We start from the raw sequence: 54457 nt of genomic DNA on the forward strand, positions 1-54457 counted from the left end.
CGCGAAGATCATTGGAAAGAGGTCGGGTCATCAGATGCTGGCCTCCACTCCAGCCAGCATCTTGAATCACAAAACCGACAAATCGGGAATCCCCTTCGATTCCATCAAGTCGTGAACCGCTCTAGCGCGCCTTGAGCCGCTGCCGGTGGGCCGCCTGCTTGGCGCGGTTGCCGCACAGCGCCATGCTGCACCAGCGGCGCTTATGCCCGCGCGTGTGGTCGACGAACATCAGCGTGCAGGCCGGTCCCTCGCAGGCCTTCACGTCCGAGAAACTCTCCTCGCAGACAAATGTCGCCAGCGTTTCGGCGACCGGCAGCAGCAGCGCTTCAGGTGAGCGCCAGCGCCGCAGCGTCTGGAGTTCGAGGCCGTCGCCGCCGCCAACGATGCGGCTGAACCGTTCATCGCGATCAAGCAGCCGGTTCAGCGGCTCCAGGGCGAGCAACGCATCGGCAGGGAGCTTCCGCCCCTTGCGCTCGCGCACAAAGCCCCTGAACCATTCGCGCAACTGTCTCGCCTGATCCGCCATCTCATCGAGCTCACCGGGACGGGCCCGGGCTCGTATGCCTCGCAGCGCGTCCGCAGGCACCAGTCCGGCCTGTTCCAGCCAGCTCAGCAATCCCTCGCCGTCGTCGAGCCAGTCGACGGGGGTGTCGACCGGCGTTGCGATTGAATTCAGGAAATCCATGGCGAGTGCATCGCCGACAAACATCGCGGGAGAATGCTGCATCGGAACTCCAATTGTCCCGGCAGCATCGGCCCCGAGCACGTCTTCGTGAACATAACCGCTCTAAGGCTTGTTGACAAGTTACGAACGGTTGCGGTAATTCCAATGTAACCTGTTTGAAGAACTTAGTCAGGTTATTTCTTTAAGGAGGAGAGAGTCGATGTCTTCGCAGCCTATGAGCATTGTGCTCGCCCATGGCGCCTGGGCCGATGGATCGAGCTGGGCAAAAATCATCGCACCGCTGGCGGCTCAGGGTTTCAACGTGATTGCCGCGCCATTGCCGCTGACATCGTTCCGCGATGATGTGGCCGCACTCGATCGCACCATCGAGCGTGTGGCGGGGCAGGTGGTGCTGGTCGGCCACGCCTATGCGGGCGCCGTGATCGCGGCGACGCGCAGCGACAGGGTGAGGGCGTTGGTCTTTGTCGCCGGGCTTGCTCCGGACGAGGGCGAGACGGTGGCGGACGTCTTCTACCGCGCCAAGCCGCATGCGCTGGCGCCGGCGCTTGCTCCAGACGCTCATGGGCTGATCTATCTGCCCAAAGCGGCTTTCGCCGCAGCCTTCGCCCAGAACGCTTCGGCCGAAGAGCTGGCGGTGCTGGCCGCGGTTCAGCGGCCGATCTCGCCGGCCTGCATCACGGTCGCCATGGAGCGGCCGCTGTGGAAGGACCTGCCGTCGTGGTTCCTGGTGGCGGAAGAGGATCACATGATCCCGGCCGAGACCCAGCATTTCATGGCGACGAGAATGAAGGCGCAGGTGCGGTCGCACCCGGTCGATCACACGCCGATCGTTACCGCGTCGGGCGTCGTCGTCGACATCATTCTCGATGCAGCGCGCGGGGCGATGGACAACGCACCCCCGCGCCAGGCGGCTCAGACGAGCTAACCGCCAATTTGATTTGTTAGCAGGCTTTCGCAGGAGAGAGAAAATGGCTGTAGTCAACTATCGCAAGGCCGACGTGAACGGCTTCAACATCTTCTACCGCGAGGCCGGCGCGCAAGGCGCGCCGAAGCTTCTTTTGCTGCACGGCTTCCCGAGTTCGAGCCACATGTTCCGGGATCTGATCCCGCTGCTGGCCGACCGTTTCCACATCATTGCTCCCGATCTGCCGGGGTTCGGCCAGTCGGACATGCCCGCGCGCGACAAGTTCGCCTACACCTTCGACAACATTGCCGATGTGATCGACCGCTTCACCGACAAGGTCGGCTTCGACTGTTACGCCGTCTATGTCTTCGACTACGGTGCGCCGACCGGTTTCCGGCTTGCCGTCAGGCACTCGGAAAAGATCACCGCGATCATCTCGCAGAACGGCAATGCTTACGAGGAAGGCCTGAGCGATGGCTGGAATCCGATCCGCGCCTACTGGCTGGAGCCGTCAGCGGCCAATCGCGAAGCCCTGCGCGCAATGCTGAAGCCCGAGGCGACGATCTGGCAGTATACGCACGGCGTTCCCGATGCGGGCCGCGTCTCACCGGACGGATACGGGCTCGACAATTTCTACCTGGCGCGGCCCGGCGCCGACGAGGTGCAGCTCGACCTGTTTGGCGACTACAAGAGCAATGTCGCGCTCTATCCCGCCTTCCAGGATTATTTCCGCACCCATAAGCCGCCCTTCCTCGCCGTGTGGGGCAAGCACGATCCGTTCTTCCTGCCGCCGGGCGCCGAGGCGTTCAAGCGCGACATACCGGATGCGGTCGTGCGCTTCTTCGACACCGGCCATTTCGCGCTGGAAACGCACGCCGCAGAGATAGCGGCCGCCATCCGCGACTTCCTTCCCCGCTGAGATCAGAAGAAGGATTCCCGAAATGTCCAACTCCGTCGCCGTCCTCACCGGCGCCAGCCAGGGCATCGGCCAGGCCACCGCCATCCGTCTCGCGCGCGACTTCAAGGCCATCGTGTTGGTTGCGCGCAATCGCGCCAATCTTGAGCAGACGTCGGAAGCGGTGCGCGCCGCCGGTGCACAGGCGCTGGTGATCGATGCCGATCTGGCCGTGCCGCAGGCCGCAAGCGCCATTGTCGATCAGACCATGGCCGCATTCGGCCGCATCGACGCGCTCCTCAACATTGCCGGTGCGGTGCCGCAGATCGACCTGTTCGACATGACCTACGAGCAGTGGGAAGGTGGCCTGGCGCTGAAGCTGCACGGCGCAAGGCGGCTCACCATTGCGGCGTGGCCTGCGCTGAAGGCGGCCAAGGGTGCGGTTGTCCTGATGTCGGGCAATTCGGCGCTGTTCCCGAAAGCGCCTTATGCAGCCGTTGGAACGATCAATGCGGCGATCGTCGCCTTGGCGAAAGCGTTCTCCGATCGCGGCATTGCCGATGGCGTGCAGGTCAACAGTGTGCTGCCCGGGCCGGTGATGACCGGCCGCCGCCAGTCCTATCTCAAGCATTGGGCGCCGTTGCACGACATGACGGTGGAGGAGGCGACGGCCAATTTCCCCAAGGAAGCCGTCATCGCCCGCTACGGCGAACCCGAGGAGATCGCCGAACTGATGGCCTTCCTGGTGTCGCCAGGCGCCCGCTGGATGACCGGATCGGCGCTGCGTATGGACGGCGGCGAAGTGAAATCGGTCTGACGGAGGATGAACAGATGATAGACTGGGACAGCGTAACCCGCGATCATGTGCTGCAAGCGATCAAGGAATATGACCGGCTGGGGCCGGACCAGTTCTTCAACGAGCATGGCTTCGCCCCAACAACCACCTATGAGTTGGCTTGGAAAGAACGCGCCTATCCGCCAAAGGCAATCCTGGGCACGGCTTATGAGTTCGCCACCGGCCGGCGGCTTGCGTCCGCCGATTTCGAAGGTGGCAGGTCAGGCGCCGTAAAGGTGCTTGGACAGCTGGGTTTCACCGTCCGCGAGAAGCGGCGACCGGCTGGGTGAACGGCTCCCGAGCCACCGCAGGAAACTCACGTACACCCCCATTCGCGGATCTTGCATTTTTGTCCTGTCCGCTCGCAGGCCTGCAGCGTGAGGTCTTCGGCCTCCCGGCGTGTTTGCGCTGTCTCCGCGCCCCAACTGGCAAATTGTCCGCTCGTCTTTTCGCCCACCGCGAGGGCGCCGCAATGATTGTAGGGAAAGCCGGTGTTGTCGTCGTCGTCCCAATGGCGATGATTGCGAAACACGCTGACCACGGTACAGCCGTCACCGCCGGCGTTCTGGCAATGCTTGAGGGCGATGTCCATCGCCTCCTGACGCTTGTCGGCGCCCCAAAAGAAGCCGTGCTTGCCGTCAGGGTTCGAATACGCGATTGCCGCCCAGATGCCCCTCTCTTCCTCAGCCGGAGGCGGGGCAGGGAGGTCCGCCGCAGCGAGCCGCCCGGCGCAGGCCAACAGCATGCCGATCGCCGCAACGGCGAGTCTGGTTCTCATTGTACGCCTCCTTGTTTTCCTGCTGCCGAGGCCACGGAAATGACGACGCAGCTGTTGCCGGTTGGCAGAAGCATCGCGTTGCCCCCTCCATTGGCCAGTTCATAGACGCTGATTTGCCCAAGATTATTGGCAAGCTTGCTGCCTTTCGGAAGCAGGGCCGGAACATCGGCGCAATTGGCCGCGAATGGCGCCACCCTGACCATCGTACCTTCGCAAACAGATGCGGTGGGTGCTGCGAACACCAGGCCCGCTGCCGGGCCGCTGTAGCCCTGCGTGGCATAGTTCATGCCGACCAGGGCTTCCACGACGTGTTTGTCGGGGGCCTCGTTGCTCCAAATCGACTGGACGCTGTACGTAGTGCCGGTCGTCAGCATCTGCCCAAGGGCTGGGAAAATGTTGGAACAAGACTGCAATCCTGCCTGTTTGGCGTGTTGCAGAAATGGTGTGTCGGCCAGGGCCGGATCGGGCTCGTTGGTCTCCGCGATCGCCGGCTGCGGCAATAAATTGTGGACCAGGCCGTAGCGCATGGCTGCGAAGCCGGCCGTGGCGACGACGGCAATGGCGAGCAACGAGAAGACAGCGGTCTTCGCCCGGTTTCGTTGCGGTTTGCTCCGGTCATCGATGCCGGCCCGAACAGCATCCTTTCCTTGGTTGCGGGACATTATCCGGTCATGGATCGATTGCTGGTTCATCGCGATGCCTTCGTCAATTGATCGCCGCGACGGCCGCGGCCAGGCCCTTGAGGGTTGCGGTCACGTTGATCGTCCTGCCATCCGTGGTCGGAAAGGAGATGACGGATGCCGCAGCCTTCGAAATCTGTTCGCGCATGATCGGACCAACCGGCAGCATGCCGACGCAGACGGCCTGATTGCATCCGTCGAGTTGAATTTTTATCGGCTCCTTGCGCCCTTCGAACGTCAGCGAGACAGGACTGTCGCTCCTGGCAATCGGCGGGGTACGCAAGATCATGTAGGGGTTGCCTTCCTTGGTGGCGGCCAGCGACCAGCTGAACGCAACCTGTCCTGTCTGGTCCTCGATGATCTGGGTGACGTTGCAGACCTTTTGGCGCGCCTTCAGGTTCTCGTCGCAGATCAGCGTCCAGTTCTCGAACGGACGGGTGGTCCGTTGATATTCGCCAAGCTTCGCATCCGCGGGCACCGCCACGTCGGAAGGTTTTACCCTGTAGCCGGAAGGGATCGCTTCCTGCCCGGCCGCTAGCAAGCCGGACAGGAGCATTGACGTCATGGATATCGCGACAGCAAGGACTGCCTGCCTGATCATGGCCGGGCTCTAGTTCAGCGTAAGGCTGACGCCCGCGCCGACACCCCAGTGCCCGCCTGCCGTCGTGCCGGACAGGTTTGCCCGAACCCGTCCCTCCTCACTGGTGTAGCCCGCACCGAACGCTACGGCCCCTTCACCGCGCCAGTAGCCGCCGCCTGCGGCCACGCTCAGCTTGCCGGGACGATCGTCGTAGCGCAGCGAGGCGGCCGCCAGGCCGATCGCGGCGGCCTGGCGCGCTTCGCCCTTGACCTCGCCCATGTCCATGTTGAGCTGGCTCAGTTTGGAGTCCGTGTACGCATTGGCTTGCTGCAGCGTGGTGGCCGCCACCTGGTTGGTGTAGGTCTTCGAATCCGCTAGGTTGAGCGACAGCCCGGTGTTTAGCTGCTGAACGTTGACCGCATCAGTGTTGGCAACGCCCGCCTCGACATTGTGGATGACCACCGGCGTGTTGGGGTCGCCACCGGCAAGCGTTATCGAGTTGGATTTGCTGCCGTCGCCGTTCTTGTCGTACTGGACCGCGAACTCGTTGAGATCGCCGACGCTCCCCTGCATGGCTTCGACAGCCTGGTTGGTCGCGTAGAGCTGGCTGCCGTTGATGGCGTCGGTGGAGGTGCCGCTGATCCTGCCCGCGGCGACATTGGTGACGGTGCGCTCATTGCCGACGGTGCCGACGCTCACCGTGCTCGTCGGAGTTGTTCCGGCAAACGTGTAGTTGACGCCGTTGATCGTGGTGCCGGTGGTGGCGACGGCCGCCGCCGTCGTCGAGCCGGCGCCGAGCGCGACGCTGCCCGGCTCGTTGGCCTTTGCGCCGGCGCCGAGCGCCACTGCCTGGGCTCCGTTGGTCGTCGAGTTGGTGCCGAGTGCGATGCTGTCGGCCTGGTTGACGGTCGAATTCTGGCCGATCGCGATGCCACCCGGCGCCGTCTGCTGCACAATGGCGCCGTTGCCGATGCCGATGCCGTTGTCGCCGTTGACGGTGGTGCGCGGACCGACCGCAACCGAATCGATGCCGACCGCAAGCGAGTCGGGAGCCGTCGAATTGGCATGGAAGTACAGGCTTCCCGTCACCGCGAACGAGCTCAGCGCGCCCTTCAGCTGGCGCAGCGTGACCGCGTCCTGGTCCTGGGTGCCGTCGGCCACGTTGATGATCTGGCGATAGGAGGTGGAGGTGCCGACCGAGACGGCGCCGAGCAAGGTCGCGTCGGTGGTGTTGTAGGGAACGAGGCCGGTGCCGGCGAGGATCGATCCCGATGCCGGCGCGACCGCACGGTCCGAAACCGATCCGGAGCCCAGCGCTACTCCGTCGGCGACTGTGGCCTGGGTGCCGCGGCCGAGCGCCAGCGAATTGGCGGCGGACGCGGTGGCCTGGTAGCCGACGGCGGAGGAGCCGACCCCTTGCGCGAAAGCGTCGGTGACCGGCAGCGTCGTGTCGTTGGTGCGCACATAGCGGATGCCGTCGCCATTGGCGTCGGTGTACGCCGTCGAGGTGTCGCCGGCGATGTTGCTGATCGAATTGCCGAGATTGGTGATGTCGGTGGTGTTGGCCGCGATATCGGTCGTGTTCTGCGTCACCTGCTGGTTGGTGGCGAAGAGCTGCGAGCCGTTGACGGCATCGGTCGAGCTGCCGCTCAAATGCCCGGCGGCGACGTTCTGGATCTGCCGTTCCGCGCCCACCGAGCCGACCGAGAACGCGCCCGCTGGCGTAGCGCCGGCGAAGGTGTAGTTCACGCCGCCGATCGTCGTGCCGCCGACCGCCGTCGTCACGCTCGACACCGCATTCGCGCCGATCGCCACGTCGCCGGCATTGTTGGCCACCGCATTCGGGCCGATCGCAACGGAGTCCGTCCCCAGCGCCTGCGAATCCGCCAGCGTCGAATTGGCATGGAAATACTTGATGCCGCCGCCGGTGCTGATGCTGTTGATCGTGTTGCCGAGAGTGGTGATGTCGGCGGTGTTGGCGGCGATATCGGTGGTGTTTTGCGTCACCTGCTGGTTGGTCGCGAACAGCTGCGAACCGTTGACCGCGTCGGTCGAGCTACCGCTCAACTGCCCGGCCGCGACGTTCTGGATCTGGCGTTCCGCGCCCACCGAGCCGACCGAGAACGCACCGGCCGGCGTGGTTCCGGCGAAGGTATAGTTCACGCCGCCGATCGTCGTGCCGCCGACCGCCGTCGTCGTGCCGGATACGGAATTCAGGCCGATCGCCACGTCGCCGGCATTGTTGGCGATGGCGTTCGGACCGACAGCGACGGAATCGGTTCCAAGCGCCTGGGAATCCGCCAGCGTCGAATTGGCGTGGAAATACTTGATGCCGCCGCCGGTGTTGATGCCGGTGATCGTGTTGCCGAGATTGGTGATGTCGGCGGTGTTGGCCGCTATGTCGGTGGTGTTCTGCGTCACCTGCTGATTGGTCGCGAACAGCTGCGAACCGTTGATCGCGTCGGTCGAGCCGTTGTTGAGCCGCCCTGCCGCGACATTGGTGATGGTCCGCTCGGCGCCGAGCGCGCCAACGCTGACGGTGCTCGTCGGGTTCGTGCCGGCGAAGCTGTAGGCCGTGCTGCCGATCGTCGTCCCGCTGGTGCCCACCGCCGTCGCGGTCACCGAGCCGGAGCCGAGCGCCACGTCGCCGGAGCTTGCCGCCGCGGTCGCGCCATTGCCCAGCGCGACATTGCCGGCGAGACCGGCAGCGCCAGCCGTGGAGCCGTTGCCCAGCGCCACGGAGCCTTGCCCGACGGCCTTGTTGCTGTTGCCGATGGCGACGGCGCCGTTGGCCATATTGGCCGCGGTGGCGGTCGCCGTGCCGTCGCTGTTGGCGATGTTGTTGGCGCCGCCGGTGAAGGCGCCGGTGCCGCTGGCATAGCTGGGATCGCCTATGGCGACCGCGCCATCGCCAAAGGCCGTATTGCCGGCGCCGATGGCGACGGCCTTGCCGCCGCTTGCGAAAGCGCTGGTACCAATAGCGATAGCGTCGGCGGAGTCCGCGGAAGACTGGAGACCGACCGCGATGGCGTTGGTTGCAGTCGCCGCGCTTTCACGCCCCATCGCAAGGGCGTCGTCCGCAGATGCCGTCACGTCCGTGCCGACGGCGATGGCGCTCTGCCCGCTGGCGCTCGTCGCAAAACTGGTCTGGCCGATATAGACAGAGTTTATCCCGGACGCGTTCGTCCCAGCGCCAACAGCGACGGCATTCACGGCGGTGGTTCGGGCACCATTGCCGAGAGCGGTACTGCCGGCTCCGCTGGCACCGGCGTTGACGCCGGCGGCTAGGGTATTGTCTGCTGCCGCATTTGCCCCCTGCCCGAAGGAGGAGGCGTTTATGCCGCTGGCAGCGGCCTGACGTCCCACGGCGGTGGAATTGGCGCCACTGGCCACGGATCCCCAGCCTGCGGCTGTCGCATAGTTGTTGCTGGCCGTGGAACTGGTACCGAGAGCGGTGGAGTTCCCTCCCGAAGCAACGGACAACGTGCCCAAGGCGTTGGCGCCGGCTCCGGTGGCACTGGCTTGGACGCCGAGCGCTACTGAATTGACGCCGCTCGAGATTGTGCCTTGGCCCAGCGCCATCGCACCACCCGCTCCTGTAGCCTTCGCATTCAGGCCGATGGCGACCGCGTATTGCGCCGACGAAACGGACGAACGTCCCATCGCAATGGCATCGACCTGGGATGCTGTCACGTCTGTGCCGACGCCGATCGCGCCTTGGGCCAGCGCTCCCGTTCCCGCAGCAGTGCGCGAGCCGAGATAGACGGAGTTTATCGCCGTAGCAGACGATTGGAAGCCGATGGCGACGGCATTCTGGTTGCTTGCGATGGCGCTGTTACCTTGGGCAATCGAATCCACGCCGGATGCTGTTGCCCCGAACCCGAGCGCGGTGGCGCGCAGCCCGGTCGCGCGGGTAACAGGGCCGATCGCCGTCGAGTTCACTCCGTCGGCACGCGCATTATTGCCAAAAGCGGCCGCGCTTGTGGTTGCAACCGAATTAACGCCAACAGCGCTTGCTCCGTCCCCGTTGGCCTTGGCGTTCCCGCCCACGGCGAGCGCATTGACGCCGGTTGCGCCTGCGAAGACACCTATACCTATGGAATTGAGGCCATTGACACCCATCGAATAGCCTATGGCGATCGTGCCGTCGCCCGTTGCACTGTTGGAGCTGCCCAACGCCACGCTGTTATTGCCATTCGTCGCGGTGCCGTTACCGATGGCGACGGCGTTGCCGCCGGTCGCCGAACCGCCGCCAGCCTGGTATTGTGCCTGAGCCGGCGTGGCGATGCTGCCGAATGCGATTGCACCCAGCGCCGCTGCCGACATCCCGCCGACGCCCAACGTGCCAAGCCCCAGGCCTTTGCGGCGCATCCCGAGCACGCGGCACGCGTTGCGCAGGACCGCCATCAGGCGGCGGCGAACCGAGCGGCTGTCGGCCCTGCCTGAGAGCCAGTTTCCAACAAATCCGGGAAGAGTTTCGATTCTTGCTTGCCCCTCGACGCATCCGGTCATGCTAGTTTTCCCTCGCAATTGCCTGGGCGCTCTGATGTGCCGCATCACTCGCCTCGACGGCCAAAAAATCCTTGAAATTACCCGTCGTCTCTCGCAGCGAGAGACCTATCTTCACACCTTGTTTTTCAATCAGCTGGCAGGCGCTCGCGACCCATGGCTGCGTCGGCTCGGGAACCGTATGCAAGGCGGTCTCGGTCCGCTCCGGCGACAGGTTTATCGCCACCAGCGCGCGGCAGAGATCGAAATGAAATCCCGGATCGCCTTCGCCACAAGCCGGAGAGGTCAGGCCAAGCACGAAACAGGCCAGGAGGTGATCGATCTCAGGACCGCTGATCCGGCTGGCGTATTGGCGCTGCAGCGCGGCCCATGCCGCTTCGGCCTTGGGTGCGAAGACTTCGATTTCCGCGAATTGAATGTCCATGAGACAATCCGGCACGCTGCATCATCTGGCCGCCGCAAGTAGCGGACCGAAATGACTTTTCATCGCGACCATGGGCACGTTCGCGGCGTATGTATTTTGGAAAAGTCCGGAATCTTTGTAGGAAAATCCGGTCTTTGAGCGCTGAACGCCAGGTGTGGCTACTCTGCCACGCAACTTTTAGCTGCCAAGGTCTCTGGATGGATCGCTGCGGCGAACCGAGACGCGCCGCGACAAATGTCACCGCCGCAGCTTCACCTGTTTAGGGGTTCTGCCGCGGTATTTCGACATGGTGACGGTCAGGTGGCTCTGGTCTGAAAAGCCGCTCAGATGAGCAACTTCGGCTATCGACAAATCGCTTTCGACGAGAAGTTTTTCAGCGAAATCGAGACGCAGCCGCAGCAGATATTTGTGCGGCGGTTCGCCGAAGGTCTTGGTGAATGCCAGAATGAAGTGGTTCGGTGAAAGGCCGGAGACCGCGGCAAGCTCGGCCACCGTGATCCTGCTGGAAAAATTCACGCCCAGGAACTCCCGTACCCTCGCGGCACTGCGGTTTGACAGACCGCCCTTTGGACCTTGTGGCAACTTTCCCGCTCCTGCGTAGTTCCGAAGCATATGGACGCCGAACATGGTGACCAGCGAGTCGACATAAAATTCGTTTGGAGCCTCCCGCCGCGTCAGTTCGGCCCTCAGCAGTTGCGCGAGTTGCAGCGCTTGGGGATCGACAGTCCCGAAAGGCGGTGGCTGTAGCTCGGCCCGGCCCGTGCCGAATTCACGCTCTGCCAGTTCGGTCAGGCTTTCGGGGGCGAGCGCGACGATCGCGCTCTCGGTAGCGGATGACCAGGCCACCTTGCTTGCGATATTCGCCGGTATGATCATGATCGTGCCGACGTCGCCGTCATATTCGTGGATTTTGCCGCTGCCGAGCGATGCCGTTATTCCCGGCGAGGGCTTGAGCATAACCGAACCGAGATGCTCTCCCGCTTTGAATGTGCATGATCCCGGCGCGCAAACAGCATGAGCCGCGCCGCCTCGAAAGGTGACCAGGCGCCGCCCCGCGCTTTCCGGAATTCCATCGAAGATGCGCCGATCCGCGCGCCGCCGTTCTGTCCCGGCGTTTTCAAGGACGTTGCCTCTGTGTTGCATCTCCGTCTTGCCTCAGCCGTGCGCCGATCGATCGAATCTTGTGCTGTATGGAGACGCCCAGAATTCGCACCTGTTCCTGATCGTTCTTTCGAACCTTAGAGGCGTTGCTTTGTATTGAAAAGAAGATTTTCAGGAGAAACGAAAACTTTGGCAGGATTTGGTCTATAAGTATGCATATCACGCTTGTTTAGCACGAACTAATCTGACGATTTGCCGATCTTATCTTACCATTTTGTGCCTAGTTATTGTGCATCGTGCGCCGTTGCGCAATCCAGCGTTGCATGCGGAACATAAATCGCGCGGCTATTGCCGAACCTGCCTATGCCGCCATTACGACGGAGGCGCTTCCCCGCATGGTTGCCCTTTTGGGGCCGGCATTTTCGGGGATTATGTCCAGGACGTGCCGCGTTACCCGATCGGTGACCGTGCAGTGACCCCGATACAGAATTACCCGGTTCGCACAGGGCTGTTAAAGATCGCCTCGACGCTTCTCATATAGATCCCAAGACAGCTCAACCATGGCGAGAAGAACATCCTCCCGGCTCCACCCGGCGGCAACCGCCGCTTCGACAATTCCGCAGACGAGCGGCAGCAATTGGCGCTCGCATGCGGCCGACAGGTTAACCTCGGCGCTGTCAGCAGGCGGACTGTCGAAATCAAATCCCACCATTGGCGTTCCCCCGCCATTAATGATCTAATCAAACGTATATCTCTGCAATTCTATTCCAGCCTAATATACATGCATCGGGGACAAAATACAGGAGCGCCGGAATTGACGGTGCATGGGCGCGTCGATTGCGCCGGCTCCATAGCTCGTCTGGAAGTCTTCCTCGGTCTCCTGCTGCCGGCATTGCATGTCTGGGATGCCGATCCCAGGCATTCGCGTTAAGCTATCGGAATCCTGGCGAAGTTTGCCGCATGGAGCGGCGAACCTGCCGCTTCACGAGCATCGCAAGAACGTCGCTCAGTTCACCGGGCCGAGCAGGACCGACCCGTCCGGCACGCCACCGTCGATCGGAATGGCCCTGCGGTTTGCGCTCGCCACCATCGGCTGGCTGATATCACCGGTCACCACGACCGGGCTCTTCGACGGTACGCGGTCGTAGAGGTCGATGATGTCCTGGTTCATCAGGCGCACGCAGCCCGACGAGACGGATTTGCCGATCGAGTTCCATTCCGGCGAGCCGTGCAGGCGGTAGAGCGTGTCGACATTGCCCTGGAACAGGTAGAGCGCGCGGGCGCCGAGCGGGTTCTTCAGACCGCCGGGCATGCCACCGTTCTTGGCGCTGTACTGCTCCAGTTCAGGCTGGCGGGCGACCATCTCGTCCGGCGGCGTCCATTTCGGCCACTTCTGCTTCCACTGGACGACGGCGTCGCCCGACCATTCGAAGCCGGCGCGGCCAAGGCCGACGCCGTAACGGATCGCCTGGCCGCCTTCGCGTACCAGATAGAGGAAGTGGTTGGTCGTATCGACGATGATGGTGCCCGGCCTCTGGCCGGTCGGATCGGGAACGATCTGGCGCAGGAATTGCGGGTCCATCTTCTTGATCGGGATGGCCGGCAGGTCGAAGCCGCTGTCGGAAATCGGGCCGTACATCGTCGCATAGTCGCCGAGCGGCGGCTCTTCATAGGTCGGCGGCGGCGGCTCGACCGGCGCCGGCGTCGAGCTGGTGGTGGTGCAGGCGGAGACCGCAATCGAGGCAGCGCCGAGGGCTGCGGCGTTCAGAAAGCCGCGACGGCTCAGGCGATAGGGGTCGATTTCGGTCTTCAACATGGTTGCCTTTTTTAAGTCTCAAATCGCAAAAAAGCGTGAATGCCTTCAAGCGGCGCAGTGTTGGCCTCCCCCCAATGCCTAGCGCGATAGGCGGTTCCGATTCTGGCCTGAGGGTGGACAAACAAAGGCGAAGCTGTGACCGTCCTGCCACTGTTGCTCCAAGGCAACAGAGTGGTCAGCCGCCGGTCAGCAGGCCTTCAAGCGATGGCAAAATCAAAGCGGGCGGGAAGTCCCTGTATTCCTCGGGCTGGTTGGCGCGGTTGATCCATACGGTGCGAAAACCGAATTTGGTCGCACCGGCAATATCCCAGCGGTTGGACGACTGAAACGACACCGCGCCCGGATAGAGGCGCCAGCCCGTCGCCACCATGTCGTAGGTCGATGGGTCGGTCTTGAAGCGCTTGACGGCATCGACCGAAAAGATGTCATCCAGCACCTGGTCGAGCGCGGCCGATTTGACCGCCGCCTCCAGCATCTCGGGCGAACCGTTGGACAGGATCGCCAGCTTGGCGCCGGACGCTTTGAGCGCCTTTAGCACCGCCGGCACTTCCGGATAGCAGTCGAGCCGCCAATAAGCTTCGAGCAGCTTGGCCTTCAGCCCCTTGTCGGCGGAGGGAACCTTGCGCAGGGCAAAGTCGAGCGCCTGTTCGGTAAGCTGCCAGAAATCGGCATAGCCGCCCATCAGCGTGCGTACCCAGGAATATTCCAGCTGCTTGGCGCGCCAGATTTCCGACAGCAGCTGGCCGTCCGGCCCGATCTCGCCGTCGTGACGGCGCACGGCGGCGTGCACGTCGAACAACGTGCCGTAGGCGTCGAAAACGTAAGCCGCGTAATGCATGGCGACAGTTTTGAGGGCAGGCGGGGCAAGGTGCAAGCATCGATTGCAGACTTGATCGTTTTCTTGGGGCTGGCCTCAACAAAATCCGCCTGAAGCCGGTTGACGGCGCCGGTCAAAGCATCTTCCAATGCTGGCAACAGGCAGCTTTGAAGCGGAACCGAACAATGACACTGGCGACTGCGGCGCTCTCGACGACATGGACCTTCGTCGACGGCGACTGGTACGAAGGCAATGTCGCCATCCTGGGGCCGCGCAGCCACGCCATGTGGCTTGCCACCAGCGTCTTCGATGGCGCCCGCTGGTTCGAAGGCGTCGCCCCCGACCTCGAACTGCATGCCGCCAGGGTGAATGCGTCGGCGATCGCGCTCGGCTTGAAACCGTCGATGAGCGCCGACGAGATTGTCGGCCTGACCTGGGACGGATTGAAGAAGTTCGACGGCAAGACGGCGGTCTATATCCGGCCGATGTACTGGGCCGAGCATGGCGGCTATATGGGCGTGCCGGCCGATCCGGCCTCGACCCGCTTCTGCCTTTGCCTCTACGAATCGCCGATGATCTCGCCTTCAGGCTTTTCTATCACCGTGTCGCCGTTCCGCCGGCCGACCATCGAGACCATGCCGACCAATGCCAAGGCCGGCTGCCTCTACCCCAACAATGGCCGCGCCATCCTCGAAGCCAAGATGCGCGGCTTCGACAATGCGCTGGTGCTCGACATGCTGGGCAATGTCGCCGAGACCGGAACCTCGAACATCTTCCTGGTCAAGGACAGCCATGTGCTGACGCCGGCGCCGAACGGCACCTTCCTGTCCGGCATCACCCGCTCGCGCACCATGACGCTGCTCGGTGACTACGGCTTCAAGACCACGGAAAAAATGCTGTCGGTGCGCGATTTTCTCGAGGCCGACGAGATATTTTCGACCGGAAACCATTCCAAGGTCGTGCCGATCACCCGCATCGAGGACCGCGATCTGCAGCCCGGGCCGGTGGCCAAGAAGGCGCGCGAGCTTTATTGGGAATGGGCGCATTCGAAGCCTGCCGGCTGAGCAGCCGCCGTTTCGTTTGCTGGGCGGTCTTTTTTGACGCAGCATCCTGTCCGCAAAACCGTGTGACAGTTTTCCGGAACCCGCCTAGAAAAGGAACCGGCGCTTCATTCCGGAGTTGTTCCAGAACAATCCAGCCCTATCTTAATCCGGTATCCGCACCGGACTTTTCCATGAGGAGTATGACCGATGGCTTTTGAATTGCCCGCCTTGCCCTACGACTACGAGGCCTTGCAGCCCTACATGTCGAAGGAGACGCTGGAGTATCACCACGACAAGCACCACAAGGCCTATGTCGACAACGGCAACAAGCTGGCCGCTGAAGCCGGTCTTGGTGACTTGTCGGTCGAAGAGGTGGTCAAGCAGTCGTTCGGCAAGAATGCCGGCCTCTTCAACAATGCCGCCCAGCACTACAACCACATCCATTTCTGGAAGTGGATGAAGAAGGGCGGCGGCGGCAACAAACTTCCGGGGGCCCTGCAGAAGGCGGTCGACGCCGACCTCGGCGGCTACGACAAGTTCAAGGCCGACTTCATCGCTGCCGGCACCACGCAGTTCGGTTCGGGCTGGGCCTGGGTCTCCGTCAAGGACGGCAAGCTGGCGATCTCCAAGACGCCGAATGGCGAGAACCCGCTGGTCCACGGCGCCTCGCCGATCCTCGGCGTCGATGTCTGGGAGCATTCCTACTACATCGACTACCGCAACGCCCGGCCGAAATATCTCGAGGCCTTCGTCGACAGCCTGATCAACTGGGATCACGTGCTCGAAATGTACGAAAAAGCGAAAGCTTGATTCGTTCAGAAAAGCCCCGATCTCCGGGGCTTTTCTTTTTTCAGCCCGAACACGAGGCACACAGAAAATCGACAGAATCCGTGCTGCAGACAGGGAATAATCCCAGCCCGCCATCCGTTAACGTTGAGTCGCGACCCCTCATCATCCTGGAGCCAATTGAATGAGAAAGCTTGTCATCGCCATCTCTATGCTCAGCCTCGCCGCCTCGGCGGCCTTTGCCGACCCGATCCTCGACCGACAGGGACTGATGAAGGAGCGTGGAAAACTCGTCGGCGGCCTGTCGAAAATCGCCAAGGGCGAAGCAGACTTCGACGCCGCCGCCGTGCTAACGGCCCTGCAGGCGCTGCAGGTCAACGCCGAGAAAATCGATATCGACACGCTGTTCCCGGCCGGCAGCGACAGCGGTGACACCACCGCTTCGCCCAAGATCTGGGAAGACATGGCCGGCTTCAAGACGACGAACGAGAAATATGTCGCCGACGTCAAGGCCGCTGTTGCCGCGGCGCCTGCCGATGTCGATGCGCTCAAGGCGCAGATCGGCACCCTCGGCAGCGATTGCGGCACCTGCCACCAGACCTACCGGGTGAAGAAAAGCTGATCTCCGGGCAATGGCCCTGTTGAAAAAGCTCATCGGCGCCGCCCTTGTCCTGGGCGTCGCCGGTGCTGGCGCCGGCTGGCTGCTGTCGGCGCCGGTCAAGCTCGACACTGATACCCTGGCGCAGCTGGGCCCCGGCGACGCCGCCAGGGGCAAGCGCATTTTCAATGCCGGCGGCTGCACCTCCTGTCACGCCAAGCCGGGGTCGAAGGGCGACGCCCACCTGCAACTGGTCGGCGGCCTTGAGCTCAAGACCCCGTTCGGCACCTTCGTGCCGCCCAACATCTCGCAAGATCCCAAGGACGGCATCGGCGCCTGGACGGTCGCGGACCTCGCCAACGCCATGCTGAAAGGCGTGTCGCCCTCCGGCGAGCATTTTTATCCGGCCTTTCCCTATGCGTCCTATGCCCGCATGAAACCGGCCGACATTGCCGATCTTTACGCGTTCCTGAAGACGCTGCCGGCGGTCGCCGGCAAGGCTCCGGACAATTCGCTCAGTTTCCCCTTCAACATCCGCCGCGGCCTTGGCCTGTGGAAGCGGCTCTATCTCAGCAAGGAGCCGGTGATTGCCTTTGCCGATGGCACGCCGGACCCGGTGCTGGCCGGCCGCTATCTGGTTGAGGGGCCTGGCCATTGCGGCGAATGCCATACGCCGCGCGACTTCACCGGCGGCACCAGGAAGGGCGAATGGCTGGCCGGTGCGGCTGCCGCCGAAGGCCGCGGCATCGTGCCGAACATCACATCGGGCGAGGGCGGCATCGGTGACTGGTCGGAAGCCGATATCGCCAATTACCTCGAAACCGGCTTCACGCCGGATTTCGATTCCGTCGGCGGCGCCATGGTCGACGTGCAGCGCAACATGGCCGAATTGCCGCCGGAAGATCGCGCGGCAATAGCCGCCTATCTCAAGGCGGTGCCGCCACACCCCAATGGCTACCCGGCGCGCGGCAAGCCGGCCAAGTGATCCCGACTACAGGTGGCGGTCACCGAGGAAATCGAAGCCCGTCTCGAAGAAATGACTGTAATTGCAGGTCAGTTCCTCGCCGGGCGCGATGTCGCGCAAGGCATAGGTCTCCTCGGGCGAAGAAACATCGCAATTCGGTTCGTCGTCATGGTTCATGTAGCGGGCGTCGTCGGCTTCGAAGACGATATAGGCCGGATCGCGACGGTCGGGATAGGAATAGCGGTCGAGATAGCTCTTCACCGGCCCGCTCTCGCCCTCATAGGTCTCGACGTCGATGATCCGGTCGAATCTTGGGTCGAGCTTCCAGATCAGCGTGCCCTTGGCAATGTGGTTCTTGGCGAAAACACCGATGCCCTGGATCGGCGATTTCTCGAGATAGGTGTCGACGAGCAGCATGATGGACCCTTTGCGTATGCCATGACCTGGAAGGCGCCGCGCATTGGGTAGCGCGCAGCCATTGCAATTGCGAGTGAAAATGAGCAGCGCGGAATTCAAAAAGTGATGATCAACACGCCTCGACGGGCGCGCCTTTCGGCACCGGCATCAACGCTGCTGCAAGGCCAGGCGAACGCCCAAGGCGCAGTAGATGCCGCCAACGACCTTGCCTTGCCATTTCACTACCGATGGATTTCGACGCAGGAACGTGCCGAGCCGGCCCGCACTCACGGCAAAGACAACTGTGCTGAAAAGGCCGAGCAGAACAAAGATCATGCCGAGCGTCATAAGCTGGAGCATCGCCGACCCGTTTTCAGGCCGGACGAACTGAGGCAGGAAGGCGAGGAAGAAAAGCGCGGTCTTTGGATTGAGCACTTCGGTCAGGACAGCCTGTCGAAACGCCATCCTGGCGGAGATCGCAAGAGCTCCGACAGTAGGATCGGTCGGTGTTCTCTCGATGATCGCACGAATGCCGAGGTAAACCAGATACGCCGCGCCGATGTATTTTACGATGCTGAACAGCGTTGCCGACGTGGCGATGATCGCCGAAATGCCGACCATCGCCATGACGGTATGGAACACATCGCCGGCCGCGACGCCCGCGCCCGTCGCGATGCCAACCCTGGTTCCGGAACTCGTCGCTCGCGCCACCGTCAAAAGCGTGGCTGGGCCTGGAATAAACACAAAGCCAAGCACAACCGCTATGTAAGCCGTCACGGTGGATAGATCGATCATTGCTGCGCCTCCGTTGCAGTCTCGGCCTTGCCTGTCACCTTCAACGCGAAGGAATAGGTGTAGGCGATCTCCTCCAGCCGGGAAAACCGGCCCGACGCGCCGGCATGGCCGGAATCCATGTTGATCTTGAACAGCACCGGATTGGTCCCGCTCTTGCGCTCGCGCAGCCGCGCCACCCATTTTGCCGGTTCCCAATAGGTGACGCGCGGATCGGTAAGGCCGGCCAGCGCCAGGATCGGCGGATAGTCATGGTCAGTGACATTGTCATAGGGCGAGTAGGCGGCGATGATCCGGTAATCCTCCGCCGATGCGATCGGATTGCCCCATTCCGGCCATTCCGGCGGTGTCAGCGGCAAACTTGCATCGAGCATGGTGGTCATCACATCGACGAAAGGAACCTCGGCGACGATGGCGCCGAAACTTTGCGGCGCCATGTTGGCGATCCCGCCCATCAGCATGCCGCCGGCCGAGCCGCCTTGCGCGACGATGCGGTCGTGTTGTGTGTAGCGCTCGGCGACGAGGTGCTGTGCGACGGCGATGAAATCGGTGAACGTGTTCATCTTGTGCGCTCGTTTGCCGTCATCGTACCAGCCATAGCCCTTGTCCTTGCCGCCGCGGACATGGGCGATGGCAAAGACAAAGCCCCGGTCCACCAGCGAGAACCAGTTGGTGTTGAAGGCGGCCGGAATGGCAATGCCGTAGGAGCCGTACCCGTAGAGCAGGCAAGGTGCCGAGCCATCGAGCGGCGTGCCGCGGTGATGCAGCAGCGAGACCGGCACCAGTTCGCCATCGGCGGCAGGCGCCATCAGCCGGCGCGTGACATAGTGCTCCGGATTGTGGCCGGACGGCACTTCCTGGGTCTTCAAGAGCACGCGCTCGCGGCTGCGCATATTATAGTCGAAGACCTGCGCCGGCGTCGTCATCGACGAATAGGTGAAGCGCATGATCTCGGTGTCGTATTCATAGGATCCCGACAGGCCGAGCGAGAACGCCTCTTCGTCGAACGAGATCAGGTGCTCCTCGCCGCTGCGGCGATCGCGCACGACGATGCGCGGCAGGCCTTCCTTGCGCTCGAGCCTGACCATATGGTCCTTGAAGCCGACCACCGACAGGATCAGCCGGCCCGGCTCGTGCGCCACCAGCTCTTCCCAGTTGGCGCGAACCGGATCATTGGCCGGCGCCGTCATGATCTTGAAGTCCTTGGCGCCGTCGGCATTGGTGAGGATGAAGAAGATGTCGCCACCTTCCTCCAGATCATACTGCAGGCCGATCTCGCGCGTCGCCACCAGCTTTGGCTCGGCCAGGGGCTGATCAGCGCGCATCAGTCGGTATTCCGAGGTTTCGTGATCGTTGATGCCGATCATGATCCATTCGTTGGAGCGCGTGCCGCCGACATCCATGAAGAAACCGGGATCGGTCTCCTCATAGATCAGCCGGTCATTCTCAGGGTTGCCGCCGAGCGCGTGGAACAGCACCTTGGACGGGCGATGATTATCGTCGAGCCGGGTGTAGAAGAAACCGTCATCGCCGGCATTCCAGGTGCCGCCACCACTGGTGGCCTCTATCTGGTCGGGCAATTCCTTGCCACTGGTAAGGTCACGCACGCGAAGTGTGAAGAATTCCGAGCCCTTGTCGTCGAACGCCCACAACAGTTTGCCATGGTCGGCCGAATGGTCGACGCCGCCGAGGCGGAAATAGGGCTTGCCCTCGGCTTCCGCGTCGCCGTCGAGCAGGATCTGCTCGTCGCCGCCATCGCGCGGCATGCGGAAATAGCGGGGCTGTTCGCCGCCAAGCTTGAAGGATGAGCCATAGGCATAGGGGCCATCCTTCATCGGCACCGTCGAATCGTCTTCCTTTATGCGCCCCTTCATCTCGCCGAACAGCTGCTTCTGAAGCTGTGTAGTATCGGCCATCAGCACTGTCTGATAGGCGTTCTCGGCTTCGAGATGGGCGCGGATGCGGCCGTCGAGCAGGGAAGGATCCCTGAACATCGCCTGCCAGTTCTCCGCCCTCAGCCAGGCATAGTCGTCAGTGCGGGTAATGCCGTGATGCGTGTCGAAGATGGGTTGTTTCTCAGGGCTCGGCGGGCTGGCGGTCGGAAAGGCTGGGGTCTTGGTCATTGCGTCTCACTGAAGAAGTTACTTGGATGGCAATGAACACGCCGATCAGCGCGGGTTCAAGGGCCGGGATGCATTGGTGGCGGCGGGCTCGGGAAGATGAGCCGCAGAAGATGGAGGAGAGGATGATGAACTTCTATATCAGCACCGCTGCGGCTCTCGCCGTCGCCTCGACCGTTCTGGCTTTCACCGGCCAGTCTCATGCAACCGCGTTCGCCGCTTGGCAAGTGGCTGGCGTGCCGTTCGGCGACACACTCAACGTTCGCAAATATCCGTCCAACGCATCCCAGAAGCAGGCCGCCTATCCCAACGGGACGATCCTGCAGATGACCGGCAAGTGCACGGGAGGGCTGAACCTTCTGGAGATCGCCGGCCAGCCGCGCTGGAAGCAGAAACAGGCAATTCGCTACCAATGGTGTCAAGTTTGGCACGACCCTGCGCAAAATGGTGGATTTGTTACCGGCTGGGCCTATGGAAAATATCTCATTCCCTATTGAATCCAGTCAGGTTGCAGGTCTTCTTTTGCGAGTCTCGCAAACACCTTGCAACTTATGATTTTGTACGAATCCGACAATTCAGCTATTCGAGCCTACCAAGCATAGGCTAAGCATCGCAATCCACTTCATGAGTCCTTGCTGATTTAGTGATGCATGACCTTACGTCATGCCAGTCCTGGTCCGACCAGAAAATATCGCGAAGTTACAGAGTGCACGAAAGATTGAAGCTGAAGAGCGACTATTCGATGAATATCGTTGAATATAGCGCAAGATGCGAATTGACTTACTTGGTCCGCAGGCTCATTAAGATGCCCGGACGCGAATCCATGAAGCTCTTCCCGCGTGAAATTCGCGCCATGCCCGATCTCTCAAAAAGGGCGCAAACAGAAACATCTTTCGTTGGGGCCTGAACACCATGGATATCGTCGAAACACCTTCCAGAAATAGCGATGCGCTGATCGAGCTGACCGCCGATGTGGTGGCGGCCTACGTCAGCAACAATCCCGTGCCGGTCGGCGAGCTGCCGAATCTTATCGCCGATGTCCATGCCGCTCTCGGGCGCGTGGGCGGAACGAGCGAACAACCTCCGGCCGACAAGCAGAAGCCTGCGGTAAACCCGAAGCGTTCTGTCCATGACGACTACATCGTCTGTCTTGAAGACGGCAAGAAGTTCAAGTCGCTCAAGCGTCACTTGATGACCCACTACGGTCTGACGCCCGATGAATACCGCGAGAAGTGGAACCTCGACGCCAGCTATCCGATGGTTGCCCCCAACTATGCCGCTGCGCGTTCGCAGCTGGCCAAGAAGATGGGCCTCGGCCGCAAGCGCAAGGGGCGGTAACACCGGCTCCAGTTCGACAAGATCAACGGCGCCTTCGAGGCGCCGTTTTTGTTTGGGGATCAAGCTATCTGCTTGATCCGGGATTAAGCTGTCTGCTTGAGCGCCATTTCGGCGTCGCGCGTGATGCGCTTGACCATCGAGCGCAAGCCATTGGCGCGCTGCGGCGACAGATGTTCGTCAAGGCCGAGTGACTTCAGCGTCGCCTCGGCGTCCGTTTGCAGGATCTGGCTGGCAGTCCGTTCCGAAAACAGCGCCAGCATGATGGCGACCAGGCCGCGCACGATATGAGCGTCCGAATCGCCGGTGAAGGTGATCACGGGATCGGCGCCCGGCGCTCGGCTCGTGGTCAGCCAGACCTGGCTGACGCAGCCGGGCACCTTGTTCACGGCATTGCGTTCGGCGTCGGGAAATGGCGGCAGGGCTTCACCGAGCTCGATCACATAGCGATAGCGATCTTCCCACTCGTCGAGCAGGGAGAAGTCGTCGCGGATCGTCTGGATCGTCGTGGCCATTGCTTGGCATATAGTCATCCGCGGCTGCGGCGTCACGGAAAAAGAAGAAAGGCACCGCAGGCGTCGAGAGGTCCGACCGGCCTGCGGTGTCGCTGCAGAGACAGCGGAAACGGTGTTATTTCTTCGCCACCAGCTTGGCAGGTATGTTGACGGTCGCCGGCAGCACAATGTCCTCGGCGACGCTGCCGGTGGCCAGTGAGGTATCGGGCGTCGTCCCCGACTCGGTGCTCTTGTCGTCCAGCATGGCGGCGGCGATCTTGGCGGTTTCCTTGGCCCGGGCGCCGATCGTATGCATCGCCGACTTGCCGGTCTCGCAGACATCGGGCTTGCGCTCGCAAATGCCGGCGATGTCGCCGACCGCCTCCCGCGCCGCAAACAGCGCCTGGATCGGCCCGACGCTCTCGTGGCCCTCCTCGTCGGAGCCGACGCTCAGCGGCAGCGCCAGCAGCACCAGCGAAAACCAGAACGCCATTCTTATCAGAAAGCCCATCGAATTGCCCTCTCGTCCATGACCGGATCATGCGTCCATGCGCCATGACCTCTTTTATCACAGCGACAATGACACATGAGGCGCAAAGGACGGCTTGCTTGCTCAGCGAAAATTTTCCTCAAATTTTAGGCAAATTCGAAACGAAGCATTTTGCAATGCATTGGCTTCAAATGCCGGCAATTTTCTTCACCTTGCACTAACCATCTAAGCGATTGTTCTGCATGGTGATATCCAGAAGTGCAGGCATGCCGGCTCAGGATTTTGCCGCCGCAGGCACGCCTTTCGCACATAACGCTCCGTTTACTATGGCCGCAAATGACGGTGCATTCCGGCGCCGGCGCCGCAATTTTCGCCGCAGCGCGGGCGTTGCTCCGGTCAGCCTTATTCATTCCTTAAACGCTGGATGCGACTTTCAAATCAACGAGAGCCACCTGCAAAGCAGGGGCAGTCACGACCGGGTGCGAGTGCGTTGCGTTGAGTTTGACAACGTCCAGATATTTTGAACTGCCTGGCGCGCTGGCGGCCGGTTGCGAACGCATGGTCCATCCCGCCATCGTCGGCCGGGATGGCCGCCTGCGCCAGCGCCGGTTCATCGGCACCATGCTTGCCGCTCCGTTCTTTGCCGCGGGCGCTGCCGTGACGCTGGTCACCTCTGGCATGGGCGCCGCCGTCACCGTCGCAACCATTTTCGCTGCCTTCGGTCTTTGCTGGTTCGCCGCCTTGCTGGTGGCCGCGTCGGGCAAGATGGCGCTAGCCGCTCAGGTCGCGCTTGTCGCCGGCGGTCTTGCCCTTGCCGGGGCCATCGCGGCCGCGGGCGGCCTGGCATCGCCGGTTGCACTGCTGGCCCTGGCGCTGCCATTCGAAGCTTGGTGGATCGGTGGTTCAAAGCGCGCGGCACTTTGGGGCGGCATTTCCGCCCTTGCCGCAGTGTTGCTGCAGCCTTTTGTCGGCTCTGTCGTGCCGCTCGGCGCGGTGCAAGTCGCGGCGTGGCACTGGCTGCTGCCGCTGGCCTGGGGGCTGACGCTGGTTCCCCGGCTTGCCGCCCTTGGCGATGCCGCAAGCGCGCAGCCTGCGCTGCTTCCAAGCGACCGCCTCGAAGACGTGATCGACGCCGTTGTCCTGCATGTCGCCAGGCATGGCGAGGTCCTGGATGCATCGGCCAAGGCGCGCACCATCTTGAAGCTGCCGCCGGAACTGCTTTTCGGCGCCGGGCTGTTTGACCGCATCCATCTGTCCGACCGCGTTGCTTATCTGAGCGCGCTTGCCGACCTGCGCGATGGCGCCCTGGCGCGTCGGCTCGATCTTCGGGTACGGCTGCCGCAGGACGGCAATGCTCCGATGGCCGACAATTTCCGGCCATTCCAGCTCGAACTGGTTCGGGCCGAAGACCAGCAGGAGACCTTCACCCTGCTGCTGCGCGAGAACGACGAAACCGCTGAACTGCGCGACGAGCTTGCCGCCGCCAATGAGGCGGCAGCGTCGGCCGAGGTGGCGAAGGGCCGCTTCCTGGCGGTCGTCAGCCACGAGCTTCGCACGCCGCTCAACGCCATCATCGGTTTTTCCGACATGCTGCTGCATGAGATGTTCGGCGGTTTCAAGGACCCGCGCCAGAAGGAATATGTCGGCCTGGTCAGGGATTCGGGCCAGCATCTGCTTGCCGTCGTCACTTCGATCCTGGACGTATCGAGGATCGAGGCCGGCGCCTATGCGACCGAGCCCGAACCGTTCCGCTTCATCGAAGCGGTCGAGATGTGCCAGTCGATGATGCAGCTGCAGGCCAATGCCAAGAACATCGGCCTCCAGGCGCAGATTGCGCCCGACGCCGGCGAGATCAATGCCGACCGTCGCGCCGTGCAGCAGATCCTGATCAACCTCGTCTCCAACGCGATCAAGTTCACTCCGGATGGCGGCGATGTCGTCGTCGGCGCCAAGCGGATCGGTTCGCGGCTGCATTTCTGGGTCAGGGACACCGGCATCGGTATCGCCGAAGAGGATTTCGCCAATCTCGGCAAGCCGTTCATGCAGATCCAGAACGACTATACCCGCCGCTTCGAGGGCACCGGGCTCGGCCTGTCGCTGGTCAAGGGCCTGGTGGCGCTGCACGAGGGCACGATGTCGATCGAGAGCATGCTGGGTGAGGGAACTACGGTCACGATCAGCCTGCCAGTGAACGGGCCGAAGAAGCGCGCGACCGACAGGAACGGCGTGCTGCCGATGCCCGCGACCAGGACGAAGGGCGACGCGAAAGGGGACAGGAATGGCTCGCTCCGCAAAACAGCCTAAGGCGGTCAAGCGCCGCAGCAGCGCTTTCGAGGCCGGCGCGATTGCGCTCGGCGGCGCGATCTCGCGCAATCCGGTCCTGGTCGGCGGCTCGACAGCCTTTCTGGTGACGCTGTTCTACGTTTCCGCCAACGCGCTGTGGTACCAGCCGTTTCCGCATGCCGGCGCCTTCTTCGCCACCCGCAGCATCGAGGGTTTTCCGCACCCCGGCGCGGACGAGCCCGAAACCACCATCAACATCCTGCGGCCTGGCCCGGCGCCGGCCAAGAGCGACCCGACGGTCGAGCAGGTGCAAGGCATCCTGAAAGACCTCGATTTCTACACAGGCACCGTCGACGGTATTTCCGGGCCGAATACCTACAAGGCCATCCAAGCCTATCAGCAGAAGGTCGGCCTGCCTGCATCCGGTGAGATCGACGCCGTCCTGCTCGACCAGCTCGGCGCCAAGCAGACGACAGCAGGCATCCCGCATCCGGCGCCACGGCCCGTGGATATGACCGCTGCTCCCGCTGCCGCGCCCGCGGCTGTACCCGCGCCAATTCCGGTCTCCGCGCCGGCGTCCGCCCAGGCGCCCGATCCCCGCATTGTCAAGATTCAGGCCGGGCTGAAGGCATTCGGCAATGACGACATGCAGCTCGACGGCGTCGTCGGCGCCCGCACCAAGGCCGCGATCAAGGAATTCCAGTCACTGTTCGGCCTGCCGCAGACCGGCGAGCCCGACGAGGTCGTCTACGTCAAGATGCGCGAGATCGGGCTGACAAACTGAGCAGCCGAGACGACTGCTCGCTGACGACTGAAAATCCGGCTAAGACGCTGCGCATGTCATCCGGAACTCTCCCATGCGCGTAACCACCGATCTTTGGGTGTCGGCCCTGCTGCGCCGTGTGTTCGGCGCCGGCGGCTTCGCGGCTGTCGCCAAGCGTGGCGCGACCGAGGCCGGCGCTGTCTTCGTACTGTCGCGCGGCAGGCTGGGCGAGGTCTCCCTGTTCGGGCCGGCGCCGCAGACAAGCTACGATTCGGCCAAACCGGACGACCGGTTTTTCACGTTGCTCGGCGCCGGCGATGATGCCGCGGTGCTCGATGCCAGGCTGGAGCGGGAGAAAAAATTCGATCCCGACATCTGGGTGGTCGAGATCGAGGCCGGCTCGGTTCCCGTCGAAGAGCTTCTCTCCGTCAAGACGCCTTGAGGCTGGCCTTGTCGCCGTCCGGCGCCTGGTCGGCATTTGCGGCGACATGGGCGTTGCCGCCCACCGCTCGCGACACTGTTTCGGCCCTCCAGCCGAGGAGCTTTTCGAGGGCCGCCTCGTGGTGCAGCAGCCGGTAGCGGTCAAGGAAGATGCGGATCGCCTGCGGGTGCGGAAACTCGCGGGGGTAGACCGCGACCGTGATCAGGAATGCCCGGTCTTCGCTGAGGTCGAGCGCCCGCAAGGCGGCGAGCAACGAGACGTAGCTCGAATGCTCGGTCAGCGCGCGCGCCGTCGAAAAGTCGATGTCGAGCGCGTCGGCGAGCGCTGTCTGGAAGAAGGCGGCATTGCCGATCAGCGCCGTCTCGCGCAGCTTGCTGTAGGTTGCTGAGCCGACGAACGGATTGACCGATGTCGCCTCGCTCTCGGCGAGCATCATCGAGCGCAGGCGGCGCCGGGCATTTTCGGAAGCGCTGCCGGGCAGGTTGGGTGGGCTGGGAGCGGCGGCAGCGGGTTCGGCACTGTCGCCCGCCACGTCGGCGATCGGCTCGGGCTGCCGCACCCGCACCAATGTCGGTTTCTCCAGCGCCTTGATCAGCTGCGCGATGGTCGGGTTCAAATCCCTCCGGCGAGCGATGGCGCGTGCGTGCGGCAGGCCATGGCGGCCGATCAGCGCGATCAGGTCGATATCGCTCAGCGCCCGCGAACGGACCAGCAAGGGCGCGCAGACATCGACCGGCTCCTCGCAAAGCCGCCGCACCAGGGCGGCCGGCGCATATTCGCATTCGGAGAGGGCGGCAGCGACGTAGCGGCGCGATTCGACCGACACGCTGTCGAACAGAGGCAGCGTCAGATCCTCGAGCTGGGCGATCTCGCGGCGCGACGGGCGAGTCAGCGAGCAGAACGCCGACACCGCGGCGCGAAACAGCCTTTCGGCTTTTCCCGACTCCGTCCGTATAGCGATTTGCCTGAAATCCGAAGCTGACACGGAAGATACGCCCGATACTCGACACGACCCGGACCATGCTCAACCGCAACTGTGTCGGTTTCGCGTGAGGCCCGGAACAAACATCAAATTAGCGGCGATCCGTTAGCGCTCCGTTAACCCTCTGCCGGCCTTAATCACATTTGGAGGCGTTGCGTTGTGCTCCGGGGCAACCGAGAGGAATACGCGAACCATGGGCATGGTACTGTCTTTTGTGCCGCGACGGGCACCAGTCAATCGAGTAGTTCAGAACACCGGCACGCCGGCGGCGGTGATCATTTTCCCCGGCGTCCGCTATGAGCATCCGCCAGTGGCGGGCGGAGCGCGGCCAGCCGGTTCGGACAAGCCAGACACACCAAGGACGCCTGTTCCGCATCACTGAACGGCCTTATCGGGCTGGAGATCAGTAGTCCTGCAGTTCACAGGAGCTCTGGTCCAGAAACTGTTCGACTGTCGGCTTCCAGCTGTCGTCGGGCACGAAGGCGCGGATGACGAAGATGCCTTCTTCGATCGGCGCTTCGACGAATATAGCCCCTTGCAAATCTTCCGGAAGTTCCCGGCGCACGTCGATCATCTGTGCCGGCGTCAGCACAACGGTGTCGAGCTTGTTGCCGGTCGCGGTGTGGTCGTTGAAGGAATAGAAATTGTGGCCGTTGCGGTCATAGACCGAGACCGACCAGAATGGCACGCTGCCCGGCGCCTTGATGCGCACCATGCCTTCGGCAAGGTCAAAGCGGCAGGCGGCGGCGTAAAACAGCGGATCGACCGACTTCACCACCGGCGCGCCGCCGGCTTCGGCGTCGAGCCTGGTCATCTTGTAGAGGTCGGACGCCATGGCCAGCCGCGACCAGGCATCGCGCTCGGTAAACTCCGGCACCAGCAAAAGCACCACGATGTGGACGATGCCGGCGCCGAGCAGGCCGAGCAGGATGGCGTGCAGCAGCCTACGCATTGCAGCCAGCCTTGACGATGCGGGGCAGCGTCACATCGGAAAGACCGGTGCTTGAGGCGATCGGCGTGTCGTAGAAGGTGAGCACGAAATACATCCGGCCAAAGCCTTCTGTCAGAAGCCAGTTGCCGGGTGCCGGGCGGTTGCCGACGGCAATGATCACCGAATTGTCGGGCTGGCGCAGCACTTGGTAGGATTGCAGCGCCGCCAGCCGAGGCTTGCCAGTGTCGACCACGCCGAGCGATTGATCCGCGGCATAGAGCGTCCAGAACCGGGCGGTGGGGAAACTGCCTTCGATCTTGTAGTCGCATTGCCGCTGAAGCTCATCGCCGGCCGCGTCGCGTTCGGCGATGAAGGACAAGCCTTCGGCCTTGCCCAGCGCCAGCACTCCCTCGCGCGCCACGCGCGCCTTCGAATAGGGGTCGGCATCTTGCGTGCCGATCTCGGGGAAGGCGGTCCATTGGCCGATGCTGATCGCGCCGACGCCGCTCTGCGCCTGCAGCGCATACCAGACGCTGCCGCCGCCGCCGCCAATGGCAATGGCAAGCGAAAGCAGCGTGAAAAAAGCGGTCTTGAGCATGAAGAACCGGGACGAGAGAAGGACTGTTGATCGGGGATATCGCGGGCGAGGGGTTTGTGGCAAGCGATTGGAGGCAAGGGGTAGACGGGTAGGGCTCTTCCTTCTCCCCCTGTGGGAGAAGGTGGCCTCGCGAAGCGAGGTCGGATGAGGGGTGCTCCAGCTTGGCGGCGACGGCACTCCGTCACTCACCCCTCAACCGTCTCGGCGCTGCGCGCCGATCCACCTTCTCCCACAAGGGGAGAAGGAAAAACTGCGATGGTCAGAGCGCCGACAAAGTCTCCGGCGCCGATGGTGCACTGAGCACGGGCGCGGCCTGGAACACCTTGGTCATCTCGCGCAGCGTCTGCGTCGTGCGGCTGGACAGCACCGGCGGCCGCTCGGCGGCGGCGTCGGCGGCCGCCTGATCGGCGTTTTTCTTCTCCGCTTCCCCGGCCTTGGCGGCGATCTCTTCGTCGACGAAGGGTTTGTCGAGGCCGGGGATCGGCTTCAGGTCGATGTTCTGGTGCGCGTAGACCATCAGCCGCTGCCACACCATCGCCGGCAGCGTGCCGCCAGTCATGTTGCGGGTCGGAGTGAAGTCGTCATTGCCGAGCCACACGGCGGCCGTGTAGTTGCCGGTGAAGCCGACGAACCAGGCGTCGCGATAGGATTGCGTCGTTCCGGTCTTGCCCGCAACGACGATGTTGGGCAGTTGCGCGCGCCGCGCCGTGCCGATCGCCGGCACCGCCGCCAGCATGGTGTTCATGTATATCAACGCCTGTTCCGACAAAACCCGATGCGGCGCAGGCGCATCCTTGGCGAAGTCGTAGACGACATCGCCGGTGCGGGTGACGAGCTGGGTGATGCCATGCCTGGAGCCGACGAAGCCGTTTTGGGCGAACACGCTGTAGCCCGTCGCCTGGTCCATGACCGTCATGCCCGATGTGCCGAGCACCATGGTCTTGTGCGATTCCAGCGGCGATTCCACGCCGAATGATTCCGCCATCGCCTTGATCGGGCCGATGCCGAGATAGTCCTTGGCCAGCCGCACGGGCACGGTGTTGATCGACTTGGCGATCGCCGTGATCAGCGTCACATTGCCGGCCGAGCCGCCATTGTAGTTGTGCGGCGACCAGCCGCCCCAGCTGATCGGCCCGCCTGAGACGACGGAGTCCGGCGTGAAGCCGTGTTCCATGGCAGTGGCGTAGACGTAAGGTTTGAATGACGAACCGGTCTGGCGCAGCGCCTTGGTGGCGCGGTTGAACTGGCTGGCGCCATAGTCGCGGCCGCCGACGATGGCGCGCACCGCGCCATTGGTCTCGATCACCACGACGGCGCCCTCGGTGACGTTGTATTCCTTGCCGAACTGGCGGAGATGGAATTCGACGGATTCCTCCGCCGCCTTCTGGATGTTGGCGTCGAAAGTGGTGTGGGCGACCAGCGAGTGCTGGCCGGGCTTGGCGATCTTCTTGACCTCGTCGAAGGCCCAGTCGAGGAAATAATCCGGACTCTTCTGCTCGCCGCGGTCGACGATCTCGGCCGGATGCAGCCTTGCCTGCAGCACCTGGCCTTCGGTCATGAAACCGGAATCGACGAGGTTCGACAGCACCACATTGGCGCGCGCACGGGCAGCCGGCAGGTTGATGTGCGGGGCGTATTTGGTCGGCGCCTTGAACAGGCCGGCCAGCATCGCCGCCTCGGCAAGGTTCAGGTCCTTGACGCTCTTGCCGAAATAGAAATCCGCCGCCGCCTCGATGCCGAAGGTGCCGCCGCCCATATAGGCGCGGTCGAGATAAAGCTGCAGGATCTCCTTCTTCGACAGATTGGCCTCCAGCCACAGCGACAGGAAGGCTTCCTTGATCTTGCGCTGCAAGGTCCGCTCATTCGACAGGAACAGGTTCTTGGCCAGCTGCTGGGTGATGCTGGAGCCGCCCTGGACGACGGAATTGGCCCTCACATTCTCGAAGATGGCGCGCGACAGGCCGAGCACGTCGATGCCGTAATGTTCGAAGAAACGCCGGTCCTCGGTCGCCAGCACCGCCTTGATGACATGGTCCGGCATCTCGTCGACCGGCACGGAATCGCGCTGGATGATGCCGCGCTGGCCGATCTCGTTGCCATAGCGGTCGAGGAAGGTGACGGCGAAATCGCCCTGGCTGCGCCAGTCACCGGTGGTGATCTGGAAGGCCGGCATGGCCAGCGCCAGAAGCACGACGAAGCCGCCGGCGCCCATGGTGAAACCTTCGCTCAGCACCTCGATAATGCCGCGCCGCCAGCCGGTTACGCGGAAGCGCCGCGAAAAAATGGTTGCCGATTCCCAGAATTGGCCGGCCTTGAAGCCGATCTCGTAGAGCGAGGAATCGATCCAGGCATCCACCGCCAGCAGTGCCGCGGCGATCGGACCTCTTCTTCTTGGACGTCGTTCTAAAGGACTAGCCATTCCCGAAACTCACCCCACCCGGGACCTGAGAACCGCAAGCAGGCAATTTCAGGGCGGGCATACCCGGCAAAGACTATTCATCCATTTCAGCCCGGCTCACAAGGGCAGCCGGGCCACACCGCACGGATTGTTGAGCATGGGCATGCTGGCCGTATCAGCGTGCGGCGATGAAGTGCATGAAATGCGCCACATCGGCTTCGCTCGGCTCATGGCCGGTGAAGGCGCGCAGATAGGCGGCGAGATGGCTGACCCGCGCTTCGACCGGCTCCTTGAGGTCGAGCACGTAATAGCCGATCTGCATGTAATAGAGCACGCGTGCCCGGATGAAGGCGTCTTCCTCGGGATAGCCGTGCCGGCGATACATCTCGCGGATGGCGCCGAGACGGTCGTTGTCGGCCTGGTCGATGGCGGCGCGAACATCGTCGGAACGGCGCGCCCATTCGCGGACGGCAAAATCGAGCCGCGGATCGAACAGGCGCTCGTCGGCCCAGCACTCGAAGACGTTCAAAACGGCCTTGATGATGGTTTCGGCGGGCCGCTTCGCGCGCTCGACGATCGCCTTGGTGTTGGTGTCATGCCAATGGGCGAGCAACTGGTCGAGCAGGTCCTGGCGGCTCTGGAAATACCAGTAGAAGCTAGAGCGGGAGACGCCGAGCTTCTGGCCGAGCGTCAGCACCCGCACGCTCTCTATGCCGTCCGAGACCAGGGTCTGCAGCGCCAGATCGATCCAGTCCTGGCGCGTCACCTTGATGTTGCCGGGTGCCGGCTCGGCCTGCGGAGCAATCATGATCATGAACCCACAAGTGCCATGGCTCGGAATTCTGCGCAAGCTCTGGACATAAGTGTCTAGACACATGTGTCCAGTATGTGTATCGTTGAGCATCCAACGAGAGGGAGAGGCTCGTGAAGTCGCATTATCGGGCGGTCGTCATTGGAGGAGGCGTGGTCGGCGCCTCGGTGCTTTACCATCTGGCGCGCTTCGGCTGGAGCGAGGTGGCGCTGATCGAGCGCGCCGAGCTGACCGCCGGGTCGACCTGGCATGCCGCCGCCGGCTTCCATGCGCTGAACGCCGATCCCAATGTCGCAGCACTGCAGGACTATACGATCAAGCTCTATCGCGAGATCGAGGCCGAGTCCGGCCAGAATGCCGGCCTGCATATGACCGGCGGCGTCAACATGGCGAGCGACCCGCAGCGCTGGGAGTGGCTGAAATCGGCCTGGGCAGTGTTCCAGTCGGTCGGCATCGAGACCGCGCGGCTGGTGACGCCTGAGGAGATCAAGGCAATCTGCCCGATTGTCGACGTCAACGGCGTGCTGGGCGGCCTCTATGATTCCAACGAAGGTCACCTCGACCCCTACGGCACGACGCATGCCTATGCGGGTGCTGCAAAAAAACGCGGCGCCGATGTCATCCTGCGCAACCGGGTGCTCGATCTGAAGGCGCGCCCCGATGGCGGCTGGGACGTGCTGACCGAACAGGGCACGATCGTTGCCGAGCATGTCGTCAATGCCGGCGGCCTGTGGGCAAAGCAGGTCGGCCGCATGGCCGGCGTCGAGCTGCCGGTGACGCCGATGGAGCACCATTACTTCGTCACCGAAGACATTCAGGAGGTGGCCGCGCTCGACGAGGAGCTCGGCCTCGCCGTCGACCTCGACGGCTTTTCCTATCTCCGCCAGGAGCGCAAAGGCATCCTGCTCGGCGTCTATGAGCAGAACCCGAAGCACTGGAATATGGACGGTGCGCCCTGGGACTACGGCATCGAGCTGATCCCGGAAGACATCGGCCGCATCAGCCCCGAACTGACGAAGGCCTATGAGCGCTTCCCGTGCCTGGCCACGGCCGGCATCCGCAAATGGGTCAACGGCGCCTTCACCTTCACGCCCGACGGCAACCCGCTCGTCGGCCCGGTTCGCGGCCTGAAGAATTACTGGGTTGCCTGCGGTGTGATGGCCGGCTTCAGCCAGGGCGGCGGCGTCGGCAAATCGCTGGCCGAATGGATGATCCATGGCGAACCGCAAGCCGACATATTCGGCATGGACATCGCCCGCTACGGCGCCTTCGCCGCCAACCGCGAATATCTGAAGCAGACGACGCGCCAGTTTTATGCCCGCCGCTTCGTCATGACTTTCCCCAATGAACGCCTGCCGGCCGGCCGGCCGCTGAAACGCTCCGGCGCCTATGACGGCATGACGGCGGCGGGATGCGAATGGACGTCCTCATGGGGGCTGGAAATCCCAGCCTATTTCGCACCGATCGGCTTTCGCGAGGAGACGACGCTGAAGCGTTCCAATGCTTTCGACATTGTCGGCGACGAGGCGTTGCAGGTGCGCCGCGCCGCCGGTCTGGTCGATACCTCGGCCTTCTCGCGCTATGCCGTATCAGGCCCGGGTGCCGAGGCCTGGCTCGACCGGCTGCTGGCGTCGAAGTTGCCGAAGCCGGGGCAGGCGAGGCTGGCGCCGATGCTTGGGCCGGACGGCCGGCTCAAGGGCGATCTCACCGTGCTCAACTGGGGCAACGACGAATACTGGCTCATGGGCTCCTACTATCTCCGAGAATTCCACATGCGCTGGTTCGAGGCGTATGCGGCGCAAGGCGTCTCAGTCACCGACATCTCCGACACCGTCAGCGGCTTCCTCGTCACCGGGCCGAACGCGCGGGACATCATGGCGCGGACCACACATCAGGATGTCTCGGCAAGCGCCTTGCCCTTCATGGCTTGCGGCCGGTTCGACATCGGCATGGCGGGCGCCCGCGTGGCGCGGCTGTCGATTGCCGGTGAACTCGGTTTCGAGATCAATTGCCCGGCTGTCATGCACGCCGCCTTGCGCGAAACCCTGCTTGCTGCTGGTGCGGATCTCGGCCTTGCCGAGGTCGGCTATTATGCGCTCAACGCACTGCGGCTGGAAAAGAGTTTTGGCATCTGGTCGCGCGAATTCACGCAAGCCTACACGCCGGCGCAGACCGGCCTCGACCGTTTCATCGCCTTCTCCAAGGGCGATTTCATCGGCCGTGACGCCGCTCTCAGGCAGCGTGAAGCAGGCTCCTTGCAACGGCTCGTGACTTTGGAGATCGATGCGCTCGATGCCGACGCCAGCGGCTTCGAGCCGGTCTGGCACAAGGGCCGGCGCGTCGGCTTTGTCACCTCCGGCGGCTATGGCTACACGATTGGCAAAAGCGTCGCGCTGGCGTTGCTTAACGACGATTTCGCCGGGGAGGGAACCGAACTTTCGGTGCACATTGTCGGTGTTGAACGCCCGGCGCGCGTTATCCCGGCCTCGCCCTACGACCCCGAGGGCAAGGCGATGCGGCAATGAGGAGAAACTGCCATGATTGATGACGCCGCACGAGACAACAGGCGCGAGCGCAGGCGTGGCCGCACCGGCGAGGCCGGCAGCGAGTCGAGCCGCCATCCCAACTACCGGTCGCTGAAGAACCCATTCCTGCCGCAGCCGGTGTTTTCGGATGACCAGGTCGCCGCCATCCACGACACGGCGTTGCGCGTGCTGGAAGAGCTCGGCATCAAGGTGTTGCTGCCCGAAGCGCGCGCCATCTTCGCCCGCTCCGGCGCGCTGGTCGATGAAGACAGCCAGATGGTGCGCATCGGCCGCGACATCGTCACGGCAGCACTCGCCTCGGCGCCAAAATCCATCCGGGCGCAGGCCGGCGACCGCAGCCGCGACCTCACGCTCGAACTCGGCTCGATGACGTTCCTGGCCGGCGCCGGCGCACCCAACGTGACAGATCTCGAACGTGGTCGGCGGCCAGGCACGCTTGCTGCCTTTGAGGAACTGACCAAGCTTATTCAGCATTTCGACGTGCTGCATATGTTGTGCCCCTGTATCGAACCGCAGGACGTCGACAACCGTTTGCGCCACTATGCCGCCAATCGGGCCCAGCTGACGCTGTCGGACAAGTTCCCTTTCATCTTTGCCCGCGGCACGCCGCAGGTCGAGGATGGGTTCGAGATGGTCCGGCTGGCGCGTGGTCTCTCGCAGGACGAGTTCCTTGCCGGCGTCCATTGCTACACCGTCATCAACACCAATTCGCCGCGCCAGCTCGACATTCCGATGGCGCAAGGCATCATCGACTTTGCCAGGGCCGGCCAGGTGTCTGTCATCACGCCCTTCTGCCTGGCCGGCGCCATGGCTCCGATCACGGTGGCCGGCGCATTAACGCTGCAGCATGCCGAGGCGCTGGCCGGGCTGACGCTGGCGCAGATGGTGCGGCCGGGCGCGCCCGTGGTCTACGGCTCGTTCTCCTCCAATGTCGACATGAAGTCGGGCGCGCCGGCCTTCGGCACGCCCGAGCACGTCAAGGCGACGCTTGGGGCCGGCCAGCTTGCGCGCTTCACCGGCCTGCCCTGGCGGTCCGGCGGTGGCAGCGCCGCCAACATCTCCGACGTCCAGGCAGCGCATGAGACGCAGTTCGCGCTGTGGGGCTCGGTGCTTGCCGGCGCCACCGTCTGCATCCATGCGGCGGGCTGGCTGGAGGGCGGCCTCAGCGTTTCCTATGAGAAGCTGATCACCGATATCGAGGCGTTGCAGACGGTTGCCGAACTCTGTGCGGCGACCCCCGGCGACGAGGATGCGATCGGCTTCGAGGCCATCGCCGAAGTCCAGCCGGGCGGGCATTTCTTCTCCGCCGGCCACACCATGGCGCGCTACCGCACCGCTTTCTACGAGCCGCTGGTTGCCGACTGGTCGAATTTCGGCAACTGGACGCAATCAGGTTCGAAGTCAGCCACCGAACGCGCCACCGGCATCTGGAAGCGGGCGCTGGCCGACTTCCAGCCGCCGGCGTCAGCCGTCGCCACATCCGATGTGCTTGACGAGTTCATCGCCCGGCGCACCGAAGAAGGCGGAGCGTTGCCGGTTTCCTGAAGTCAGACCGGCTTGCGCCCGACGACGAAGGCGACGGGCGCCCCGGCCGGACCGGGCAGCATTCGTGTCTCGACATAGCCACACTGCTCGACGCAGTCGCGGGCGGCGTCCTTTTCAAACACCGTGCCACCGAATATGCCGGTGCGGAAATAGGCGAGCGCCTCTCCGAGCGCGTCCGGGCCGGGCTTGACCATCGCCAGCAGCAGCCAGCCGCCGGGACGCAGCGCGGCGCGGCCGCGCGCAACGATCGCCCTGACCTGCGGCTCGGGGATGAAGGCGCTCGGCACGAAGACAAGGTCGAACGCGTTCTCCTCAGTGATGTCCTGGCCGAGCCCGGTCCGCAGTTCGATGCGATCGTCGAGACCTGCCGCCATGACATTGGATCGCGCCTGCGCAATCGCCTCGGGCATTGGATCGACACCGACCACTTTGAGGCCGGGCCACTGCCTGAGCATTGCGATCGACAGCGCGCCGACGCCGACGCCGATGTCCAGGAAGGTCGCTCCGGGCGACTCAAGCCGCTCCGGCAGATCGGCAAGCAGCGGCGCGATCAACCGCTTCAGCAGCAACGGGAAGCCGGCCGAAACATCGCCGAAGGCCTGACGCATGCCGTCCTCCAGATGCCGGCTGCTTTCAGAAGGCTCCGACAGAAGCTTGCCGCCCGACAGCAGGTCGGCCTTGATGCCGGCAAGCACCGGTGCCAGTTCGCGAGCGCTGGTGTTTGCCACCACGTCGGATATGCCGAGTTCGCCGAGCACCGCCTCGGTGCGCCGGGCGGTATCGCCGTCGAGCGTCGTGCCGCGCACGCGTGCGTCGATCGCCAGACCGAGTGCCACCAGCGCGTTGGTCGATGTCGCGTGCTTGGCGACCATTATTCTGAGATCTTGAATGTCCATATCTCTCTCCTCGACTTGGACCACACCCGATCCTCGCGCGAACGCGACGCTGCCGCGATTTGCAATTTGTGCGCATGTCTGTGCAAAATTGCACAGGCACCGACGGAGAAAGGCGCGTGGCAAAATCCGGCGAACCCGATTGGAACGATTTGCGCTATTTCCTCGCCACGGCACGCACGGGAACACTCTCGGGCGCGGCGCGTGCGCTTGGCGTGCGCCACACGACCATCAGCCGCCGCCTGACCGCTCTCGAAGCAGCGCTCGGGGTCTCGCTCGTGGTGCGACGACCGCACGGCATCGAGATCACACCGCTTGGCCGCAGGCTGCTGCCGCTCGGAGACGACGCCGAACGCGCCATGCAGGCGCTGCTGGCATTGGCGCGCTCGGGCAGGAACCGTGTTCGCCTCGCGCTTCCGTCCGGCCTCAGCCCGTTCTTCGCCGAGCGCATGGTCGCCTTCAACAAGGCCAACCCGGCCATCAATCTCGAATTGACCAGCGGCAGCCGGGCGGTCGACCTGCAGCGGGGCGAGGCCGATCTAGCGATCAGGATGGGCGTCGTCGCCGACGATACGCTGATCGCGCGCAAACTCTGTATCGCCGGCTGGTCGATCTATGCCTCGCAGCGTTATCTCGACCGTCACCCGCAGCCTATCGACCCGCGTTATCTCGCCGGTCACGAAATCATCGGATTCGATGCCAGGCTCGCCAGCGTTCCTGGCGCAAGATGGATAGAGGCGCATGGCGCCGGTGCGACAACGGTCTTTCGCGTTGCCGAAATGACGGAAATGCTGGCGGCGGCGCTGAGCGGCGCTGGGCTGGCCGTGATGCCTTGCATGCTGGCGGAATCCGAGCCCCGCATGGTGCGGCTTGCGCCCGACATTCTCGGCAGTCACCCGGTTTTTCTCGCCTATCGTCGCGAAATCGGAGCGGAAGCGCCGGTGCGCGCGGTCATCCGTTTCGCGGTCTCCGTCATCAAGGACCATGCCGCATTGATCAGCGGCGAGACGCGCTGAGCCCTTTGGTGCCGGCTTGAGGAGATACGACGGGGTCGGCAGCCGTTACATCGGCCGCTTGTCGCCGGTCTTCGGGAGATCGCGGCGGATTGTACCGGCGTCGGTCAGCCTGTGCTTGTCGGCGGCAATCCGGCGGATGCGATCGAAGCGGCTTTCCTCTGCCGGCTTTGCCGGCACACCATTTGGCTTCGGGGCGAATGTGATCATCTGTCGATCTCCCTGTCGTTGCTGACTGCTGACTGACGGAAATCCTCAGGCTGCCGGGAAAATCTCCCCGGCGGCCGTTGTTCTGCCTTGGCCCGACCGGCTTTCCGGGCGGGCATTTCAGGCGGTGGTCAGTAGCCGCCCATGCCGCCGCCGGCGCCCGCGGGCGCTGCATCCTTGGCCGGGATGTCGGTGATCATCGCTTCGGCGGTGATCAGAAGCGCTGCGATCGAGCCGGCATCCTGCAGTGCGGTGCGCACCACCTTCGCCGGGTCGACGATGCCCGCCTTGATCATGTCGACATAGACCTCGTTCTGGGCGTCAAACCCCTGATTGTGGTCCTTGCTGTCGGAAAGCTTGCCGACAACGATCGAGCCTTCGACACCGGAATTCTCGGCGATCTGGCGGATCGGCGCTTCGAGCGCGCGAAGCACGATCGAAATACCTGCCGTCACATCGTCATTGGCGCCGGTCAGCCCATTAAGCGCCGACCTGGCGCGGAGAAGCGCGACGCCGCCACCGGGGACGATGCCTTCTTCGACCGCCGCGCGCGTTGCGTTCAGCGCGTCGTCGATGCGGTCCTTCTTTTCCTTCACTTCCGACTCAGTAGCGCCGCCGACGCGGATGACGGCAACGCCGCCGGCAAGCTTGGCCAGCCGCTCCTGCAGCTTCTCCTTGTCGTAGTCCGAGGTGGTCTCCTCGATCTGCCCCTTGATCTGGGCGATGCGCGCCTGGATGGTGGCCTTGGTGCCGGCGCCGTCGATGATCGTGGTGGTGTCCTTCTCGATCAGCACCCGCTTGGCGCGGCCGAGCATCTCGATGGTGACGTTTTCGAGCTTGATGCCGAGATCCTCGGAAATCATCTGGCCAGCGGTGAGCACCGCGATGTCTTCCAGCATCGCCTTGCGGCGGTCGCCGAAGCCCGGCGCCTTGACGGCCGCGACCTTGAGGCCGCCGCGCAGCTTGTTGACGACCAACGTCGCCAGCGCTTCGCCTTCGACGTCTTCCGAGATGATCAGCAGCGGCCGGCCGCTCTGCACCACCGCCTCGAGGATCGGCAGCATCGCCTGCAGATTGCCGAGCTTCTTCTCGTGGATGAGGACGTAAGGCTCCTCCAGCTCGACGCGCATCTTGTCGGCATTGGTGACGAAATAGGGGCTGAGATAGCCGCGATCGAACTGCATGCCTTCGACGACGTCGAGTTCGGTGTCGGCGGTCTTGGCTTCCTCGACGGTGATGACGCCGTCATTGCCGACCTTGTCCATCGCCTTGGCGATCATGGCGCCGACGCTGGCATCGCCATTGGCGGCGATGGTGCCGACCTGCGCGATCTCGGCCGACGACTTGACTTTCTTGGCCTTCGCCTTGATGTCCTTGACCACGGCTGTGACAGCCTGGTCGATACCGCGCTTGAGGTCCATCGGGTTCATGCCGGCGGCAACCAGCTTGGCGCCTTCGCGCAGGATCGAGGCGGCCAGCACCGTTGCGGTGGTGGTGCCGTCACCGGCGAGGTCGTTGGTCTTGGAAGCCACTTCGCGCACCATCTGCGCGCCCATGTTCTCGAACTTGTCGGCAAGCTCGATTTCCTTGGCCACCGTTACACCGTCCTTGGTGATGCGCGGCGCGCCATAGGCCTTGTCGATGATGACGTTGCGGCCCTTGGGGCCGAGCGTGACCTTCACCGCATTGTTGAGGATCTCGACGCCGCGCAACATACGGTCGCGCGCGTCGGTGGAGAATTTGATTTCCTTGGCAGACATTTTTTCATCCAGTTCGTATTTGGAGTGGAGCTTCGCCGCGCGGACCGCGCAGCGCGCCAATCAGGCAGCCTTCTTGGCTTCGACGCTCTTCTCGATCACGCCCATAATGTCGGCTTCCTTCATGATCAGAAGGTCCTCGCCGTCGATCTTGACTTCGGTGCCCGACCATTTGCCGAACAGGATGAAGTCGCCAGCCTTGACGTCGAGTGGAACAAGCACGCCGTTCTCGTCGCGAGCGCCGGGGCCGACGGCGATGACTTCGCCTTCCTGCGGCTTTTCCTTGGCATTGTCAGGAATGATGATGCCGCCCTTGGATTTGGTATCGCCTTCGGCGCGCCGGATGACGACGCGGTCGTGGAGTGGCCGAAACTTCATGAGAACTTCTTTCTGGGGCCGGCACAGGCGGCCACGCCGCTCTTATAGGCGTGTTGGCACTCGATAGATAGGAGTGCCAAAAATTATTCGCGGACAATCCAAAATATTTAAAAGTATTATGTGGCTTGCGGATTCCCAGATATCGCGCACCGTCTAAATAATTCAAAAAATTGAATTTCTACGCCAAAGCGACTATTTATATGGAAAGTTTCATTTCAACGATTTCAGCCACAAGGGAGATTTAAGCGATGGCCGACGGCAATCAGAGTATCATGGAAAAAGCTGAGGCCCGCTTCATGGACAAGCAGAAGAAGACGGCCGAGCGCAGCAAGGCAACCTCCGACTACGTGTCCGAGGCGAGAGCCAGGGAGATCAAGACGGCAAGGCTCAGGGAATTGCGTCTGGCCAAGGAAGAGGCCGACCGCGTTGCCGAAGCCTTGAACCCGACACCGAAGAAGAAGCGGGCGGCAGTCAAGAAAGCCGCCGCAGCGCCGAAAGGAGCCAAGTCATGAGCCTGACATTCCCCAACCCAAGCCGCAGCTATGACGAGGCCGGCAAGCGCATCCGCTTTGTCGGCCATGACGGTATGTTCCAGATTTCCTTCTCTGTTGCCGCCGATGCGCTCTCGAAGGCGCCATCGGGGACGGCGACCTCGGAAGCCACCTATCTGGCGGCCTTCGATACGGCGTCCAGCTCCATCCATGACATTGCCAGCAAGGCGTATGCCCGCAGCCGCAAGAGCGTGTATGTGCTCACCGCCGCGGATTTCAGCTAGCTGCTGGATCAGGATTTGCGGTCCGCTTTCGCCCGCCGCTTGACGTCTTGATTGTTCAGGCGGTCAGCCATCGCTTCCGCATCGCGTATAGTCATGCCCACCATGACCTGATGCTTGAGCTCGACAGGCTGGCCGGTGAAGATGTCGAAGATGGTCCAGCTGTCAGGCTGGTCCATGCGCAATGCGTAGCGGTTTGCCATCGCGGCATCAGGCCTTGGACATGAAAAATGCCGCCGCCAGGATCAGGATTGTCCAGACCAGCACCGACAGCTTCAGGGCCAGGCCGCCATGCACGGAAAGAACCTTCCGCATGCGCAACGCCACGGTGCTCTTCGACAGGGTGGGTGCTGCCGCAATCGCGACCGCTGGCTTGACGCCAAGCTTTCCAAAAGCCGGCAGCAGCGATGGCGTTCGCATGAAATAACCTCGAATTGTCGGAGAAAACAGGCCTCCTCATAACACCCTTCTTGAAACTCCCTGCATGCCAAATAGAAACCGGTCCGTGAAACGGCCATGCCGCCCGATTCGCAACTTGCGTCGGGCCGGTTGTCATCTGGCGAAACCGGCGCAACGCGGTTAGGTTGCGCGCGAACCTGCCGGCGAGCATGAGGTTTGTTCCAGAGCATGATGCCGAAAAGTGTGAAGCGGTTTTCGGATGACATCATGCTCTTAGGCGTGACAGGCGAACGGAGACGAGGATGACGGCGCCCGGCGATTTGCTGCAAGCCTTGTTCATGAGATTGAAGAGTGACGCCTCGCTGACGGCGCTGCTCGGCGGCGCCGGATTGCGCGAGCAAGCGGCCGACAGTGCCGCCTTTCCTTATGTCACCTACGGCCGGACCAGCGCGTTCGATCTGGATACCGGCGCCGACAATGATGACGACCAGCTCATCACGCTGCATGTCTGGTCGAAGGCGCAAGGCGAGGCTGAGACGCGGCTGATCATGGACAGCATCCGGGCGCGCCTCGACGGCGCTGCATTCGCCACCGGCTCGCGCGACCAGACCCGACTGTCCCTCGAGTTCGCCGAGACACGCTATGACGAGGATCTGGCGCTCCATCACGGGGTGCTGCGGATTCGCGCCATCACGCAAAGCGCACCCTAGAGCGTTTCACCGCTTCACGGCGAACCGCTCTATCCCTTTGTGTGACGCAATTCCCAAGGGAAAGCGCTAGGCGCTTTTCCCGGGGAAAACCGCTCACATTTTTCCGGGAATTGCTCTAAATCTGCGCCTGGATCTCGGCCTTGTCGATGACCGACCATACCTCGCGGATGCGACCCTCTCCGAATTCGTAGAACACATTTTCGGCGAACGACACGCGCTTGCCATTCACCGGCAGGCCGAACAGCACTCCCTTGGGATGACAGTCGAAATGCAGGCGCGCCGCCACGCGCGGTGGTTGGCAGACCAGGAGTTCGATGTTGAAACCGAGATCGGGAATGGTCTCGAAATCGCCTTCGAGCATGCGGCGATAGCCCGACAGGCCGAGCATTTCGCCATTGTGCTGAACTTCATTGCCGACAAACTTTCCGAGATTGGCCCAGTCCTGGGCATTCAGGCAGGCGATGTAGCCCCGGTAGAGGTCGGCAAGGTCATTATCCGTCATGGCGCGCTCCGATGGTTTGGCGTTTCCTAACGCTAATTAGGGCGCCCGTCGTATATGTCGCTCTGACCGACGCCCAGGGCGCTTGCGACAGACCTCCGGTCGCCAGGGCAGGCTTGAAGAATCCGCCACACGAAAACCATAGCCGCACAGCCACTTTTCCGGCTATGACTCCCTCGCCCGGTCTGAGGGGACCGGGCGGCATGACTGCATTCATTCGTTTCGCGCGCAGGGGGTATTGCGGGGATGGATTTTCAACCATTCACCGTTCATTTCACGTTCAGCACAGTTGCGTTACAACGCCAATCATGAAAACGCTTCGCTCCCATTTCAGAACCGCGACACTGGCGCTCGCAGCGGCCGGTCTGTTGGCGTCGCAGGCGACGCCGGCGGCCGCGGCCGACTGCTACGCGATCGGCCAGCAGGTTGCCGAGCAGAATGGCGGCACATTGGCCAAGGCCTCGCAGTCGACGCGTGGCGGCCAGGAGGTCTGCGTCATCGTCGTGCTCGTTCCTGGCAAGGACGGTCAGCGTCCACGCCGTTCCGAGATCGTCGTCCCGGCGAACTGATCCCAATCTTCCCTTGTATAGGGCTCGTTTCCCAGGCCACCGGAATCGGCCTATATCTGAGACATCAACAGGCCTGACCGATCATGCGCGTACTCGTCGTCGAAGATGACAAGGATCTCAACCGGCAGATAGCCGATGCCCTGGTCGATGCCGGTTATGTCGTCGACCGCGCCTATGACGGGGAGGAGGGCCATTTCCTGGGCGACACAGAGCCTTACGACGCCGTCGTGCTCGACATCGGCCTGCCGCAGATGGACGGAATCAGCGTCGTCGAGCGTTGGCGCCGCAACAGCCGCAAGATGCCGGTGCTTATCCTGACCGCGCGCGACCGCTGGAGCGACAAAGTGTCGGGCATCGATGCCGGCGCCGACGATTACGTCACCAAGCCGTTCCACATCGAGGAGGTGCTGGCGCGGGTGCGTGCGCTGATCCGGCGCGCCGCCGGCCATGCCTCGTCCGAACTCACCTGCGGGCCGCTGCGCCTCGACACCAAGGCCTCCAAGGCCGATGTCAACGGCGTGCCGCTGAAGCTGACCTCGCATGAATTCCGCCTGCTTGCCTATCTCATGCACCATATGGGCGAGGTGGTGTCGCGCACCGAACTGGTCGAGCATCTCTACGACCAGGATTTCGACCGCGATTCCAACACCATCGAGGTGTTTGTCGGCCGGCTGCGCAAGAAGATGGGCATCGACATGATCGAAACCGTGCGCGGCATGGGCTATCGCATGCGTGAGCCGGAGGCGTAAGGCGGAACCGCTCCCCATACCAGCAAGGAAGCCTTTTTCGGCGCGGCTCTGGCCGCGCTCGCTGGCCTTCCGTGTCATCGGCTTTTCCACGATCTGGGCGATCCTCACTTTGATCGTGATCTTCACACTGATCACCACGCTCTACCGCCAGGCCAGCGAGCGTGGCTTCGACAGCCTTTTGTCGGCGCATCTGTTCAACCTGATCGGCTCCGTCGGCGTTTCCGACTCCGGCCAGCTCAGCGGCGCTCCCGACCTCGGCGACCTCCGCTTCTCTGAGCCGAATTCGGGCTGGTACTGGTCGGTCGAGCCGGCTTCCGAAGGCGTGCACGGCAACCTCCACTCCTCCTCGATGACCACGACGATCCCGTCGCCGACCGTCGCGGAGGTGCCTTTCAATTCCAGTTTCCAGCGCAGCTATTCCACCGACGGCATCGGCGACGAGGAACTGCAAGTGTTCGAAAGCGAATTCGTCCTCGACGCCAAAAACCGCGCCGCGCGCTTCCGCGTCATGGGCAACAAGACCGAGCTCGAGCAGGAGATCGCCACCTTCCAGGGCCGCCTGCTGACCTATCTCAGCCTGTTCGGCGTCGGCATGATCGCCATCAACGCGATCGCCATCCTGCTCGGCCTGCAGCCCTTGCGCCGGGTCCGCAACGCGCTTGCCCTGGTGCGCGAAGGCACGGCGCAGCGGCTCGACGGCCAGTTCCCGGCCGAGATCGAACCGCTCGCCAACGAGACCAATGCGCTGATCGAAAACAACAAGCGCATCGTCGAGCGCTCGCGCACGCAGGTCGGCAATCTCGCCCATTCGCTGAAGACGCCGCTCGCCGTGCTGATCAACGAGGGGCGAGCGCTGGGCGGGGCCAAGGGCCAGCTCATCGCCGACCAGGCCGCCTCGATGCAGAAGCAGGTCGACCACTATCTGCAGCGCGCCCGCGTCGCGGCGCAGCGCGACAGCGTCGTCTATCGTACGCCGGTGACGCCGCTGGTGCAGCGCATGGTGCGCGTGCTGCAAAAACTCAAGCCTGATGTCAGCCTGTCGCTTACGCTGCCGGCGGCCGACATCGTTTTTGCCGGCGAGCGCGAGGATCTGGAGGAACTGCTCGGCAACCTTCTCGACAATGCGATGAAATGGGCAAGGAGCAGGGTTGTCGTGTCCGTCACGCCTGCTGCAAGCAAGGACGCCGCTGGCCTGTTCGAGATATCAATCGAGGATGACGGTCCCGGCATTCCAGAGGACAAGGCGCGCGATGCGCTGAAACGTGGCCGGCGTCTCGACGAGACAAAGCCAGGCACCGGGCTCGGACTTGCCATTGTCGCCGACCTCGTCAACGAGTATGGCGGCGCTCTGGCGCTGGACCGCTCCGCCATGGGTGGGCTGAAGGCGGTGGTGCGCTTGCGGAGCCTGCAATGATGCTTCAGGGCCAATCGACATGGCTGGGTGCCTGTGTTATGGCGACCTGTCGATTGCTCCTCGGATGGTCGGCAAACGGCCAAATTTCCGACAAATATCAATACTATGGCCAGCAGACATCCCCGATGACGCGGCCCCCAGCGCATCCCGTTCAAGAAAACCGGTTGTTGGCATGAAGATTCGCGTTGCGCTCGTTTCCGCACTGCTCGCTCTTTCCGGCTGCGGAACATTGGGCAAGGGCGGCGGCCCGGATATCTCCATCACCAACCCGCCCGCGTCGCCTCCTTCAGGGGCCAAAGTCGCGACGACGATCATTTCGGCCATGGCCGGCGGGCTCGTCGGCGGATCGATCGGCAGTGGCCTGAACGAGACCGAGAAGCGCAAGGCGCTCGAGGCGGAATACAAGGCGCTCGAATACACGGCAAGCGGCCAAAAGGTGACGTGGAAGAGCGACAGTTCGGCCCATTCCGGCGAAGTTGTCGCGGCCCAGCCCTATCGTGTCGGCTCGCAGGATTGCCGCCAATATACGCATACGGTGTTCACCGGCACGGCCGGGCAGACCGCGCGTGGCACCGCCTGCCGCAACACCGACGGCAGCTGGACGCCACTGACCTGACCATTGGGGCCGACTGATCGGAGTCGACCTCCGTCAAAGCGTCGCAGCACCCTCATGTTGTGAGAGCCGGGCTCTCGCTCTATTGGAGGAACCATGCTGTTCTGGGTCATAGCCGCAATCCTCACGCTGGGTGCAAGCCTGGCGGTGCTGCTGCCGCTGACCGGCGGCGGCAAGGGCACTTCGACCAGCAACGACCACGATCTCGAAGTCTATCGCGACCAACTGGCCGAGCTTGATCGTGACGCCGCGCGCGGCCTGATCCAGCCGGCGGAAGCCGAGGAGGCACGCGCCGAAATCGCCCGCCGCATCCTTCGCCTGGGAGATGTTGGTCAAGCCAATACCGGCCAGGCCGATGCGCCCGGCATGCGGCAGCCGTCGAGGGCGGCCAGGCTGGTAGCGACAGGAGCGGTGCTGCTGGTCCCATTGCTCAGCTGGGGCCTGTATAGCCAGCTAGGCTCGCCGGATCTGCCGTCGCAGCCGCTTGCCGAACGGCTGGCCAAGAATCCGGCCGACTCCTCGGTCGACGAACTGGTGGCGCGCGCCGAGGCGCATCTTGCCGCCAATCCGTCGGACGGCAGGGGATGGGACGTGCTCGCCCCGATCTATCTGCGCCTGCAGCGCTTTTCCGATGCCGTGACCGCCTATCGCAACGCCATCCGCCTCGACGGCGATACCGCAGCACGTCAGGCCGGTCTCGGCGAAGCCATCGCCAATGCGGCCGGCGGCATTGTCTCGGCCGACGCCCAATCGGCTTTCGAACAGGCGTTGAAGCTCGACCCGGCAAACCCGAAAGCGTCCTTCTACCTGGCCATGGCGCTGGCGCAGGAAGGCCGTCTGGCAGAGTCGACCGCTGCCTGGCAGAAGATGCTCGACCTCCTGCCGCAGGATTCGCCGTGGCGGGGCGCTGTCCAACAGGCGCTGGCCGAGGCTGCCAACCGCAGCGTCGCGTCAGGAGAGCCCGCGAAAGGCCCCGATGCCGCAGCCGTCGATGCTGCCTCGTCGATGGCGCCGCAGGACAGGCAGGCCATGATCGACACCATGGTCGCCGGCCTTGACGAAAAACTGCGGCAAAATCCGCGCGACACGGAAGGATGGATGCGGCTCATTCGTTCCTATGTTGTGCTGGGCAAGGCCGACCAGGCGCGCGATGCGCTGCATCGCGGTATTGCCGTTTTCGGCGCCGACAGTGATGAAGCGAAAAAATTCACCGCCTTTGCCGCCTCGCTCGGCCTGACGGCGACGGAGTAGGGCATGACGCGCAAGCAGAAGCGATTGTCGGTGATTGTCGGAGGGCTGGCCTTCCTCGGCGCCGCCACCGGGTTGACCTTCTATGCGCTGGGCCAGAAAGCCTCCTATTTCTACATGCCCGCCGACCTGACAACCGCCAGCCTGCAGCCGGGACAGCGCATCCGGCTCGGCGGGCTCGTCGAAAAGGGCACGGTCGTGCGCGGGCAGGGCGCGACGGTTGCGTTCTCGGTGACCGACACGCACAAATCGGTCAAGGTCACCTACACCGGCATCCTGCCCGATCTGTTCCGCGAGGAGCAGGGCGTCATCACCGAGGGCGCTTTCGGTACTGATGGCGTCTTCATCGCCGACAGCGTGCTGGCCAAGCATGACGAGCGCTACATGCCCAAGGAAGTGGCCGACGGGCTGAAAGCCAAGGGTGTGTGGCAGGAAAGCAAGAGTGAGTAATGGTTGAGACCGGACATTTCGCGCTTGTCCTCGCCTTCGCGCTGTCGCTGGTGCAGACGCTGGTGCCGCTCTATGGCGCGCGCACCGGCAACCAGCGGCTGATGGCTGTCGGCGGCCCCGTCACGGTCACCGGCTTCGCGCTCACGGCTTTATCGTTCGCCGCACTGGGCGGCGCCTATGCTACCTCCGATTTCTCGGTGGCGAGCGTGTGGGAAAACTCGCATTCGCTGCAGCCGCTGATCTACAAGATCACCGGAACCTGGGGCAACCACGAAGGCTCGATGCTGCTCTGGGTGCTGATCCTGACCTTCTTCGGCGCGCTGGTCGCTGTCTTCGGTTCCAATTTGCCGGCGACGCTGCGGGCCAATGTGCTGGCCGTGCAAGGGGCGATCGGCGCCACCTTCTTCCTGTTTATCCTGGCGACGTCCAATCCGTTCATCCGGCTCAATCCGGCGCCGATCGAAGGCCGCGATCTCAACCCGGTCCTGCAGGACCTCGGCCTCGCCATCCACCCGCCGCTGCTCTATCTCGGCTATGTCGGCTTCTCCATCTGCTTTTCCTTCTCGGTCGCGGCGCTGATCGAAGGCCGCATCGATGCGTCCTGGGCGCGCTGGGTGCGGCCATGGACGCTGGTCGCCTGGATGTTTTTGACCGGCGGCATCGCCATGGGCTCCTACTGGGCTTATTACGAACTCGGCTGGGGCGGCTTCTGGTTCTGGGACCCGGTCGAGAACGCCTCCTTCATGCCGTGGCTTGCGGGCACCGCCCTGCTGCATTCGGCCATCGTCATGGAGAAGCGCTCGGCGCTCAAGATCTGGACGCTGCTGCTCGCCATCCTCACCTTCTCGCTGTCGCTGCTCGGCACTTTCCTGGTGCGCTCCGGCGTGCTGACCTCGGTGCATGCCTTCGCCACGGATCCGACCCGTGGCATTTTCATCCTGTGCATATTGACGCTGTTCATCGGCGGCTCGCTGGCGCTGTTTGCGCTGCGCGCGTCGCAGCTGACGGCCGGCGGCCTGTTCCACCCGATCTCGCGTGAAGGCGCGCTGGTGCTCAACAATCTGTTCCTGACTACGGCGACTGCGACCGTGCTGGTCGGCACGCTCTATCCGCTCGCGGTCGAGGCGCTTTCGGCCGGCAAGATCTCGGTCGGCGCGCCGTTCTTCAACCTGACATTCGGCCCGTTGATGGTGCCGCTGCTGGTCGTGGTGCCTTTCGGGCCGCTGCTCGCCTGGAAGCGCGGCGACCTCTATGCGGTCGCCCAGCGCCTGATGGCTGCCTTTGCCGCGGCCCTCCTGGCCATGCTGGTCACCGGCCTGTTCGTCAACGGTGCGTCGGTGTTTGCCGCCCTCGGCGTCGGCCTCGCCTTTTGGCTGGTCTGCGGCGCGCTCACCGACCTTGCCGTCAAATCCGGCTTTGGCAATGTGTCGCCGGCCATCATGCTGCGCCGTTTCGCCGGCCTTCCGCGTTCGGTGTTCGGCACTACACTTGCCCATCTAGGCCTCGGCCTGACGACGCTCGGCATCGTCGGCACGCTGTGCTTCGGCACCGAAAAAATCCTGTCGATGCATGCCGGCGAAAGCGTCGAACTCTCCGGCCACACGCTACGCTTCGAAGGGCTCTATCCCGCGCAGGGCCCGAACTACAGCGAGCAGCGCGGCCGCTTTTCGCTGATAGGCGCCGATGGCGGGGTTTCGGCTGAAATCACCTCGGCCAAGCGCTTCTTTCCGGTGCGGCAGACGACGACAACCGAATCCGGCATCGAGACGATCGGGTTCAGCCAGCTCTATTTGTCGCTGGGCGATGAAGGAACCGATGGTTCCGTCGTAGTGCGCCTGTGGTGGAAGCCGCTGGTAACGCTGATCTGGGGCGGTGGTCTGGTGATGATGGCGGGCGCGGCAATGTCGCTGCTCGACCGTCGCCTGCGTGTCGGCGCCCCATCGCGCCGCCGCAAGCGGGCAACCGCCATGCCGTCGGCAGGCGTGCCGTGAGCACCAGGTTTTCGCTGGCCTCGCTCATCCTGCTGCTGGCGCTGCTGTTTGCAGGTGCTGCCCAGGCGGTGAAACCGGACGAGGTTCTCGCCGATCCCGCGCTCGAGGCGAGGGCGCGGCTGCTGTCGGAAGGCCTGCGCTGCATGGTCTGCCAGAACCAGTCGATCGACGAATCCGATGCCGATCTTGCCCGCGACCTGCGCATCCTGGTGCGCCAGCGCCTCGTTGCCGGCGATACCGACCAGCAGGTGATGGATTATATCGTGTCGCGCTACGGCGAGTTCGTGCTGTTGAAGCCGCGCTTCAGCCCGCGTAACGCCTTATTGTGGGGCACGCCGGTGCTTCTGCTGTTAGTCGGCGGCATTTTCATTGTGCTGACCACGCGTTCGCACCGATCGCTGGCGACCAAGGCGCTGAGCGCCGAGGAACAGGCGGCGTTGGACAAGATGCTGAGCGATTAGCTCGGCCATTCCTCCGGACGCTTAGCTTCCGCCGCTTCGATCATGGCGTCAATTTCCGCCATGGCATCGTCGTGGGAGATGACACGGCCAGCCACTGCATCGGCCAAACCGCGTTTGATGCCTTCGATGACATCGAGCTCGCGGTCGAGATCGGCCGAAACCGCCTCGCCGGTGAGGAGGGATTTGCTGGGTCGATTCGTGCGTTCTCTCATGCCCCCAACATTACAAAACTTTCATGCTTCGGAAATGGCGCCGTAATGTGCGCCTCTCTATTCCTCTTGTCCGAGGATGCTCTGCCTGAGCCGCATCCAGTAAAAAGAGGATACAAGATCCATGTCTATTGCCCCCAATTCATATTCCCGCACCCGCAAGCGGCTGTTGGCCGCCGCCGCTTCGCTGGCCATTGCCGGCGCCGTTGGTTTCGGCGCCGTCGCCACCGGCACGGCCCCTGTTTTGGCCGACGCCGTGCGGGTCGAAGCGCCGCAGGTGCCGGGCTTTGCCGATGTCGTCGAGCGTGTTTCGCCCGCCGTGGTCAGCGTCAAGGTCAAGGCCAAGATCGAGCCGGCCGCTGATGACGGCTCCGACCAGTCCGACGATCCGGATGGCGGCATGAACAACCTGCCCGACAATCCGCAGCTGCGCCAGTTCTTCAAGCAATTCCGTGGCTTTGGCGATCAGAACGGCCAGGGCGGCGGCAATCGTCGCTTCAGCCATCGCGACCACAACAACGACCAGCCCCGCCCGGTGGCGCAGGGTTCCGGCTTCTTCATCTCCGATGACGGCTACCTCGTCACCAACAACCATGTCGTCGAGGAAGGCTCGGCCTTCACCGTGGTGATGAATGACGGCAAGGAACTCGACGCCAAGCTGATCGGCACCGATCCGCGCACCGATCTCGCCGTGCTCAAGGTCGATGGCGTCGGCAAGTTCACCTATGTCGACTTCGCCGATGATTCCAAGGTTCGCGTCGGCGACTGGGTCGTGGCCGTCGGCAATCCGTTCGGCCTCGGCGGTACCGTCACCGCCGGCATCGTCTCGGCCCGTGGCCGTGATATCGGCGCCGGTCCCTATGACGACTTCATCCAGATCGACGCCTCGGTCAACCGCGGCAATTCGGGCGGCCCGACCTTCAACCTCAACGGCCAGGTCGTCGGCATCAACACCGCGATCTTCTCGCCCTCGGGCGGCAGCGTCGGCATCGCCTTCGACATCCCGGCTTCGACGGCCAAGCAGGTCGTGCAGGACCTGATGAAGAGCGGCTCGGTGCAGCGTGGCTGGCTCGGCGTCGAAATCCAGCCGGTCACTTCGGATATTGCCGAATCACTGGGCTTGAAGTCGCAGAACGGCGCTCTGGTTTCCAGCGCCCAGGACGGCGGACCCGGCAAGAAGGCCGGCATCACGGCCGGCGACGTGATCACTCAGGTCGAAGGCAAGGACGTTGCATCGCCGAAGGAATTGGCCCGTCTGATCGGCGCCTATTCGCCCGGCAAGTCGGTTGACGTCACGGTGTGGCGCGACGGCAAGAACCAGACGATCAAGGTCGATCTCGGCACGCTGCCGTCCACCGACAAGCAGGCCTCGGCCGACCCGCAGCAGCCCGCAGCTCCGGCAAAGCCCGCCGCGCTGGCCGATCTCGGCCTCACCGTTACCAAGTCGGAAAACGGCAAGGGCCTGGTGGTCACCGATGTCGACCCCGACAGCGATGCCGCGGACCGTGGCATCCAGCCTGGCGATGTCATCACTTCGGTCAATTCGACGGAGGTGAACGGCACAGAGGACGTCGCCAAGGCGATGGCCGATGCGGTCAAGTCCGGCCGCAAGGCGGTGCTGATGCAGATCACCCGCGACGATAGCAATCGCTTCGTCGCGCTGCCGGTCGCCAAGGGCTGACATCACACAGTTTCCAGTGCGGCGGTTTCAACACCCCCGAGCCGCCGCACGGGAAAGCACGGGGCCGAACGCGTTAGTCAGTCATCGTGTTCTGCCCCCGGCGGCAGCGGGCCCCCATCGCCCGCTGCCGCTCTAACAGCAAGGCATGTCGCCCAAAAGTGCACGGCAGTTTGGGATAACGACATGCTTGAACGAAAGCTTTCACGCCAATGTCGGCCTCTCAATCTTCCAGCGAAATCGCGTATAACGGCTCTATGAAGATTCTCGTCATAGAAGACGATCGCGAGGCGGCCGATTATATGCAGAAGGCCTTTACCGAGGCCGGGCACACCGCCCATGTCGCCGGCGACGGCGAAACCGGCTTTGCGCTGGCCGATGCCGGCGACTATGACGTCATGGTTGTCGACCGCATGATGCCGCGCCGCGACGGGCTTTCTGTCATTGCCGGCCTGCGCTCGCGCGGCAACACCACGCCGGTCCTGATCCTGTCGGCGCTGGGCGAGGTCGATGACCGCGTCACCGGCCTGCGCGCCGGCGGCGATGACTATCTGACCAAGCCCTATGCCTTTTCCGAACTGCTCGCCCGCGTCGAGGTGCTGAACCGCCGCGCCAGCGCCAGGGAAGCCGAAACCATGTACCGGGTCGGCGATCTCGAGCTCGACCGACTGTCCCATTCCGTGAAGCGCGCCGCGCGCGAGATCACGCTGCAGCCGCGCGAATTCCGCCTGCTCGAATATCTGATGCGCCATGCCGGCCAGGTGGTGACGCGCACCATGTTGCTTGAAAATGTCTGGGACTATCATTTCGATCCGCAGACCAACGTCATCGACGTGCATGTCTCGCGGCTGCGCGGCAAGATCGAGAAGGGCTTCGACAAGCCGATCCTGCATACCGTGCGCGGGGCCGGCTATATGCTGAAGAGCGGCTAGAGCATGATCCCAAAAAGTGGGTACCGGTTTTTGGAGAAGATCATGCTCCAACAAAGGGGTAGCTCATGATGAGATTTCAACCAAATCTCATCATGAGCTAGGCATCCATGGCCCTTTCCCTGCCGGCCATCATGAGGACGACGGCGGCGCGGCTTTCGGCGCTTTATTTCCTGCTTTTCGCACTCTGCGCCGTGTTGCTCGTCTTCTACATGACATCGCTGTCGGCGCGCATGCTGACCGGCCAGACCCAGCAGACCATCAATGACGAGGTGCTCGGCCTTGCCCGCGCCTATCAGCGTGGCGGCCTGCCGGTGCTGGTGCGCGTGGTCGAACAGCGCTCGCGCCAGCCCGGCGCCAACCTCTATCTCATCGCCGACGCCAACGGCCAGATCCTGACCGGCAACGTGCAGAGCCTGGAGCCAGGCGTGCTCGAGACCGACGGCTGGACGACCGAGCCGTTCTCCTACCGGCGCTTCGGCGAAGGCGAGCTTGAGCGGCAGCGCAACTCGGCCGCCGACCAGAGCGATACGCAACCCGGCCAGAACGAGGTGCAGGCGGAGGGCGAGAAGGGCCACAACGCGATTGCGCTGGTGCTGCGGCTGCCCAACCAGATGATCATGCTGGTCGGCCGCGATCTCGGCGAACCTGAGCGCTTCCGCGCCGTCATCCGCCGCGCCTTGATGCTGGCGCTAGGCATGATGGGCCTGGGCGGGCTGTTGATCTGGTTCTTTGTCGGCCGCGCCGCGCTGAAGCGCATCGACAGCGTCTCGGAGGCGAGCCGTCGCATCATGGGCGGCGACCTCACGGGGCGGCTGCCGGTGACCGGTGCCGGCGACGAATTCGACCGCCTGTCGGAAAACCTCAACACCATGCTGGCCAGGATCGCGACATTGAACGAGGGACTGAAGCAGGTCTCCGACAACATCGCCCATGATCTGAAGACACCGCTGACCAGGCTGCGCAACCGCGCCGAGGCGACACTTTCGGGCAAGCACAAGACCACCGATTATCGGCAGGCATTGGAAGGCACCATCGCCGAGTCCGACCAACTGATAAAGACCTTCAACGCCATCCTGATGATCTCCAGGCTGGAGGCGGGCTATTCCTCGGAAAGCACCAGCAAGGTCGATCTCGCAGCCGCCGTGCACGATGTCGTCGAGCTTTACGAACCGGT

58 protein-coding genes (1 of these 58 cut by a window edge) are annotated in these 54457 nt (G+C 63.3%); 30 read left to right on the forward strand and 28 right to left on the reverse strand.

Going from position 1 to position 54457, the window contains the following annotated elements; all coding sequences use genetic code 11:
* Positions 1-121: 121 nt before the first annotated feature.
* Positions 122-727: a CGNR zinc finger domain-containing protein gene (locus H0241_RS17210; RefSeq protein ID WP_181058858.1), complete on the reverse strand. Its 606-nt coding sequence runs from the start codon at positions 725-727 to the stop codon at positions 122-124.
* 157 nt (positions 728-884) lie between these two features.
* On the opposite strand from H0241_RS17210, the gene H0241_RS17215 reads away from it, so the two are divergent.
* From H0241_RS17215 to H0241_RS17230, 4 genes are read left to right on the forward strand one after another with little or no spacing between them, the layout of a single operon-like run.
* Positions 885-1610 (forward strand): alpha/beta fold hydrolase, encoded by a 726-nt coding sequence (locus H0241_RS17215; protein ID WP_181058859.1) that lies wholly within the window; start codon positions 885-887, stop codon positions 1608-1610.
* 43 nt (positions 1611-1653) lie between these two features.
* Positions 1654-2508 carry an alpha/beta fold hydrolase gene (locus H0241_RS17220; RefSeq protein WP_181058860.1) on the forward strand — a complete coding sequence of 285 codons (855 nt, stop codon included), beginning with the start codon at positions 1654-1656 and terminating at the stop codon, positions 2506-2508.
* Positions 2509-2530: 22 nt separating this feature from the next.
* Complete coding sequence (locus H0241_RS17225) at positions 2531-3301, forward strand: SDR family oxidoreductase (RefSeq protein WP_181058861.1); 771 nt, start codon at positions 2531-2533, stop codon at positions 3299-3301.
* A gap of 14 nt (positions 3302-3315) precedes the next feature.
* Complete coding sequence (locus tag H0241_RS17230) at positions 3316-3609, forward strand: hypothetical protein (protein WP_181058862.1); 294 nt, start codon at positions 3316-3318, stop codon at positions 3607-3609.
* Between the two features lie 26 nt (positions 3610-3635).
* Here the strand turns inward: H0241_RS17230 and H0241_RS17235 are convergent, their stop codons facing one another.
* The 9 genes from H0241_RS17235 to H0241_RS17275 form a co-directional block, all read right to left on the reverse strand.
* On the reverse strand, positions 3636-4097 hold the full coding sequence (locus H0241_RS17235) for a DUF4189 domain-containing protein (RefSeq protein WP_181058863.1): 462 nt from the start codon (positions 4095-4097) through the stop codon (positions 3636-3638).
* A complete protein-coding gene (locus H0241_RS17240) occupies positions 4094-4789 on the reverse strand; it encodes a hypothetical protein (protein ID WP_181058864.1) in 696 nt (231 codons plus the stop codon). Before H0241_RS17240 ends, H0241_RS17235 begins: the two co-directional genes overlap by 4 nt.
* A gap of 13 nt (positions 4790-4802) precedes the next feature.
* Entirely contained in the window at positions 4803-5378 is a 576-nt protein-coding gene (locus H0241_RS17245) for an invasion associated locus B family protein (RefSeq protein ID WP_181058865.1), read from the reverse strand.
* A 9-nt stretch (positions 5379-5387) separates the two neighbouring features.
* Complete coding sequence (locus H0241_RS17250; RefSeq protein WP_181058866.1) at positions 5388-9869, reverse strand: YadA-like family protein; 4482 nt, start codon at positions 9867-9869, stop codon at positions 5388-5390.
* 1 nt (position 9870) lies between these two features.
* Positions 9871-10290, reverse strand: coding sequence for a hypothetical protein (locus H0241_RS17255; protein WP_181058867.1), 420 nt, complete (start codon positions 10288-10290; stop codon positions 9871-9873).
* Positions 10291-10527: 237 nt separating this feature from the next.
* Positions 10528-11433 carry a helix-turn-helix transcriptional regulator gene (locus tag H0241_RS17260; protein WP_181058868.1) on the reverse strand — a complete coding sequence of 302 codons (906 nt, stop codon included), beginning with the start codon at positions 11431-11433 and terminating at the stop codon, positions 10528-10530.
* A 469-nt stretch (positions 11434-11902) separates the two neighbouring features.
* Entirely contained in the window at positions 11903-12103 is a 201-nt protein-coding gene (locus tag H0241_RS17265) for a hypothetical protein (RefSeq protein ID WP_181058869.1), read from the reverse strand.
* A 294-nt stretch (positions 12104-12397) separates the two neighbouring features.
* Positions 12398-13207, reverse strand: coding sequence for a L,D-transpeptidase (locus H0241_RS17270; protein ID WP_181058870.1), 810 nt, complete (start codon positions 13205-13207; stop codon positions 12398-12400).
* Between the two features lie 175 nt (positions 13208-13382).
* Positions 13383-14045, reverse strand: coding sequence for a haloacid dehalogenase type II (locus tag H0241_RS17275; protein ID WP_142866649.1), 663 nt, complete (start codon positions 14043-14045; stop codon positions 13383-13385).
* Positions 14046-14209: 164 nt separating this feature from the next.
* Between H0241_RS17275 and H0241_RS17280 the strand changes: the two genes are divergently transcribed.
* From H0241_RS17280 to H0241_RS17295, 4 genes are all read left to right on the forward strand, one after another.
* Positions 14210-15088 (forward strand): branched-chain amino acid aminotransferase, encoded by an 879-nt coding sequence (locus tag H0241_RS17280; RefSeq protein ID WP_181058871.1) that lies wholly within the window; start codon positions 14210-14212, stop codon positions 15086-15088.
* A 186-nt stretch (positions 15089-15274) separates the two neighbouring features.
* Positions 15275-15877, forward strand: a complete 603-nt coding sequence (locus H0241_RS17285; RefSeq protein ID WP_142866647.1) for a superoxide dismutase — start codon at positions 15275-15277, stop codon at positions 15875-15877.
* Between the two features lie 160 nt (positions 15878-16037).
* On the forward strand, positions 16038-16475 hold the full coding sequence (locus H0241_RS17290; protein WP_181058872.1) for a c-type cytochrome: 438 nt from the start codon (positions 16038-16040) through the stop codon (positions 16473-16475).
* A gap of 10 nt (positions 16476-16485) precedes the next feature.
* Positions 16486-17436 (forward strand): cytochrome c, encoded by a 951-nt coding sequence (locus H0241_RS17295; protein WP_181058873.1) that lies wholly within the window; start codon positions 16486-16488, stop codon positions 17434-17436.
* Between the two features lie 6 nt (positions 17437-17442).
* On the opposite strand, the gene H0241_RS17300 is transcribed toward H0241_RS17295, so the two are convergent.
* The 3 genes from H0241_RS17300 to H0241_RS17310 form a co-directional block, all read right to left on the reverse strand.
* The gene (locus tag H0241_RS17300) at positions 17443-17832 is read right to left on the reverse strand and encodes an SET domain-containing protein (protein ID WP_181058874.1); all 390 of its coding nucleotides are present in this window, start codon (positions 17830-17832) and stop codon (positions 17443-17445) included.
* A 147-nt stretch (positions 17833-17979) separates the two neighbouring features.
* Positions 17980-18606 carry a LysE family translocator gene (locus H0241_RS17305; RefSeq protein ID WP_181058875.1) on the reverse strand — a complete coding sequence of 209 codons (627 nt, stop codon included), beginning with the start codon at positions 18604-18606 and terminating at the stop codon, positions 17980-17982.
* A complete protein-coding gene (locus H0241_RS17310; RefSeq protein WP_181058876.1) occupies positions 18603-20726 on the reverse strand; it encodes a S9 family peptidase in 2124 nt (707 codons plus the stop codon). Before H0241_RS17310 ends, H0241_RS17305 begins: the two co-directional genes overlap by 4 nt.
* A gap of 26 nt (positions 20727-20752) precedes the next feature.
* Here H0241_RS17310 and H0241_RS17315 point away from each other — a divergent pair, with 26 nt between their 5' ends.
* Together H0241_RS17315 and H0241_RS17320 are read left to right on the forward strand one after the other, a co-directional pair.
* Complete coding sequence (locus H0241_RS17315; protein ID WP_328824725.1) at positions 20753-21220, forward strand: SH3 domain-containing protein; 468 nt, start codon at positions 20753-20755, stop codon at positions 21218-21220.
* Between the two features lie 415 nt (positions 21221-21635).
* The gene (locus H0241_RS17320) at positions 21636-22061 is read left to right on the forward strand and encodes a MucR family transcriptional regulator (RefSeq protein WP_181058877.1); all 426 of its coding nucleotides are present in this window, start codon (positions 21636-21638) and stop codon (positions 22059-22061) included.
* A gap of 83 nt (positions 22062-22144) precedes the next feature.
* Here the strand turns inward: H0241_RS17320 and H0241_RS17325 are convergent, their stop codons facing one another.
* Together H0241_RS17325 and H0241_RS17330 are read right to left on the reverse strand one after the other, a co-directional pair.
* Complete coding sequence (locus H0241_RS17325) at positions 22145-22573, reverse strand: SufE family protein (protein WP_181058878.1); 429 nt, start codon at positions 22571-22573, stop codon at positions 22145-22147.
* A 115-nt stretch (positions 22574-22688) separates the two neighbouring features.
* Positions 22689-23063, reverse strand: a complete 375-nt coding sequence (locus H0241_RS17330; protein ID WP_181058879.1) for a DUF5330 domain-containing protein — start codon at positions 23061-23063, stop codon at positions 22689-22691.
* Positions 23064-23600: 537 nt separating this feature from the next.
* On the opposite strand from H0241_RS17330, the gene H0241_RS17335 reads away from it, so the two are divergent.
* The 3 genes from H0241_RS17335 to H0241_RS17345 all read left to right on the forward strand — a co-directional run bounded on the left by H0241_RS17335 (position 23601) and on the right by H0241_RS17345 (position 26530).
* On the forward strand, positions 23601-25346 hold the full coding sequence (locus H0241_RS17335) for a sensor histidine kinase (RefSeq protein WP_181058880.1): 1746 nt from the start codon (positions 23601-23603) through the stop codon (positions 25344-25346).
* Complete coding sequence (locus H0241_RS17340; protein WP_181058881.1) at positions 25321-26109, forward strand: peptidoglycan-binding domain-containing protein; 789 nt, start codon at positions 25321-25323, stop codon at positions 26107-26109. Before H0241_RS17335 ends, H0241_RS17340 begins: the two co-directional genes overlap by 26 nt.
* Positions 26110-26182: 73 nt before the next feature.
* Positions 26183-26530: a DUF1491 family protein gene (locus H0241_RS17345; RefSeq protein WP_181058882.1), complete on the forward strand. Its 348-nt coding sequence runs from the start codon at positions 26183-26185 to the stop codon at positions 26528-26530.
* On the opposite strand, the gene H0241_RS17350 is transcribed toward H0241_RS17345, so the two are convergent.
* The 5 genes from H0241_RS17350 to H0241_RS17370 form a co-directional block, all read right to left on the reverse strand.
* On the reverse strand, positions 26517-27515 hold the full coding sequence (locus H0241_RS17350; RefSeq protein WP_181058883.1) for a hypothetical protein: 999 nt from the start codon (positions 27513-27515) through the stop codon (positions 26517-26519). The genes H0241_RS17345 and H0241_RS17350 overlap by 14 nt on opposite strands.
* A gap of 400 nt (positions 27516-27915) precedes the next feature.
* Positions 27916-28464 (reverse strand): DUF1254 domain-containing protein, encoded by a 549-nt coding sequence (locus tag H0241_RS17355; protein ID WP_181058884.1) that lies wholly within the window; start codon positions 28462-28464, stop codon positions 27916-27918.
* Entirely contained in the window at positions 28457-29041 is a 585-nt protein-coding gene (locus H0241_RS17360) for a DUF1214 domain-containing protein (protein ID WP_181058885.1), read from the reverse strand. The genes H0241_RS17355 and H0241_RS17360 overlap by 8 nt, the downstream gene beginning before the upstream one ends.
* 259 nt (positions 29042-29300) lie before the next feature.
* The gene (locus H0241_RS17365; protein WP_181058886.1) at positions 29301-31460 is read right to left on the reverse strand and encodes a transglycosylase domain-containing protein; all 2160 of its coding nucleotides are present in this window, start codon (positions 31458-31460) and stop codon (positions 29301-29303) included.
* A 154-nt stretch (positions 31461-31614) separates the two neighbouring features.
* Positions 31615-32253, reverse strand: coding sequence for a TetR/AcrR family transcriptional regulator (locus H0241_RS17370; protein ID WP_181058887.1), 639 nt, complete (start codon positions 32251-32253; stop codon positions 31615-31617).
* Positions 32254-32363: 110 nt separating this feature from the next.
* On the opposite strand from H0241_RS17370, the gene H0241_RS17375 reads away from it, so the two are divergent.
* Both H0241_RS17375 and H0241_RS17380 read left to right on the forward strand, forming a co-directional pair.
* Entirely contained in the window at positions 32364-34775 is a 2412-nt protein-coding gene (locus H0241_RS17375; RefSeq protein WP_181058888.1) for a GcvT family protein, read from the forward strand.
* A 12-nt stretch (positions 34776-34787) separates the two neighbouring features.
* Complete coding sequence (locus H0241_RS17380; RefSeq protein WP_181058889.1) at positions 34788-36341, forward strand: trimethylamine methyltransferase family protein; 1554 nt, start codon at positions 34788-34790, stop codon at positions 36339-36341.
* A gap of 2 nt (positions 36342-36343) precedes the next feature.
* Here the strand turns inward: H0241_RS17380 and H0241_RS17385 are convergent, their stop codons facing one another.
* Entirely contained in the window at positions 36344-37237 is an 894-nt protein-coding gene (locus tag H0241_RS17385) for an SAM-dependent methyltransferase (protein ID WP_181058890.1), read from the reverse strand.
* Between the two features lie 116 nt (positions 37238-37353).
* On the opposite strand from H0241_RS17385, the gene H0241_RS17390 reads away from it, so the two are divergent.
* Entirely contained in the window at positions 37354-38250 is an 897-nt protein-coding gene (locus H0241_RS17390; protein ID WP_181058891.1) for a LysR family transcriptional regulator, read from the forward strand.
* A gap of 45 nt (positions 38251-38295) precedes the next feature.
* Here H0241_RS17390 and H0241_RS17395 read toward each other — a convergent pair whose 3' ends face one another.
* The 3 genes from H0241_RS17395 to H0241_RS17405 all read right to left on the reverse strand — a co-directional run bounded on the left by H0241_RS17395 (position 38296) and on the right by H0241_RS17405 (position 40589).
* Complete coding sequence (locus H0241_RS17395; RefSeq protein WP_181058892.1) at positions 38296-38457, reverse strand: hypothetical protein; 162 nt, start codon at positions 38455-38457, stop codon at positions 38296-38298.
* A 128-nt stretch (positions 38458-38585) separates the two neighbouring features.
* Complete coding sequence (gene groL / locus H0241_RS17400; RefSeq protein ID WP_181058893.1) at positions 38586-40214, reverse strand: chaperonin GroEL; 1629 nt, start codon at positions 40212-40214, stop codon at positions 38586-38588.
* A 60-nt stretch (positions 40215-40274) separates the two neighbouring features.
* Positions 40275-40589, reverse strand: a complete 315-nt coding sequence (locus H0241_RS17405; RefSeq protein WP_181058894.1) for a co-chaperone GroES — start codon at positions 40587-40589, stop codon at positions 40275-40277.
* A 248-nt stretch (positions 40590-40837) separates the two neighbouring features.
* Between H0241_RS17405 and H0241_RS17410 the strand changes: the two genes are divergently transcribed.
* Positions 40838-41101, forward strand: coding sequence for a hypothetical protein (locus H0241_RS17410; RefSeq protein ID WP_181058895.1), 264 nt, complete (start codon positions 40838-40840; stop codon positions 41099-41101).
* On the forward strand, positions 41098-41364 hold the full coding sequence (locus H0241_RS17415; RefSeq protein WP_181058896.1) for a DUF1488 family protein: 267 nt from the start codon (positions 41098-41100) through the stop codon (positions 41362-41364). The genes H0241_RS17410 and H0241_RS17415 overlap by 4 nt, the downstream gene beginning before the upstream one ends.
* Before the next feature lie 8 nt (positions 41365-41372).
* Here H0241_RS17415 and H0241_RS17420 read toward each other — a convergent pair whose 3' ends face one another.
* Together H0241_RS17420 and H0241_RS17425 are read right to left on the reverse strand one after the other, a co-directional pair.
* Complete coding sequence (locus H0241_RS17420) at positions 41373-41564, reverse strand: hypothetical protein (RefSeq protein ID WP_181058897.1); 192 nt, start codon at positions 41562-41564, stop codon at positions 41373-41375.
* Positions 41565-41571: 7 nt separating this feature from the next.
* Positions 41572-41781 (reverse strand): hypothetical protein, encoded by a 210-nt coding sequence (locus tag H0241_RS17425; RefSeq protein WP_181058898.1) that lies wholly within the window; start codon positions 41779-41781, stop codon positions 41572-41574.
* A 281-nt stretch (positions 41782-42062) separates the two neighbouring features.
* Here H0241_RS17425 and H0241_RS17430 point away from each other — a divergent pair, with 281 nt between their 5' ends.
* On the forward strand, positions 42063-42470 hold the full coding sequence (locus H0241_RS17430; RefSeq protein ID WP_181058899.1) for a DUF3168 domain-containing protein: 408 nt from the start codon (positions 42063-42065) through the stop codon (positions 42468-42470).
* A gap of 115 nt (positions 42471-42585) precedes the next feature.
* Here H0241_RS17430 and H0241_RS17435 read toward each other — a convergent pair whose 3' ends face one another.
* Positions 42586-42972 (reverse strand): ester cyclase, encoded by a 387-nt coding sequence (locus H0241_RS17435; protein ID WP_181058900.1) that lies wholly within the window; start codon positions 42970-42972, stop codon positions 42586-42588.
* Positions 42973-43277: 305 nt separating this feature from the next.
* On the opposite strand from H0241_RS17435, the gene H0241_RS17440 reads away from it, so the two are divergent.
* From H0241_RS17440 to H0241_RS17475, 8 genes are all read left to right on the forward strand, one after another.
* Positions 43278-43538: a hypothetical protein gene (locus H0241_RS17440; RefSeq protein ID WP_181058901.1), complete on the forward strand. Its 261-nt coding sequence runs from the start codon at positions 43278-43280 to the stop codon at positions 43536-43538.
* An 83-nt stretch (positions 43539-43621) separates the two neighbouring features.
* A complete protein-coding gene (locus H0241_RS17445; RefSeq protein ID WP_181058902.1) occupies positions 43622-44287 on the forward strand; it encodes a response regulator transcription factor in 666 nt (221 codons plus the stop codon).
* Positions 44271-45701: an ATP-binding protein gene (locus H0241_RS17450; protein WP_181058903.1), complete on the forward strand. Its 1431-nt coding sequence runs from the start codon at positions 44271-44273 to the stop codon at positions 45699-45701. Before H0241_RS17445 ends, H0241_RS17450 begins: the two co-directional genes overlap by 17 nt.
* A 172-nt stretch (positions 45702-45873) precedes the next feature.
* A complete protein-coding gene (locus tag H0241_RS17455; protein ID WP_181058904.1) occupies positions 45874-46317 on the forward strand; it encodes a hypothetical protein in 444 nt (147 codons plus the stop codon).
* 93 nt (positions 46318-46410) lie between these two features.
* Positions 46411-47565, forward strand: a complete 1155-nt coding sequence (ccmI, locus tag H0241_RS17460) for a c-type cytochrome biogenesis protein CcmI (protein WP_181058905.1) — start codon at positions 46411-46413, stop codon at positions 47563-47565.
* A gap of 3 nt (positions 47566-47568) precedes the next feature.
* Entirely contained in the window at positions 47569-48012 is a 444-nt protein-coding gene (ccmE, locus tag H0241_RS17465) for a cytochrome c maturation protein CcmE (RefSeq protein WP_181058906.1), read from the forward strand.
* On the forward strand, positions 48012-50003 hold the full coding sequence (locus H0241_RS17470) for a heme lyase CcmF/NrfE family subunit (RefSeq protein ID WP_181058907.1): 1992 nt from the start codon (positions 48012-48014) through the stop codon (positions 50001-50003). The genes ccmE and H0241_RS17470 overlap by 1 nt, the downstream gene beginning before the upstream one ends.
* Positions 50000-50464 (forward strand): cytochrome c-type biogenesis protein, encoded by a 465-nt coding sequence (locus H0241_RS17475; RefSeq protein ID WP_181058908.1) that lies wholly within the window; start codon positions 50000-50002, stop codon positions 50462-50464. Before H0241_RS17470 ends, H0241_RS17475 begins: the two co-directional genes overlap by 4 nt.
* On the opposite strand, the gene H0241_RS17480 is transcribed toward H0241_RS17475, so the two are convergent.
* A complete protein-coding gene (locus H0241_RS17480) occupies positions 50461-50676 on the reverse strand; it encodes a hypothetical protein (protein WP_181058909.1) in 216 nt (71 codons plus the stop codon). The genes H0241_RS17475 and H0241_RS17480 overlap by 4 nt on opposite strands.
* Positions 50677-50797: 121 nt before the next feature.
* Here H0241_RS17480 and H0241_RS17485 point away from each other — a divergent pair, with 121 nt between their 5' ends.
* The 3 genes from H0241_RS17485 to H0241_RS17495 form a co-directional block, all read left to right on the forward strand.
* Positions 50798-52354 carry a Do family serine endopeptidase gene (locus H0241_RS17485; RefSeq protein ID WP_181058910.1) on the forward strand — a complete coding sequence of 519 codons (1557 nt, stop codon included), beginning with the start codon at positions 50798-50800 and terminating at the stop codon, positions 52352-52354.
* A gap of 254 nt (positions 52355-52608) precedes the next feature.
* A complete protein-coding gene (locus H0241_RS17490) occupies positions 52609-53283 on the forward strand; it encodes a response regulator transcription factor (RefSeq protein WP_181058911.1) in 675 nt (224 codons plus the stop codon).
* 107 nt (positions 53284-53390) lie between these two features.
* Positions 53391-54457: the 5' portion of a sensor histidine kinase gene (locus H0241_RS17495; protein ID WP_181058912.1), read on the forward strand. The gene runs 409 nt beyond the window's last position; only the first 1067 of its 1476 coding nucleotides appear in the window; its start codon is at positions 53391-53393; its stop codon lies beyond the right edge, outside the window.

The sequence above is a fragment of the Mesorhizobium neociceri genome (assembly GCF_013520985.1).
GTDB classification, from domain to species: Bacteria; Pseudomonadota; Alphaproteobacteria; order Rhizobiales; family Rhizobiaceae; genus Mesorhizobium; species Mesorhizobium neociceri.

Excerpts from the sequence above, each read along its gene's own strand:
- H0241_RS17300 (WP_181058874.1), bottom strand. The coding sequence starts at position 17,832 with ATGCTGCTCGTCGACACCTATCTCGAGAAATCGCCGATCCAGGGCATC.
- H0241_RS17330 (WP_181058879.1), bottom strand. The coding sequence starts at position 23,063 with ATGGGCTTTCTGATAAGAATGGCGTTCTGGTTTTCGCTGGTGCTGCTG.
- H0241_RS17360 (WP_181058885.1), bottom strand. The coding sequence starts at position 29,041 with ATGCTCAAGACCGCTTTTTTCACGCTGCTTTCGCTTGCCATTGCCATT.
- H0241_RS17325 (WP_181058878.1), bottom strand. The coding sequence starts at position 22,573 with ATGGCCACGACGATCCAGACGATCCGCGACGACTTCTCCCTGCTCGAC.
- H0241_RS17340 (WP_181058881.1), top strand. The coding sequence starts at position 25,321 with ATGGCTCGCTCCGCAAAACAGCCTAAGGCGGTCAAGCGCCGCAGCAGC.
- H0241_RS17215 (WP_181058859.1), top strand. The coding sequence starts at position 885 with ATGTCTTCGCAGCCTATGAGCATTGTGCTCGCCCATGGCGCCTGGGCC.
- H0241_RS17240 (WP_181058864.1), bottom strand. The coding sequence starts at position 4,789 with ATGAACCAGCAATCGATCCATGACCGGATAATGTCCCGCAACCAAGGA.
- H0241_RS17310 (WP_181058876.1), bottom strand. The coding sequence starts at position 20,726 with ATGACCAAGACCCCAGCCTTTCCGACCGCCAGCCCGCCGAGCCCTGAG.
- H0241_RS17385 (WP_181058890.1), bottom strand. The coding sequence starts at position 37,237 with ATGGACATTCAAGATCTCAGAATAATGGTCGCCAAGCACGCGACATCG.
- H0241_RS17295 (WP_181058873.1), top strand. The coding sequence starts at position 16,486 with ATGGCCCTGTTGAAAAAGCTCATCGGCGCCGCCCTTGTCCTGGGCGTC.
- H0241_RS17290 (WP_181058872.1), top strand. The coding sequence starts at position 16,038 with ATGAGAAAGCTTGTCATCGCCATCTCTATGCTCAGCCTCGCCGCCTCG.
- H0241_RS17255 (WP_181058867.1), bottom strand. The coding sequence starts at position 10,290 with ATGGACATTCAATTCGCGGAAATCGAAGTCTTCGCACCCAAGGCCGAA.
- H0241_RS17355 (WP_181058884.1), bottom strand. The coding sequence starts at position 28,464 with ATGCGTAGGCTGCTGCACGCCATCCTGCTCGGCCTGCTCGGCGCCGGC.
- H0241_RS17235 (WP_181058863.1), bottom strand. The coding sequence starts at position 4,097 with ATGAGAACCAGACTCGCCGTTGCGGCGATCGGCATGCTGTTGGCCTGC.
- H0241_RS17470 (WP_181058907.1), top strand. The coding sequence starts at position 48,012 with ATGGTTGAGACCGGACATTTCGCGCTTGTCCTCGCCTTCGCGCTGTCG.
- H0241_RS17230 (WP_181058862.1), top strand. The coding sequence starts at position 3,316 with ATGATAGACTGGGACAGCGTAACCCGCGATCATGTGCTGCAAGCGATC.
- ccmE (WP_181058906.1), top strand. The coding sequence starts at position 47,569 with ATGACGCGCAAGCAGAAGCGATTGTCGGTGATTGTCGGAGGGCTGGCC.
- H0241_RS17270 (WP_181058870.1), bottom strand. The coding sequence starts at position 13,207 with ATGTTGAAGACCGAAATCGACCCCTATCGCCTGAGCCGTCGCGGCTTT.
- H0241_RS17435 (WP_181058900.1), bottom strand. The coding sequence starts at position 42,972 with ATGACGGATAATGACCTTGCCGACCTCTACCGGGGCTACATCGCCTGC.
- H0241_RS17480 (WP_181058909.1), bottom strand. The coding sequence starts at position 50,676 with ATGAGAGAACGCACGAATCGACCCAGCAAATCCCTCCTCACCGGCGAG.
- H0241_RS17370 (WP_181058887.1), bottom strand. The coding sequence starts at position 32,253 with ATGATCATGATTGCTCCGCAGGCCGAGCCGGCACCCGGCAACATCAAG.
- H0241_RS17285 (WP_142866647.1), top strand. The coding sequence starts at position 15,275 with ATGGCTTTTGAATTGCCCGCCTTGCCCTACGACTACGAGGCCTTGCAG.
- H0241_RS17320 (WP_181058877.1), top strand. The coding sequence starts at position 21,636 with ATGGATATCGTCGAAACACCTTCCAGAAATAGCGATGCGCTGATCGAG.
- H0241_RS17490 (WP_181058911.1), top strand. The coding sequence starts at position 52,609 with ATGAAGATTCTCGTCATAGAAGACGATCGCGAGGCGGCCGATTATATG.
- groL (WP_181058893.1), bottom strand. The coding sequence starts at position 40,214 with ATGTCTGCCAAGGAAATCAAATTCTCCACCGACGCGCGCGACCGTATG.
- H0241_RS17335 (WP_181058880.1), top strand. The coding sequence starts at position 23,601 with ATGGTCCATCCCGCCATCGTCGGCCGGGATGGCCGCCTGCGCCAGCGC.
- H0241_RS17405 (WP_181058894.1), bottom strand. The coding sequence starts at position 40,589 with ATGAAGTTTCGGCCACTCCACGACCGCGTCGTCATCCGGCGCGCCGAA.
- H0241_RS17415 (WP_181058896.1), top strand. The coding sequence starts at position 41,098 with ATGAGCCTGACATTCCCCAACCCAAGCCGCAGCTATGACGAGGCCGGC.
- H0241_RS17430 (WP_181058899.1), top strand. The coding sequence starts at position 42,063 with ATGACGGCGCCCGGCGATTTGCTGCAAGCCTTGTTCATGAGATTGAAG.
- H0241_RS17220 (WP_181058860.1), top strand. The coding sequence starts at position 1,654 with ATGGCTGTAGTCAACTATCGCAAGGCCGACGTGAACGGCTTCAACATC.
- H0241_RS17315 (WP_328824725.1), top strand. The coding sequence starts at position 20,753 with ATGGCAATGAACACGCCGATCAGCGCGGGTTCAAGGGCCGGGATGCAT.
- H0241_RS17445 (WP_181058902.1), top strand. The coding sequence starts at position 43,622 with ATGCGCGTACTCGTCGTCGAAGATGACAAGGATCTCAACCGGCAGATA.
- H0241_RS17440 (WP_181058901.1), top strand. The coding sequence starts at position 43,278 with ATGAAAACGCTTCGCTCCCATTTCAGAACCGCGACACTGGCGCTCGCA.
- H0241_RS17345 (WP_181058882.1), top strand. The coding sequence starts at position 26,183 with ATGCGCGTAACCACCGATCTTTGGGTGTCGGCCCTGCTGCGCCGTGTG.
- H0241_RS17395 (WP_181058892.1), bottom strand. The coding sequence starts at position 38,457 with ATGATCACATTCGCCCCGAAGCCAAATGGTGTGCCGGCAAAGCCGGCA.
- H0241_RS17275 (WP_142866649.1), bottom strand. The coding sequence starts at position 14,045 with ATGCATTACGCGGCTTACGTTTTCGACGCCTACGGCACGTTGTTCGAC.
- H0241_RS17425 (WP_181058898.1), bottom strand. The coding sequence starts at position 41,781 with ATGCGAACGCCATCGCTGCTGCCGGCTTTTGGAAAGCTTGGCGTCAAG.
- H0241_RS17225 (WP_181058861.1), top strand. The coding sequence starts at position 2,531 with ATGTCCAACTCCGTCGCCGTCCTCACCGGCGCCAGCCAGGGCATCGGC.
- H0241_RS17250 (WP_181058866.1), bottom strand. The coding sequence starts at position 9,869 with ATGACCGGATGCGTCGAGGGGCAAGCAAGAATCGAAACTCTTCCCGGA.
- H0241_RS17420 (WP_181058897.1), bottom strand. The coding sequence starts at position 41,564 with ATGGCAAACCGCTACGCATTGCGCATGGACCAGCCTGACAGCTGGACC.
- H0241_RS17265 (WP_181058869.1), bottom strand. The coding sequence starts at position 12,103 with ATGGTGGGATTTGATTTCGACAGTCCGCCTGCTGACAGCGCCGAGGTT.
- H0241_RS17280 (WP_181058871.1), top strand. The coding sequence starts at position 14,210 with ATGACACTGGCGACTGCGGCGCTCTCGACGACATGGACCTTCGTCGAC.
- H0241_RS17305 (WP_181058875.1), bottom strand. The coding sequence starts at position 18,606 with ATGATCGATCTATCCACCGTGACGGCTTACATAGCGGTTGTGCTTGGC.
- H0241_RS17245 (WP_181058865.1), bottom strand. The coding sequence starts at position 5,378 with ATGATCAGGCAGGCAGTCCTTGCTGTCGCGATATCCATGACGTCAATG.
- H0241_RS17380 (WP_181058889.1), top strand. The coding sequence starts at position 34,788 with ATGATTGATGACGCCGCACGAGACAACAGGCGCGAGCGCAGGCGTGGC.
- H0241_RS17365 (WP_181058886.1), bottom strand. The coding sequence starts at position 31,460 with ATGGCTAGTCCTTTAGAACGACGTCCAAGAAGAAGAGGTCCGATCGCC.
- ccmI (WP_181058905.1), top strand. The coding sequence starts at position 46,411 with ATGCTGTTCTGGGTCATAGCCGCAATCCTCACGCTGGGTGCAAGCCTG.
- H0241_RS17485 (WP_181058910.1), top strand. The coding sequence starts at position 50,798 with ATGTCTATTGCCCCCAATTCATATTCCCGCACCCGCAAGCGGCTGTTG.
- H0241_RS17410 (WP_181058895.1), top strand. The coding sequence starts at position 40,838 with ATGGCCGACGGCAATCAGAGTATCATGGAAAAAGCTGAGGCCCGCTTC.
- H0241_RS17210 (WP_181058858.1), bottom strand. The coding sequence starts at position 727 with ATGCAGCATTCTCCCGCGATGTTTGTCGGCGATGCACTCGCCATGGAT.
- H0241_RS17455 (WP_181058904.1), top strand. The coding sequence starts at position 45,874 with ATGAAGATTCGCGTTGCGCTCGTTTCCGCACTGCTCGCTCTTTCCGGC.
- H0241_RS17260 (WP_181058868.1), bottom strand. The coding sequence starts at position 11,433 with ATGCAACACAGAGGCAACGTCCTTGAAAACGCCGGGACAGAACGGCGG.